This is a genomic window from Ensifer sp. LC163, from assembly GCF_001695855.1.
GTDB lineage: Bacteria > Pseudomonadota > Alphaproteobacteria > Rhizobiales > Rhizobiaceae > Ensifer.
Window position 1 is genome coordinate 1 of the sequence record NZ_MBSS01000013.1, and the last position, 56819, is coordinate 56819.

Here is a 56819-nt window from a genome sequence, read left to right on the forward strand (position 1 = left end):
GGCACCAGACTGTCGAGCGTCACCATCTCGAGCGCCGTCTGTTCGGGAACGGGTTTCTTCAACATGTCCCAATGAATCATAAACCCCTGGACGGTGCCAGGGGTTTGTCAGCGGTCTGAGCCGGGGCTCGTCCCCGGCTTTTTCCGTTTTATATCCCTCTGATCCCATTGGCATTGCCGCCGCGTCGACCCATGATGGCGGCAACAAGCAAAAAAGGGTCAGATCATGGTGAAACTCCTCGGCATATCCGGAAGCCTCAGGAAGGCGTCGTTCAACACCGGCCTGATGATGGCTGCCGCTGCCGGTGCGCCCGATGGTGTCGAATTCGAAACCGCGACGCTGCACGGCATTCCGCTCTATGACGGCGATTTGGAAGCCAGGGACGGAATCCCAGAGGCTGTCACCGCGCTGAAACAAAAGATCATGGCGGCTGATGGCGTGATCCTGTTCACACCGGAATACAACAATTCGATGCCGGGTGTTTTCAAGAATGCGATTGATTGGTTGAGCCGGCCCTCCGCCGATATCGCCAAGGTGTTTCGTGGCCGGCACTTTGCGCTGGCGGGCGCGTCGCCGGGCAATTTCGGCACGATCCTCAGCCAGAACGCCTGGCTTCCGGTGATGCGCACGCTCGGCGCTGAACTCTGGTCGGGCAAGCGGCTGATGCTGCCGCGTGCGGAAACCCTGTTTAATCAGGATGGGGTGCTGACGGACGCTGAGGCGGGCGACCGCCTGCGCGCCTTCGTCAAGGCTTTCGCCGATTTTGCCGGGGCGCAGAGCGGCAGGTAGGGGCTCCAGTCCTGAGGGCCGCTTTAGGTGGGGCCACGGCAACAAGCCATCTCCTGCTTTTTACGCACTGACGGAAACCGCTTCGCTTTTTTTGCTAGAAATGCTCTCACGAAAGACTGAATTTTGTCATCCTCGGGCTTGACCCGAGGATCCACAATGGTTGTGGGCAAGGACCCGTTTTGCGCTCAGAGCCCGGGGGCACGGATGCTCGGGTCAAGCCCGAGCATGACGCAGAGAACGGGTCGCCGTCTATCGGTCTGCACTGAACCGAACCGCCGACGGCCCGCAAGCGCTCAAGCGCCGCTTTCTGCCAGCCATTGCTGGATGGCAGCGATGTCGGGGGCACCGATTTCGTGACCCATGTCGAGATCGATGGCGGTGAGCTTGGCACCGGTCTTCTCCAGCTCGGCTTTCAGGCGCGGCGCAAACTCACCGTAGCTGTCGCTGCGGCCGGTCAGGAGCAGAATATCCGTGCCAGTGAGATCCGGCGTCGGCATATCGTCGAGCACGATCATCGAGCGCATCAGCACCACGTGCCGGATCAGCCCCGGATGTAGCGTCATCAATGCGACCAGCAGATTGGCGCCGTTGGAATAGCCGATGAACACGGCCTTCGCGAGATCGATGCCGTAGCCGTCGCGCGCGCCTTCGAGAAAGGCGGCAAAGGCGTCGGCCTCGGTGCGGGCGTCCTTCTGGTCGAAGGTGGTCGAGGAATAGCGCCGGAACCAGCGCGGCGAGCCTTCTTCGGTGGAACGGCCGCGAACCCCGAGCAGCGTTGCCCGGCCGTCCACCTGATGGCCGAGGTGAAGGAGTTGCGTCTCGTTGCCGCCGCTGCCGTGCAGGAGCACGAAGGTGCGCTCGTCGGGCGTATCAGGATGATAGAAGCGGTGAACGAAGGGAAGATCCCGTTCCGTCAGGCGCGGCTCGCCCGGTAGCGCGAACTGCGGCAGGCTGACCAGCGTTTCCGCGGTCCGGTCCGCAAAATGGGCAGGGATGAACAGCTGCGTGCCGAGCGTCTCCTTGGGCTCGTCGATGGTAAAGCCGGGCTTGTCGGTTGCAAACTCATAGAGCGAGCCACCGGGTTCGCGGACATAAAGCGAGAAGAAGTACTTGCGATCATGGGCGTTGATGGCGCCGGCATCGTCGTGCTTCAGGTCGTCGCGGACCTTCAGCACGGTGTCCTTGTCCGGGGCGCGAAAGGCAATGTGGTCGATCGTGCCGGTTCCGGGTGCCGAGGTCCAGAAACCGGTGGCGTCGCGCACGTCGATGATGTCGCCCGATTGGGAGGTGAAGCGGCGGATCGTGTCGGTGGCGCCGGTTTCGACATAGCCGAAATGCGTGGCGAGGAAACGGGCGGATTCGGTCGGCTGCTCGGTCAGGATCGTGGCGCCGCGCAGGCGCCGGATCGCGTCCGCCTCGGGAATATCGCGCGTGCTCCAGGGTGCGGCAGCGGGCAGCGCGTCGGTGCCCACGAGCTTGACGATGACGCCATCGGGGTCCTTGAGCCGCAGCACCGGTTCGCCGAATTCTTGGGCGGGACCGGAAATCTTGATGTTGTACTGGAGCGCCCGCGTCAGCCAGAAGCCGATGCTTTCCGGCGCAATGGCAAAGGCGATCTCGCTCGGCTGGCCGTGGCCGACACGTCCGGGCGCGCCGTCTTCCCACATCAGGAAGGTTACGAGCGAGCCGGGCGAACCCTCGGCGTCGCCATAGAAGAGATGAAGCTGGGTGGCATCCTCGTAGCCGCCGGTTCGCTTCACCAGGCGCAGGCCGAGGAAGCCGACGTAAAAGTCGACATTTGCCTGCACCTTGCGGGCGATCAGCGTGATGTGGTGGATGCCGCTCGTCATTTTTCGTCTCCCGATATCATGCCTCACAAACCACATGCGGGTCAGCCGCGCCAGAACCGCGCCGGCGAACGCTGTGTCAACGTGGGCGGAAAAGTCAGCTCCGGTCCTTGGCGAGGAAGGCCTTGAAGGCATCGGCATAATCCGGATGCCAGCGCGACAGCGGCGGCCGGTTCTCGACGATATCGCCGGCGGCCCACAGAATGCGCTTCTCGTCGGTCGACCTGATGACGTCGTTGTCGGGGCAGAGGATGTAGAAGTCGCCGCGCTCAAGGCTTTCCATCATGAAGTCGACGGTCTGATCCGGCGTCCAGGCGCCCTCAGGCTTTTCCGTGCGGCCACTTGCCGTGAGCGACGTATAGACGAAGCCGGGGATCAGCAGATGGGCGTGGACCTGTCCGCCCGCAATGTTGCGCAATTCATGCTCCAGCGCCTCGGTGAACGCTTTCACGCCGGCTTTGGAGACATTGTAGGCGGCGTCGCCGGGCGGTGTGGTGATACCCTGCTTCGAGCCGGTGTTGATGATAACCGCCGGCTGGCCGTGGGCGGTCATGGGCGGTGCGAAGACGCGCGAACCGTTGATAACGCCCCAGAGATTGACCGCGAGCACGGCCTCCCAGTTTGCCTGTGGGCCAAACATCGCGCTGCCTGGCTGAATGCCGGCGTTGTTCATCAGCACATGGACAGGCCCGAAGCGCTCGTGGACGGCGCGCTCCAGCGCCTCGATGTTCTCCAGGCGAGAGACGTCGGCAGGGATGGCTGCAACGTAGTCCGCGCCATGCGGCGAAAGGTCAGCAACCTCCACTGCGGCTTGCGTCAGGCGCTCACCCTCGAGATCGGCAAGCACGACACGCATGCCGAGCCGCGCGAAGCGGCAGGCGGCGGCAAGGCCAATGCCGGAAGCGGCACCGGTGACGACGGCAAGGTGATCGGGGGCAAAGGCGGGATGAGACATGGCGGTGGCTCCAGCGGGCAGGATCGAATGCAAGAGATAGGGCGCGATGCGACGGCTGTCCATCGCCGCGAGCAGTTGCCGGAAGCGATGAAGCACCTGAAATCTATCCGTTTTTGGCAGGGAAACCTTGCCGCCCCGGCCGTGCACGCTAGTTCCAATCAGGACCATGGTCGCCAAAGCGGCCTGCCGCAACAGGTATCGGATGGATTGATGCAGGAACGGCAACCCGCAACGACAAACGCATCCCATGCGAAGGCTTCGGCATGTGTTTCAGCTTTGCCAGCGGTTACGGCGATGCTGAGATCTTCCCGGCACATCTGCGTGGCATCCCGAGGATCGAGAAACCCTTCAACGAGAGCTCGGTGGGAAACCTGATCGCTAAAGCTGCCAAGCGCGAAGGCGCATAACGCCGTCGCCTTGTTACTCTTCATAGTGTGTGTCGCGTGGCGCTGCCACCATCGGTCGCAGCGCCGTTTGCCACTGCGGGACTTCCAGACGACGGCCAAGTATGCGACTTTATTGGCATCCTCGCGATGAACGCGGTGTGCATCTTGCATATTGAGGGATCACGATAACAGCCCCGATTAATGCCTAAGCCGGGTGGAGCGTATGAAGCAATTCACATGCAGGGTGCGGCAATGTGGTTGGGGCGTCATGCTCGCTTCCACCGTCTTGCTGGCGTCGTGCCAGAAGCAGGAAGCAGAGGCCAAAAGGCCGGAAACGACCGTCCGGATCGTCGAAGCACAACTCACCGATTACCAGCAGACTGTCACCTTGACCGGCGAAGTCGTGGCACATGTGCAGGCGAACCTTGCCTTTCGCGTCAGCGGTCAGGTCACGCAGTGGTTTGCCGATGTCGGCGCCCATGTCGATGAAGGCGAGCTGCTGGCGAAGATCGACCCGCGCGAGCAGGAAGCCGATGTTCAGGCGTCCGAGGCGGCGGTGAAGGCCGCAGAAGCGCAGTTGCGGCAGGCTTCGGCCACGTTGACCCGACAAAACACTCTGATGACGCAAGGCTTTACGACGCGGCGGGATCTCGTTCAGGCGGAGACCGCCGAACGCACCGCTGCAAGTGCGCTCGATGCCGCCAAGGCAGAACTCGGCGCGGCCCGCACGGCCCTTTCCTATACCGAGTTGCGTTCGAGCGCCGCCGGCATCGTGACGGCGCGACATGCCGAAGCGGGGCAGGTGGTGCAGGCGGCGCAAACCATGTTCTCCGTTGCCAAGGACGGGCCGCGTGACGCCATCTTCAACGTTCACGAGGGCCTGTTGTTCATGAAGCCGGCGAGCCAGGACGTGACGTTGGCGTTGGTCAGCGATCCCTCGGTCACGGCGATCGCCCGGGTGAGCGAGATCTCGCCTACCATCGACGCCAAGGCCGGTACGGTGCGGGTGAAGCTGGCGATGCTACAGACGCCGGAGCGCATGACGCTCGGCTCGTCGGTGACGGGCGTCGCCCGCTTCGAACCCGCCAAGGTCATCGCGCTGCCGTGGACGGCGCTCACCGCCGTCGACGGCAAGCCGGCGGTCTGGATCGTCGATCCCAAGGACAGCACGGTCGGTCTCAAGCCGATCGAGGTGAAGACCTATGAGAGCGGCCGGGTACTGGTCGCCTCCGGGCTTTCGGTCGGAGACAGGGTCGTGGCGGAGGGGGCTAAGTTCCTGCGCCCGGGCCTGGCGGTGCATGCGGTGGCAGAGGAGCAGGCGAAATGAGCTGGTCGACATTCAATCGTCTGGTCGTGCCGGTTGCTGTCCTTCTGCTGGCCGGTTGCCAGAAGGAAGAGGAGCAGGCGACCGGCGTCGTTCGTCCGGTGCTGTCGATGGTGGTCAGCCAGCGCGTCGACGCGGCCGCGAGCTTTGCCGGAACGGTGCAGCCGAAGGTGCAGACGGAGCTTGGCTTCCGGGTGATCGGTCGGCTGGTCGCTCGCGATGTTACGGTCGGGGATGAGGTGGTCGCCGGGGCCGAGCTTGCGGCGCTCGACCCGACCGCTTTCGAACTGGCGCTGCGGTCCGCCAAGGCCGATCTGGCGAGTGCGGAAGCAACGCTTGCCAACGCGGCGGCGGCCGAAGAACGCCTGACCGCCCTCTTGAAGACCGACACTGAATCGCAAGCCACCGTCGATAGCGCCCAGCAAGCCCGCGAGGCGGCACAGGCTTCGCTGATACGCGCGACGGCGGGGCTCTCGAAGTCCGAGGAGCAGCTCTCCTATACCAAGCTGAAGTCCAATTTCGACGGCATCGTTACCGCGACCGGGGCAGAGGTCGGCCAGGTGGTGTCGGCAGGCGAGATGGTGGTGACCGTCGCCAGGCCGGGCGAGCGCGACGCGGTCGTCGACGTACCCGACGGCATCGCGCTGTTTCCGATCGGCACGCCGTTTTCGGTGGCGCTGCAGATCAATCCGGACCTGCGGGTCAACGGCACGGTGCGTGAGGTCGCGCCGGCGGCCGACCCTGTCACCCGGACGCGACGCGTAAAGATCGCGCTCGACGACCCGCCGGTCGGGTTCAGGCTGGGAACGACCATCACCGCGACGCGCCAGGGCTCCGAGCACGAACTTATGCTCGTTCCTTCAACCGCCGTGTTCGAGCGGGAGGGCAAGAACTTCGTCTGGATCGTCAACGAACAAGGCGGCGATGTCGCGGCGCGCGAAGTCGACGTCGGGGCCGATGTCGGCGGCTTGAGGCCGGTCAACGCCGGGCTCAAACCGGGGGAGCGGATCGCCACGGCGGGCGCGCACAGCCTCGAAGAAGGCCAGAAGGTGAAGATTTCCGACGGAGCGCGTTCATGAAGAAGTTCAACCTTTCGGACTGGGCGCTCGATCACAGCTCCATGGTCTGGTACTTCATGATCGTCTTCGTCGTGCTCGGCATCACCTCCTATGTGGAGCTCGGCCGCGAGGAGGATCCGTCCTTCACCATCAAGACGATGACGATCTCGGCCGCCTGGCCGGGCGCTTCGGTCGAGGAAACGACGCTGCAGGTCACCGAGCGCATCGAGCGCAAGCTCGAGGAACTGGAGTCGCTCGACTACACCAGGAGCATGACGACGCCGGGCCAGACGCTGGTCTTCGTCAACCTGAAACCGGAGACGAAGGCGCGCAATGTGGCGGCGACTTGGGTCACGGTTCGCAACATGATCAACGACATTCGCGGGGAGTTCCCTTCCGGCGTCGTCGGCCCTGCCTTCAACGACCGCTTCGGCGACGTCTTCGGCAATATCTACGCGTTCACCGGCGACGGGCTGACCCAGCGCCAGCTGCGCGACTATGTCGAGGATGCGCGCCGCGATATCCTGACGGTGCCGAATATCGGCAAGGTCGATTTGATCGGCGCGCAGGACGAGGTGATCTACCTCGAGTTTTCGCCGCGCCAGCTCGCGGCACTCGGCATCAACCAGCAGCAGGTGATCGAGACGCTGCAGGCCCAGAACGCCGTATCGCCATCGGGCGTCATCCAGACCGAAGGCGAACGTGTCAGCATCCGCGTCGGCGGCCAGTTTTCATCGGAAGAGAGCATCCGTTCCGTTAACCTGCAGGTCAACGACCGCTTCTTTCGCCTGAGCGACATCGCCACGATCAGCCGCGGCTATGTCGATCCGCCGTCCGCCTTGTTCCGCTTCGAGGGCAAACCGGCGATCGGCTTGGCGATCGGCATGAAGCAGGGCTCGAACCTGCTCGATTTCGGCAAGGCGGTCGAAGAGAAGATCGCGCTCCTGGAAGAGAGGCTGCCGGTCGGCGTCGACATTCATCTCGTGTCCGACCAGCCGCTCGTGGTCGAAGAGGCTGTCTCCGGCTTCACGCAGGCGCTGTTCGAAGCGGTGATCATCGTCCTTGCGGTCAGCTTCGTCAGCCTCGGCATGCGCGCCGGCCTTGTCGTGGCGCTTTCCATCCCGCTGACGCTGGCGATTACCTTCGTCTTCATGTCCTATTGGGGCATCTCGCTGCAGCGCGTTTCGCTCGGGGCGCTGATCATCGCGCTGGGCCTGCTTGTCGATGATGCGATGATCGCGGTGGAAATGATGGTGGCGCGGCTTGAGGTCGGCGATTCGCTGCGCAAGGCGGCGACCTACGTCTATACCTCGACCGCCTTTCCGATGCTGACGGGCACGCTCGTCACCGTTGCCGGTTTCATTCCGATCGGCCTCAACAACAGCGCCGCCGGGGAGTTCACCTTCACGCTGTTCGTCGTCATCGCGATTTCGCTGCTCGTTTCGTGGATCGTGGCGGTGATCTTCGCGCCGCTGCTGGGCGTTACGATCCTGCCGAAGACGATGAAGCAGCATGCCGGCGAAAAGGGTCGGATCGGGCGACTGTTTTCCAGGCTGCTCGACCTCTGCATGCACTGGCGCTGGACGACGATCATCGCCACGGTCGCGGTCTTCTGCCTTTCGGTCTTCGGCATGGGCTTCGTCCAGCAGCAATTCTTTCCGTCCTCCGACCGACCCGAGATCATTGTCGACTGGTCGCTGCCGCAGAATTCCTCGATCGAGAAGACCAATGCGCAGATGGCGAAGTTCGAGAAGGAGAAGCTCGCCGGCAACCAGGATGTGCTGCGCTGGTCGAGCTATGTCGGCGAGGGGGCGGTGCGTTTCGTGCTGTCCTTCGACGTGCAGCCGCCGCATCCGTCGTTCGGGCAGATGATCATCGTCACCAAGGGGCTCGACGTCCGCGACAAGGTGCGCGCCGATCTGCAGGCCTATCTCAAGCAGACGTTCCCGGGAACGGATGCCTATGTGAAGCTGCTCGACATCGGCCCGCCGGTCGGGCGTCCGATCCAGTATCGCGTCAGCGGGCCGGATATCGATCAGGTGCGCAAACATGCGCTCGAGCTCAGCACCGTTCTCGGACGCAATCCGCTGCTCGGCGAGATCGTCTACGACTGGAACGAGCCGGCACGCATGATCAAGGTCGATGTGCTGCAGGACAAGGCGCGCCAACTCGGCGTCACCTCGCAGGATATCGCAACGGCGCTCAACGGCATCGTCGGCGGTACGACCGTCACCCAGGTGCGCGACGACATCTACCTGATCGACGTCGTCGGCCGGGCGCGTGAATCCGAGCGGCAGTCGATCGAGACGCTACGCGATCTCCAGCTTCCCGGCGCCAGCGGCAATTCCGTGCCCTTGGCCGCCGTTGCCAACTTCCGCTACGAGATGGAGCAGCCGGTCGTCTGGCGCCGTTCGCGCCTGCCGACGATCACGGTCAAGGCGGCGATCAACGGCTCGGCGCAGCCGTCGACGGTTTCGGCGCAGCTGGAAAAGGAGGTGGCGGCGTTTGGCGCCGGCCTTCCCGACGGCTACAGAATAGAAATCGGCGGCACGATCGAGGAAAGCGCCAAGAGCCAGGCGCCGATTGCCGCCGTCGTGCCCTTGATGCTGTTCACCATGGCGACGATCCTGATGATCCAGCTTCAGAGTTTCTCGCGTCTGGTCCTCGTCTTTGCGGTGGCACCACTGGCGCTGATCGGTGTCGTCGCGGCGCTGCTGCCGAGTGGCGCACCGCTCGGCTTCGTCGCCATCCTCGGCGTGCTGGCGCTGATCGGCATTCTCATTCGCAACTCGGTCATCCTCGTCGTGCAGATCGAGGATCTGCGAAGGGAAGGGGTGGCCGCCTGGGATGCGGTGCGGGAGGCGACCGAACATCGCATGCGGCCGATCATGCTGACGGCAGCCGCCGCAAGCCTCGGGCTGATCCCGATTGCGAGGGAAATCTTCTGGGGGCCGATGGCCTATGCGATGATGGGCGGCATCATCGTCGGAACGGTGCTGACGCTTCTGTTCCTGCCGGCGCTTTATCTCGCCTGGTTCCGTATCAAGCCACCGGCCGAGAACCGCGCTGCCGATGGGGCGACGACGTCGAGTGACGGCGAGGCGGTGCCGGTCTGATCCCGGCTCCGCCGGTTCAGGCTGACGGCGGTCTCAGATCTTCCCGCGCGAGACGAACCAGGGATTGGCGAAATCGCTGTCGCTTTTCTGGTTGCGCTTGCCATAGGTGAGCGGCGTGCCTTCCATCGTCAGCGTCTCGCCGCCTGCCGCACGCAGGATGGCATCGCCGGCGGCCGTGTCCCATTCCATCGTACGGCTGAAGCGCGGATAGACGTCGGCAAGCCCTTCGGCCAGCAGACAAAATTTGAGCGAGGAGCCGACGGCCTCGTAGTCGGTGACCCCATGTTCGGCGAGATAGGCGATGGTCTCGGCGCTGTTGTGCGAACGGCTCGCCAGCGCCACCAGCCGATCGCCGCGACTGCGGCAGCCGATCACGGTTTCCGGCTGGACCTGGAAGGTTTCGGAGACCACTACCTTCAACGCCTTGCCGCCGGCCGCGGCGTAGAGGATACCGAGTGCTGGCGCATAGACGACGCCGGCAACCGGCGCGCCGTTTTCGATGAGCGCGATGTTGACGGTGAAGTCGTTGTGGCGGCCGATGAATTCCTTGGTGCCGTCGAGCGGATCGACGAGGAAGAACGATTTGCCTGAGATCTCGGGGATGGAACCGGCCGCAACCGATTCCTCGGCCACGACCGGAATCTCCGGAAAAGCGGCGGCAAGATCGGCCAGGATGATGCGCTCGGCACATTCGTCGGCATCCGTCACCGGCGAACAGTCGGGCTTGTAGGTCACTGCCGGACCGGAATTGTAAATGTCGAGGATTGCGCGCCCGGCGGCGAGCGCGGTCTTTTGCAGAATGTGCAGCATTGCTTGTCGTCTTTCAGGTCTTCATCGGCGCCATACCACACTCGGCGACGGAAGTTGCCCATAGTTTTCGACGGTTCCGGCAAAATGTCTTCTCGCCAAGCGCCAGTGTGGCGAATTTTCCGGCCTTGCGGCAAAACGGCAGCTTGATTTTTGCACCTGCGAGAAGCTTGCATCTTTGCTCCTCGCGTCGGCTGTGCAAATGTGGCGACGCAACTGAACTGGATGCCTTCATGCGTTATTCCGCATTCTCGATCGTCAGGAACGCCCTTTCCGGAAACCTGAACTGGAAACCGCAATGGCGGCAGCCGCAGCCGAAATCCCATTATGACGTGATCATTGTCGGCGGTGGCGGCCATGGTCTTTCGACCGCTTATTACCTCGCCAAGGAATTCGGCGTGAAGAACGTCGCGGTGCTCGAGAAGGGCTATCTCGGATCGGGCAATGTCGGCCGCAACACGACGATCGTGCGCTCCAACTACATGCTGCCGGGCAACGAATCCTTCTACGAATTCTCGATGAAACTCTGGGAAGGGCTGGAGCAGGACCTGAACTACAACGTCATGCTGTCGCAGCGCGGCGTCATCATGCTTTACCACAGCGACGCCCAGCGCGACGCCTATGTCAGGCGCGGCAATACGATGTGGATGGAAGGGGTCTCGGCCGAGCTCATCGAGCGCGAACAGCTGAAGAAGATGATCCCCTTCCTCAATTACGATCATGCGCGCTACCCGATTCTCGGCGGCCTTCTGCAGCGCCGTGCGGGTACCGCCCGCCACGATGCCGTCGCCTGGGGTTATGCCCGCGGGGCCGACCAGCACGGCGTCGACATCATCGAGCATTGCGAAGTCACCGGCATTCGCCGCGAGAACGGCGTCGTCACCGGGGTGGAGACGTCGAAGGGTTTCATCGGCTGCGGCAAGCTGGCGCTGGCGGCGGCCGGCAATTCTTCGCGCGTCGGCGAGATGGCCGACCTGAAGCTGCCGCTCGAAAGCCATGTATTGCAAGCTTTTGTGACCGAGGGGCTGAAGCCGTGCATCGATCACGTGATCGTCTATGGCGGCGGACATTTCTACATCTCGCAGTCGGACAAGGGCGGACTGGTCTTCGGCGCGGAGATCGACGGTTATTCCTCCTATGCCCAGCGCGGCAATCTGGCGACAGCCGAGCATGTGATGGAGGAGGGGGTGTCGATGATCCCCGGCCTGTCGCGCGTTCGGGTGTTGCGCGCCTGGGGCGGCGTCATGGACATGAGCATGGACGGCTCGCCAATCATCGATCGCACCTCGATCGACAACCTCTACCTCAACTGCGGCTGGTGCTACGGCGGCTTCAAGGCGACGCCGGCGTCTGGCTACTGTTTCGCGCATCTGATCGCCAGGAACGACACCCACCCGGTGGCGCGCGCCCTGCGGCTCGATCGTTTCGCGCGCGGTTATGCGGTCGACGAGGCAGGGGCCGGGCCGCAGCCCAATCTGCACTAGATCGGCGCAAGCCGGATGACGACACATCCGGCTGACCAGGAATATTGAGGGAGCCAGGTTGAGGCTCCAGGATACGGAAGACAATGGCAAGCCTGATCACCTGCCCCCATTGCGGGGTCCGCCCGAAGGAAGAGTTCGCAATCCGCGGCGATGCCTCGCTCATTCGGCCCGCGCCCACGGCGTCGGATGAAGCCTGGCATGACTATGTCTATGTGCGCGCCAACCCGCGGGGCCGGACGCTGGAACATTGGCATCATGTTGCCGGCTGTCGCCGTTTCCTGGTCGTCGAGCGCGACACGGTCACCCATGAGGTCTATTCGGCCGTCGACGGCGTAGTCGCCGCGCGGGAGGCCCAGCGATGACGGCCTATCGCCTGTCCTCCGGCGGTCTTGCCGATCGCAGCAAGGCACTGAGCTTCACCTTCGACGGTCGGCCGCTGCGCGGCTTTGCCGGCGACACGCTCGCGTCCGCCCTGCTTGCCAACGACCAGTTGCTGGTCGGCCGCAGCTTCAAATACCACCGGCCGCGCGGCATCGTCAGCGCCGGGCCATCTGAGCCGAACGCGCTTGTGACCCTCGGTTCGGGTGTCCGCAGCGACCCGAACACGAAGGCGACGGTCGTCGAGCTTTATGCCGGCTTGACGGCGAAGAGCCAGAACCGCTGGCCCTCGCTCGGTTTCGATGTCGGTGCGGTCAACGGCCTGCTTTCGCCGTTTCTCGGTGCCGGCTTTTACTACAAGACCTTCATGTGGCCGCGGCAGCTCTGGGAAAAGCTCTATGAGCCGGTGATCCGGCGGGCAGCAGGTCTCGGGCGGGCGGTGCTCGAACGCGATCCTGAAAGCTACGAAAAATCCTGGGCCTTCTGCGATCTGCTTGTCGTCGGTGGTGGCCCTGCGGGTTTGATGGCGGCCCTGATGGCCGGCCGCGCCGGGCTTCGCGTTATCCTTGCGGACGAGGATTTTCGCCTCGGCGGATCGCTGCTCTCGGAAACCGAAACGGTCGACGGCGCGTCGGCGCCGGCGTTTGCGGAGCGGATCGTCGCCGAACTGCAGTCGCTCGAAAACGTCACCCTGCTTTCGCGCACCACGGTCTTCGGCTGGTATGACGACAATGTCTTCGGGGCCGTTGAGCGGGTGCAGAAGCACGTGGCCGAACCATCGGCCAAGCTGCCCACCGAGCGCGTGTGGCGCATCGCCGCCAAGCGTGCATTGCTGGCGACCGGTGCCGAAGAGCGGCCGCTGGTGTTTGGCGGCAATGATCGCCCCGGCGTGATGATGGCCGGAGCGATTGGCACCTACGCCCATCGCCATGGCGTTTCTGCCGGCAAGTCGGTCGCGATCTTCACCAGCGGCAGCAGCGGCTATCGCACGGCGCGGGGCCTGTCGGCGAAGGGTGTGACCGTTTCGGCGATCATCGACAGTCGGCCGGAGGCCAGCGACGCAGCGCCCGATGGCGTGCGCGTGATCCGTTCGGGCGCGATCGTCGACACCAAGGGTCGGCAACGGCTGTCGGGCATCGTCGTCGAGCGCTCGGGTTTCGAGGAACTCGTTGCCTGCGATGCGCTCGGCATGTCCGGAGGGTGGAGCCCGGTCGTTCATCTCGCCTGCCAGCGGGGCGCGCGGCCGGTGTGGTCGGATGCGTTGAAGGCATTCGCAGCACCCGATGTCGGCGACACCCTTCGCGTCGTCGGCGCGGCCAATGGTGTCTACACGCTTGCCGGTTGCCTGCGCGATGGCGCCGAGACGGCGACGGCGATGGCCGCGGAACTGGGCTTCAACGCCGCCGCGGCGCCGCTGCCGGTCACCGAGACTGAGGCGGACCCTTCGTTTGCAGCCCTCTGGTATGTGCCGGGCGCCAAGTCGAAAGCCTTCGTCGATTTCCAGAACGATGTGCATGCCAAGGATCTCGGCCTCGCGCTGCGCGAGGGTTTCGGTCATGTCGAGCACGCCAAACGCTATACCACCAGCGGCATGGCCACCGACCAGGGCAAACTTTCCAACATCAATGCGGTCGGCATTCTCGCCGGCATGCGCGGGGTGAGCCCGGCCGAGGTCGGCACGACCACGTTCCGGCCGTTCTACACGCCGGTCTCCTTCGGTGCGCTGGCGGGGACAGCCCGCGACAGCCACGCGACACCGACCCGCAAGTCGCCCTTGCATGAATGGGCGAAGAAGCACGGTGCGACCTTCGTTGATTCCGGGCTCTGGTTCCGCTCGGCCTGGTTCCCGCGCGCCGGCGAAAAGACCTGGCGGGAAAGCGTCGATCGGGAGGTTCTCAACGTCCGTGCCAATGTCGGGCTTTGCGATGTGTCGACGCTCGGCAAGATCGAGGTTTTCGGGCCCGATGCGGCGGAGTTTCTCAACCGCCTCTACTGCAACGCCATGCTGAAGCTGCCGGTCGGCAAGGCCCGTTACGGGCTGATGCTGCGCGAGGACGGCTTCGTCTTCGACGACGGTACGGTGAGCCGGCTTTCGGACGACCATTTCTTCGTGACGACGACCACTGCCATGGCCGGCGCCGTCATGTCCCACATGGATTATTGCGCGCAGGTGCTGTGGCCCGACCTCAAGGTGCGGTTCTGCTCGTCCAGCGATCAATGGGCGCAGATGGCCATTGCCGGCCCGAAGGCGCGCGAGGTGCTGCAGCAACTGGTCGACGAGGACATTTCGGAAACGGCGTTCCCGTTCCTGTCGGCACGGGCAATGGCTCTTCGCGGCGGCATCAATGCCCGGCTGTTCCGCATTTCCTTTTCCGGTGAACTCGCCTTCGAGCTCGCGGTTCCCGCCGGTTATGGCGAAGCGGTTGCTGACCAGATCATGGAGGCGGGAAGGGCGCACAATGTCTGCGCCTATGGCGTCGAGGCATTGAACGTGCTGCGGCTGGAGAAAGGTCTGCTGACCCACGCCGAATTCGACGGTCGCGTGACGCCCGACGATGCCGGGCTTGGGCGCATGTTTTCGGCGCAGAAGCCCGACTTCATCGGCAAGCACCTGTCGGCGCGCTACGGCCTGACGGCGGCAGACCGCATGCAGCTTGTCGGGCTGAAGCCGGTGGACAAGGACAAGGACATACGCGCGGGCGCCCATCTTCTCAAGGAAGGCATGAAACCGTCGACCCTCAACGATCAGGGCTGGGTCAGCTCCGCCGGCTACTCACCGGTTCTGGGGCACCACATCGCGCTCGCCTTCCTCAAATCCGGGCGCGAACGTTATGGCGAGAAGGTCGTCGTCTGGGACAAGCTGCGCGATCACGAGGTCATCGCCGAGGTCTGCGACCCGGTGTTCGTCGATCCCCAGAACACGAAGCTGAAAGCCTGAGGAGGCGGTGATGGTTCGCGACTACAACAACCGCCATGCGCTCGACCAGAAGCTGCGGGGCACGCCGAAGCCCGTAAATGCGGATCACCTTGAGGTCGGCCATTGGCAGGCGATCGCGACAGTGCTTGCCCAGGTCGGGCTTGAAGCGGCCGTACAGCGGGCGCTTTCGTCGACGCCGGAGCTGTCATTGCGCTATTGCGGACCCGGCGAGTGGCTGGTCGTATCCGAGGTCGACACACCGATCGGCCTCATGCGCCGTCTCGACATGCTTTGCGGTACGCAGGCGCATGTCGTCGACCAGAGCGACGGCCGCGTTCTTATGCGTCTGTCCGGGCCGTGCGCGCGGCGGGTCCTTGCCAAGGGCGTCGGCGTCGATCTCCACCCCGGCGCCTTTGCGCTCGGTGGCAGCACCAATGTGCTTTGCGGCCATATCGCCATCAACCTGGCGCGTACCGGCGAGGATATCTTCGAACTGATCGTTTCGCGCAGCTTTGCCGAATCGCTGTTCGACGACCTGATGACGATGGGCCGCGCGTTCGACCTATCGGCCGCTTTTTCCGACTAAAAACAAATGCGGCATCGAATGCCGCATTTGGGTCGCCGATCCGCCAGCAGATGGCGGAAACGGACAAGCCTCCTTCGCAGCCACGTCTTTATCGCGGCCGTCTTTCTGACTAGGCTTTCCCCGTTCGCCACTTGCCGTTCCCCGTGCCGGAACAGACATGGGCGGGCGGCAGTCGTGCCTGATCCTTTTCCCCTAGAAACTGAGCCGCGCTTCGTCAGGATGCCCGGGAAAGCGGAGTGCGCGCATGAAAAGCCATGCCAGAGTCGTCGTGATCGGTGGCGGTGTTGTCGGTTGCTCGATCCTCTACCACCTCACGAAGTTCGGCTGGACCGACGTGGTGCTTGTCGAGCGATCGGAGCTGACCTCCGGCTCGACCTGGCACGCAGCCGGCGGCATGCACACGATCAATGGCGACCCCAACGTCGCCAAGCTGCAGAAATACACCGTCGAGCTCTACAAGGAGATCGAGGAATATTCCGGTCAGGACATCGGCCTGCACATGACGTCGGGCATGATGCTGGCTGCGACCAAGGAGCGTTTCGACTGGATGAAGTCGATCCTCGCCAAGGGCCGCTACATGGGGCTCGAGGCCGAGCTGTTGACGCCAAAGGAAGCGCACGATCTGATGCCGCTTTTGGATCCGGATCAGTTCGTCGGCGCGGTGTTCGATCCGGTCGAGGGGCATCTCGACCCCTATGGCACGACGCATGCCTATGCCAAATCTGCCAAGAAGAATGGCGCCGAGATCTATCTGCACACGAAGGTCGAGGATCTGGTGCAGCGCGAGGACGGGTCGTGGCGCGTCATCACCAATCAGGGTGAAATCATTGCCGAGCATGTGGTCAATGCCGCGGGCCTGTGGGCGCGCGAGGTTGGTCGCATGGTCGGCCTGGAACTGCCTGTTCTGGCGATGGAGCATATGTATCTCATCACCGAGGATATGCCCGAGGTCATCGAGTTCAACCAGACGCGCGGCAAGGAGCTGATGCATTGCGTCGATTTCGACGGCGAGATCTATCTGCGCCAGGAGCGCAACGGCATGCTGATGGGCACCTATGAAAAGGCCTGCCGCCCCTGGTCGCCGGTGACGACACCGTGGGATTTCGGCCACGAACTGCTGGCGGAAGACATCGACCGCATCTCGCCTGAGCTTGAGGTCGGCTTCCGACATTTCCCGGCCTTCAACAAGGCGGGCATCAGGAGGGTCATCAACGGTCCCTTCACCTTCTCGCCGGACGGAAACCCGCTGGTCGGGCCGGTGCGGGGCTTGCGCAATTTCTGGTCGGCCTGCGCCGTCATGGCCGGCTTCAGCCAGGGCGGCGGCGTCGGCCTGGCGCTCGCCAACTGGATGATCGAGGGCGATCCCGGCTTCGACGTCTTTGCCATGGACGTGGCGCGCTATGGGGATTTCGCCACGCTCGCCTATACCAACGCCAAGGTGCGCGAGAACTATTCGCGTCGCTTCTCGATCCGCTACCCCAACGAGGAGCTGCCGGCGGCACGACCGCTGCTGACGACGCCGATCTATGACAGGCTGAAGGCGGCCGGTGCCGTGTTCGGCGCTTCCTATGGCCTGGAAACGCCGCTGTGGTTTGCGCCTCCCGGTGTCGAGGATCACTTCTCCTGGCGCCGCTCGACCGACTTCGACACTGTCGGCGATGAAGCCCGCGCGGTGCGCGCCGCCGTCGGGCTGATGGAGACCTCCGGCTTTGCCAAATACGAGATCAAGGGGGCGGGGGCGGAAGCCTGGCTCGACCGGATGCTCGCCTGCCGCATTCCGGCGACGGGTCGGATGGCGCTGGCGCCGATGCTGAAGGGTGACGGCAAGCTGATCGGCGACTTCACCCTCGCCAAACTCGGCGAGCAGGATTTCCTCCTGATCGGATCCGGCATCGCCGAGGATTATCATATGCGCTGGTTCGAGACGCACCTGCCGTCGGACGGCTCGGTCTCGATCCGTCCGTTGAAGCTGGAACTGGTCGGCCTGTCGATCGCCGGTCCGAGGGCGCGCGACGTGCTGGCGGCGCTGACACATCTCGATGTCGGTGATTCGGCCTTTGCCTTCATGGATATTCGCCGGATGGATCTCGGCATGGCGCCAGCGATCGTCGGTCGCGTCAGTTATACCGGCGATCTCGGCTACGAGATCTGGATGAAGCCGGAATACCAGCGCTATCTTTTCGATCTGATCCTGGAGAAGGGAGCGGCGTTCGGTATCAGGCTGTTTGGCCTTCGCGCCCTCAATGCGCTCAGGGTCGAAAAGCCCTTCGGCAGCTGGTCGCGTGAGTTTCGGCCGCTCTACGGTCCGCTGGAGGCCGGCCTCGGCCGGTTCGTGGCGCTCGGAAAACCGGCGGATTTCATTGGAAAGGCGGCAGCGATCCGCGAGAAAGCAGAGGGCGGGCAGCTTCGACTGCGCACCTTCCTGCTGGAGACGAGCGATGCCGATGTCATCGGCGACGAGCCGATCTATTTCGACGGCGCCGTGCGCGGATGGGTGACATCAGGCGGATACGCCCATGCCAGCGGCGTGTCGGTGGCCCTGGGTTACGTGCCCAAGGAGATCGCCGATGAAGCGGAAGGCTGGGCGATCGAGCTGCTTGGCGAGATCCTGCCGGCGCGGTTGCAGCCCTACCCATTGTTCGACGCAAACGGTGAGCGCATGCGCGCCTGAAACGGCCGAACCGGCAAGCTGGTCTTGTTGCTTGCCGATTCATCCACGGCCCGGATGGCTCGCCGTTTTAGACTAAAGTTGACTATCCCGCAGGCGAGGCGTGCATTTTTTTTGTTTTTTCTGACTTCAAAAGCGTCAAATCGATTTTATCGGCGAAGATTTTGCCGGTCCCACGTTTTTTAGCTTTTCTTTTCGTTTGAAAGAGGTATGGAATCGATCAAACAGAACGCTCAACAATGAGCTCAAAAAACAAGAGACCGGACCTTATGGATCTGGTCCAGGGGAAGATTGATGGAGTATTTCGTCCAGCAGCTCGTCAACGGGCTGACTCTTGGGTCTATTTATGGTATGATCGCAATTGGTTATACCATGGTCTACGGCATCATTGGCATGATCAACTTCGCCCACGGCGATATCTTCATGCTCGGCGGTTTTGCCGCTTTGGTTGTCTTTCTGCTTCTCACTTCATTTATAGCAGGCGTGCCGGTTGTACTTGCGCTTTTGCTGATGATGGTCGTGGCTATGCTCGCGGCGTCGCTGTGGAACTGGACGATCGAGCGGGTGGCTTACCGGCCGCTGCGCGGCTCGTTCCGGCTGGCGCCGCTGATTACCGCGATCGGCATGTCGATCGTCTTGTCGAACTTCATCCAGGTGACGCAGGGCCCGCGCAACAAGCCGATTCCGCCGCTCGTTTCCTCGGTTTATGAGCTCTTCGGCATCACGATTTCGCTGAAGCAGATCATCATCATCATCATTACGGCGATCCTCTTGTCCGTCTTCTGGTACATCGTCAACAAGACGCCGCTCGGGCGCGCCCAGCGCGCCACCGAGCAGGATCGCAAGATGGCGGCGCTGCTCGGTGTCGATGTCGACCGTACCATCTCGGTAACCTTCATCATGGGCGCAGCGCTCGCTGCTGTCGCCGGCACCATGTACTTGATGTATTATGGTGTGGTCGTCTTCACCGACGGATTTGTTCCGGGGGTCAAGGCCTTTACTGCGGCTGTTCTTGGCGGCATCGGCTCCTTGCCGGGCGCTGTTCTCGGCGGACTGCTGATCGGTCTCATCGAGTCCCTCTGGTCCGCTTATTTCACCATCGACTACAAGGATGTTGCGACGTTCTCCATTCTCGCAATCGTCCTGATCTTCAAGCCGTCTGGCATACTCGGACGACCGGAAGTCGAGAAGGTATAATTCAATGGCAAACATTGCTTCTACATCTGCAAGCGCCGGCAGTGACCTGACGGCGCGGGCCCTACGCGAGTCTGTCTTCGCGGGGCTCATCACGCTCGGACTGTTCGTCCTCTTCGTCGGCCTCAAGACCGACCAGAACATCCGCAACGAACTGATTCTCACCGAGCGTTGGGGGCTCTTGGCGATCTTCGTGATCACTGCCATGGTTGGCCGCTTCCTCATGGTCGCCTATGTCCAGCCCCGGCTTGCCCAGCGAAAGGCCGCGAAGGCGGCGGCACCGGAAATCGCTAAGGAAGAAAACTTCTTCAGTCGCAATTTCTCGATAATCGCAATCGTTGCCTTGATCCTCTATCCGCCAGTCATCCTCGCCCTCACCGGTGTTCAGGGCTCGTTGAAATGGGTTGACAATTTCGGTGTCCAGATTCTGATCTATGTGATGCTCGCCTGGGGCCTCAACATCGTCGTCGGGCTCGCTGGTCTGCTTGATCTCGGATACGTTGCCTTCTATGCGGTCGGCGCCTATAGCTATGCGCTGCTGTCGACCTATTTCGGCCTGTCCTTCTGGGTGCTGCTGCCGGTGGCCGGTCTTCTATCCGCCTGCTGGGGTTTGGTCCTCGGCTTCCCGGTGCTGCGCCTGCGGGGCGACTATCTGGCGATCGTCACGCTCGCCTTCGGCGAAATCATCCGCCTCGTCCTGATCAACTGGACCGAGGTGACCAAGGGTACCTTCGGCGTATCGGGCATTGCCAAGGCAACGCTGTTCGGCATCAAGTTCGATGCGTCCAAGGATGGCTTTGCCGCACTGATGGGTCTGCCGATCTCGTCGGCCTACTACAAGATCTTCCTGTTCTACTTGATCCTCGGCCTTTGCATGCTGACGGCCTTCGTCACGATCCGCATGCGTCGCATGCCGATCGGGCGTGCCTGGGAAGCTCTGCGCGAAGATGAGATCGCCTGCAAGTCGCTCGGCATCAACACGGTTACCACCAAGCTGACCGCCTTCGCCATGGGCGCCATGTTCGGCGGCATCGCCGGGTCCTTCTTCGCCGTACGCCAGGGCTTCGTGTCGCCGGAATCCTTCGTGTTCCTCGAATCCGCGGTGATCCTCGCAATTGTCGTTCTGGGCGGCATGGGATCGCTGACCGGCATTGCGATCGCAGCGATCGTCATGATCGGCGGCACCGAAATCCTGCGCGAGCTCACCTTCCTGAAGGCCGTCTTCGGGCCGAACTTTACGCCGGAACTCTACCGAATGCTGATCTTTGGCCTGGCCATGGTCGTCGTCATGGTCTGGAAGCCGCGCGGCTTCGTCGGATCGCGTGAGCCGACCGCGTTTCTGCGCGAACGCAAGGCCGTCTCCGGCAGCTTTACCAAGGAAGGGCATGGCTGATGGCCCTCGAGACCACGACGATGACAATGACACAAGACCCCATTCTCAAGGTTGAGCACCTGTCGATGCGCTTCGGCGGTCTGATGGCCATCAACGACTTCTCCTTCGAGGCCCATCGCGGCGAAATCACCGCGCTGATTGGCCCGAACGGTGCCGGCAAGACCACGGTATTCAACTGCATCACCGGCTTCTACAAGCCGACGATGGGCATGATCACCATGAAGCAGCGGTCCGGAAAGGAGTATCTCCTGGAGCGGCTGCCGGACTTCGAGATCACCAAACATGCCAAGGTGGCACGCACGTTCCAGAACATCCGGATGTTCTCGGGCATGACTGTGCTCGAGAACCTGCTGGTTGCGCAGCACAACAAACTGATGCTGGCGTCCGGCTATACGGTGCTCGGGCTAATTGGATTTCCTGCCTATCGGCAGGCCGCGAAGGAGGCGACGGAACTCGCCAAGCATTGGCTCGAAAAGGCGTCGCTGATCGACCGGGCTGACGACCCGGCCGGGGATCTGCCTTATGGCGCACAGCGACGGCTGGAGATTGCCCGTGCCATGTGCACGGAACCGGAGTTGTTGTGCCTCGATGAGCCTGCAGCCGGCCTCAACCCGCGCGAGTCGCATGCTCTCAATGAACTGTTGCAGAGCATTCGCCGTGACACCGGCACCTCCATCCTGCTGATCGAGCACGATATGTCCGTGGTCATGGAGATCTCGGACCATGTCGTCGTGCTCGAATATGGTCAGAAGATTTCCGACGGCACCCCGGATTTCGTGAAGAACGATCCAAAGGTCATCGCGGCCTATCTGGGTGTCGAGGATGAAGAGGTTGAACAGGTGATCGAGCAAATCGAGCAAATCGAAGGCGGGCAGGGAGGCACCAAGCAATGACTGCGCCGCTGCTGCAAGTGAGAGCCGTCGAAACCTACTACGGCAACATTCGGGCGCTGAGCGGCGTCGATGTCGAGGTCCATCGCGGAGAAATCGTTTCCCTGATCGGCGCCAACGGCGCGGGCAAGTCGACATTGATGATGACGATCTGCGGTAGCCCGCAGGCACGCACCGGCACGGTGATGTTCGACGGTCATGACATCACGCGCCTGCCGACCCACGAAATCGCGCGTATGAGAATTGCGCAGTCGCCGGAAGGCCGCCGCATCTTCCCGCGCATGACGGTTTTCGAGAACCTGCAGATGGGTGCGAGTCTCGACAATCTGAAACATTTCGCTGAGGACGTGGAAAAGATCTTCCGGCTGTTTCCGCGGCTCAAGGAGCGGCAGGCACAGCGTGGCGGAACGCTGTCCGGCGGTGAGCAGCAGATGCTGTCGATCGGCCGCGCGCTGATGGCTCGACCGAAGCTGTTGCTTCTCGACGAGCCGTCGCTGGGTCTCGCACCGCTGATCGTCAAGGGCATCTTCGAGGCGATCAAGAAACTCAACAAGGAGGAAGGCCTGACGGTCTTCCTCGTCGAGCAGAACGCTTTCGGCGCGCTCAAGCTCTCGGACCGCGGCTACGTGATGGTCAACGGGCGGGTGACGATGAGCGGCACCGGCAAGGACCTGCTCGCCAATCCGGAAGTTCGCGCGGCCTATCTCGAAGGCGGCCGTCATTGACGGTTTGCATCTGGAGCAAGTGACATGCAGGGAATTCTCTACGAAGAAGTGTCGATCTGGCAGTTTCTTTTCATAAGCTGCGTGCTTGGCGGTTGGACTGCCTGGCGCACGGGCAAGAGCGTCGCCGAAAGCTGGCAGGGCATGCAGCGCCTGCTTCTCTACGTGGCGTTGTTAGGGTTGGGGATCCGTTTCATCCACCATGCCCTCTTCGGCGGCACGATGTTCAGCCTGCAATACTATATCGTGGACACGGTCGTGCTTTTGTTGTTTGCTACCGTAGGTTTCCGGTACTACCGGACCAAGCAAATGACCAATAACTATTACTGGCTCTACGAGAAGGTCTCGCCCTTCTCCTGGAGAACCAAGTAAAGGGAACAGCGCGTGCCGGCCGCCGCGGCCGGTGCGAAAGAAACACCGGCGCAAATTATGGTGGGCATTGCGCAGGTTCATAACGAGACCCGCTCGGATAATTGGGAGTAACAAGATGAAAAAGTCTCTTCTGTCGGCCGTTGCGCTGACGGCAATGGTCGCTTTCAGCGGCACCGCATGGGCTGATATTCTCGTTGGTGTCGCTGGCCCGCTGACCGGCCCGAACGCCGCCTTCGGCGCACAGTTGCAGAAAGGCGCCGAACAGGCCGCTGCCGACATCAATGCTGCCGGCGGTATCAATGGGGAACAGATCAAGGTTGTGCTCGGCGACGACGTTTCGGACGCCAAGCAGGGCGTTTCGGTCGCCAACAAGTTCGTTGCTGACGGCGTGAAGTTCGTTGTCGGCCACTTCAACTCGGGCGTGTCCATCCCGGCTTCGGAAGTCTACGCCGAGAACGGCATCCTGCAGATCACGCCGGCTTCGACTAACCCGCAGTTCACCGAGCGCGGCCTGTGGAACACCTTCCGCACTTGCGGTCGTGACGACCAGCAGGGCGCAGTTGCCGGCGCCTTCCTCGCCGCTAACCACAAGGACGCGAAGATCGCCGTCATCCACGACAAGACGCCTTATGGCCAGGGCCTTGCCGACGAAACCAAGAAGGGCATGAACGAAGCCGGTCTCACCGAAGCCCTCTATGAAGGCATCAACACCGGCGACAAGGACTTCTCGGCACTCATCGCCAAGATGAAGGAAGCCGGCGTCTCGATCGTCTACTACGGCGGTCTGCACACCGAAGCCGGCCTGATCATGCGCCAGATGAAGGACCAGGGCCTCAAGGCTACCCTGATGTCGGGGGACGGTATCGTTTCGAACGAACTGGCTTCGATCGCAGGCGATGCCGTTGACGGCACGCTGATGACGTTCGCTCCGGATCCGCGCAAGAACCCGGCCGCCAAGGAACTCGTCGAGAAGTTCCGCGCTGCCGGCTTCGAACCGGAAGCCTACACGCTCTACGCCTACGCTGCTCTGCAGGTTGTCGCCGAAGCTGCCAAGGCTGGCGGCACGACCGATCCGCAGGCCGTTGCCGAAGCGGTCAAGGCCAAGGGCCCGTTCAAGACCGCAATCGGCGAACTCGGCTATGACGAAAAGGGCGACATCACCCGTCCGGACTACGTCATGTACACCTGGAAGAAGGGTGAAGACGGCAAGTACAGCTACTTCGAAAACGAGTAAGTCTCGCTTCGGGTTCGCTGAACCACGTCAGAACTTCGAAGGCCCGGCGAGTGATCGCCGGGCTTTTCGTTTCGGGGTGGGAGTTCTCGGCGGGTGAGGATGGTTCTTCACCCCCGTTCCGTCTCGGCAAAGTCATTGCTCAGGCCTTCATTCGTCGGCGCGCAGCAGGCTGTCCGTCGCCGTGATTTCGTGCACTATCGCCGAACGATTCTGTTTCGGAGGTTGCCCCATGAGTTCCAAGCCGCGCATTCTCGTCACCCGCCGTTGGCCCGAAGCGGTGGAGCGCGTGCTGGCCGACCGTTTCGATGTCGTGCTGAACGAGCAAGACGTGGCGATGTCGGGCGATCAGATGGCGCAGGCGCTGCGCGATTTTGATGCCGTGCTGCCGACGGTTTCCGACCGTCTGCCGGCAAGCCTGTTCGACGGCGGCGGCATCAGGGCAAGGATCCTCGGCAACTACGGTGTCGGTTACAACCACATCGACGTTGCCGCCGCCAAGGCAGCCAATATCGTCGTCACCAACACGCCTGGCGTTCTGACCGATTGCACCGCCGATATCGCCATGACGCTGCTGCTTGCCGTGGCGCGGCGCGCGGGCGAGGGGGAGCGCCAGATCAGGGCGGGCGAATGGACCGGCTGGCGACCGACCCACATGATCGGCGGCAAGGTGACCGGCAAGACGCTCGGCATCATCGGCTTCGGCCGGATCGGCAAGGCGATGGCAAAGCGCTGTCATTTCGGGTTCGACATGGAGGTGGTGTTCTACAACCGCTCGCCTATCGATGCGGCCGAAGCCGCACGCTACGGCGCACGCCAGCTCGATACCGTCGATGAGGTGCTGAAGGTCGCCGACTTCGTCTCGCTGCACTGCCCGGGTGGTGGTGAGAACCGGCATCTCATCAATGCCGAGCGGCTGGCGATGATGAAAAAAGGCGCCCACCTCGTCAACACGGCGCGCGGCGATGTGGTGGATGAGCCGGCGCTGATCGAGGCGCTGAAGAACGGTGTCATCAGAGGCGCCGGCCTCGACGTCTTCGAGGCGGAACCGAATGTCCCGGCCGGCCTGCGAGCGCTCGAGAACGTCGTTCTGCTGCCGCATCTCGGCAGTGCGACCGAGGAAACACGCGTCGCGATGGGCATGAAGGTGGTCGACAACATCACCGCCTTCTTCGACGGGCGGGAGCCACCGGATCGGGTGGCGTAAGGACTTGGCCGTTCGTTGGGCATTGACTGCTCATAAAGCGGTCACTTTGATGATTTTCTTTGCAAAACAATAGCTTGACTTGACGCCTCCAGATGCCGACGATGGCGGCGGATGAACATGAGCATTGCGGCAATCATCGCCCCGCAGCGGGCGTTTGGAAAAGGACGGCTGGTGGCCAAGGCGGCCGTCGGTCGAACGGGCATTGCCGAGCTTTACCAGGAAGGCTGCGCCAAGATCCGGCTGCCGAAAACCTTCGACAGCTCCATGGAGGCCGTGTTGATCAACTCGTCGGGCGGGCTGACCGGCGGTGATCGCATGCTCTGGGAGATCGAAGCCGGTGCGGCGACCGAGCTGACCATCACCACGCAGGCCTGCGAGAAGATCTACAAGGCCAGCGCCGGCACGGTCGATGTCACGACACGCATTGACGTGGCAGCGGGGGCGCGGGTCGAGTGGCTGCCGCAGGAGACGATCCTGTTCGATCGCGCCTCGCTGTCGCGCTCACTGGACGTCGAGCTTGACGACGGCGCGACATTTCTTGGCGTCGAAGCCGTGCTGCTCGGCCGCAGGGCCATGGGCGAAGCGGTGCACTCAGGGCTCTTCCGCGATCGCTGGCGCATTCGCGTCGATGGCCGGCTGCTGCACGCTGAGAACCTGACCTTCGCCGACGATATTGCCGCCCTTGCGGTGCGCGCTTCGGTCCTCGGTGACAATGTGGCCTTTGCGACGTTGTTTTATGCCGGACCCGATTGCGAATTGCTGCTGCCGCGACTGCGCGCGCAGCTTGAAACGCAAGCGGGGGCGGGCGTCAGCCATGTCCAGGTCGGTGGTCGCGACAAGCTGGTTGCGCGTTTTGTAGCAGCGGACGGCTTCTCGCTCAGAAAAATCCTCATCCCGGTCATTTCGCACTTGCGCAAGCAAACGACAGTGCCGAAAGTCTGGGTCCTCTAATCCGCAATCAAACCGGTGGCGACGCATGAATCTTACCCCGCGCGAAAAGGACAAGCTGTTGATTTCCATGGCCGCGATGGTTGCCCGCCGCCGCCTGGAGCGCGGCGTCAAGCTCAACCATCCCGAGGCGATCGCGCTGATTACCGATTTCGTCGTCGAAGGTGCGCGTGACGGTCGATCGGTCGCCGAACTGATGGAAGCGGGCGCCCATGTGATCACCCGCGCGCAGGTGATGGAGGGGATCGCGGAGATGATCCACGACATCCAGGTCGAGGCGACCTTCCCGGATGGCACCAAGCTTGTCACCGTGCACGAACCGATCCGCTGAGGAGGCTGAGAGATGCTGGCACTGCGCCCGAACTGCGAATGCTGCGACAAGGATCTGCCGCCCGACAGCCGCGAAGCGATGATCTGCACCTTCGAGTGCACGTTCTGCGTCGATTGTGTCGAAGGCACGCTCGGTGGCACCTGCCCCAACTGCGGCGGCGAGTTTACCCGGCGCCCGGTGCGCCCGGCCGCGCTGCTGGCGAAGTATCCGGCATCGACCGAACGGGTGCTGAAGCCGCAAGGCTGCGCCGACGCCAACGCGGCCTGACAGGGGAGAGGGAACAGATGATCCCAGGGGAAATCATTGCCGCAAGCGGCGAGATCGAGCTCAACCACGGCGTCGAGACGGTGGCGATCGAGGTCTCCAACACCGGCGATCGGCCGGTGCAGGTCGGCAGCCACTATCATTTTGCCGAAACCAATGCCGGGCTCGACTTCGACCGCAGTGCGGCCCACGGCAAACGGCTCGATATTCCCGCGGGCACCGCTGTCCGCTTCGAGCCCGGACAGAAAAGACTGGTCACGCTCATTCCGCTTTCGGGCAAGCGCGAGGTTTACGGCTTCCGCCAGCAGGTCATGGGAAAGCTATAGGGATGAGGATGCGAACGACGCTGATCGTGGGCGCCTGGCTGCTGGTAGCCATACCGGCCCTGGCGCAGGAGGACGATGTCGATTGCGCCAATACGATGACGCAGGCGGACATGAACATCTGCTCGAACAAGGACTATGAGACGGCGGACGCCGAACTCAACAAGGTCTACAAGCAGACCGTTGCGGCGATGAAGGCCAAGGACAAGGAACTTGCCGACATCAGCGCCGACTATGTCGGTGCGGAGGAGGCGCTGAAAAAGGCGCAGCGCGCCTGGATCGGCTACCGTGACGGCCAGTGCGAGCTTGCCGGCTTCGAGGCGCGCGGCGGATCGATGGAGCCGATGCTGGTGTCCGGTTGCCTGGCGCAACTGACCACGGCACGCACCAAGGAACTCAAAGAGCTGCTCGAGCCCACGGAAAACTGACCCTGATGTCTGGTCGCACCATCATGATCGTGGGGAACGGAGAGGTGCCGGAAGGTGCTGCCGCGACCATTGATGCGGCCGATATCGTCATCCGCTTCAACGATTGTCGTTCCGTCGGCGCCGGCGGGATGAGGACCGATATCGTCGCCGTCTGCAACACGGGCCGGCCGGCGTTTGCCATGCTCGGCGGCGGGCGCTGGAAGAACAGCGCCCCGGTGCGGCAGGCGCGCGAGATCTGGAGCGTGCGATCGGCTAGGAAATTTGCTGGCCTGCGCGCGGCATTGGCCGAAACACACCCGGACCTCGATGATTTCTGCGACGATTATACCGCCGGTTTCGAGAGTTTTGCGGCGTCGACCGGGCGGGCGCATCGGGTCATCGCCAGCGCGTCTCATGAGCGGTTGGACCGGGATTTGTCCCGGTTTGCGCCCGGGCCTTATGTGGTGCCGTCGAGCGGCATGGTGGTGATCGCCGACGTGCTGTCCGGTTTTGCGGCAGCTGATGATGATGTCGTTCTTGCCGGTTTCGGCCATGTCGGCTGGGCGTTGCATCCCTTCGCTGCCGAGCGGCAGTTCGTCGACGCCCTTGTTGCCGAAGGCCGTCTTCGTCGTCTTTCCCCTTCTTCTTCAGACTTGTCCCAAGGAGCCTGAGCCCATGCCCTACAAGATGTCGCGCGCGGCCTATGCCAACATGTTCGGCCCGACGGTCGGCGACAAGGTTCGGCTCGCCGACACGGAGCTGTTCATCGAGGTGGAGAAGGACTTCACCACCTATGGCGAGGAGGTGAAATTCGGCGGCGGCAAGGTTATCCGCGACGGCATGGGGCAAAGCCAGGTGACGCGCGCGGCGGGTGCCGTCGACACGGTGATCACCAACGCGCTGATCGTCGACCACTGGGGCATCGTCAAGGCGGATATCGGGCTGAGGGGCGGGCGCATCGCGGCGATCGGCAAGGCCGGCAATCCCGATATGCAGCCTGGTGTGACGATCATCGTCGGCCCCGGCACCGAGGTGATTGCCGGGGAGGGCAAGATCGTTACGGCCGGCGGCATGGACAGCCACATCCACTTCATCTGCCCGCAGCAGATCGAGGAAGCACTGATGAGCGGGCTCACCTGTATGCTCGGCGGCGGCACGGGACCTGCGCATGGGACGCTCGCAACCACCTGCACGCCCGGCCCCTGGCATCTTGCCCGCATGATCGAGGCGGCGGACGCCTTCCCGATGAACCTTGCCTTTGCCGGCAAAGGCAATGCCTCGTTGCCGGGCGCGCTTGTCGAGATGGTGCTTGCGGGCGCGACGTCGCTGAAGCTGCATGAGGACTGGGGCTCGACACCGGCTGCCGTCGACTGCTGCCTTGGTGTTGCCGACGAATACGACGTGCAGGTGATGATCCACACCGATACGCTGAACGAGAGCGGTTCCGTCGAGGACACGATCGCGGCGATCAAGGGCCGCACGATTCATGCCTTCCACACGGAAGGTGCAGGTGGAGGCCATGCGCCCGACATCATCAAGATCTGCGGCCAGCCGAACGTCATTCCGTCGTCGACCAACCCGACACGGCCCTACACCAAGAACACGCTGGCCGAACACCTCGACATGCTGATGGTCTGCCATCACCTGTCGCCATCGATCCCCGAGGATATCGCTTTCGCCGAAAGCCGGATCCGCAAGGAGACGATCGCCGCCGAAGACATCCTGCATGACATCGGCGCCTTCTCGATCATCTCGTCGGACAGCCAGGCGATGGGGCGCGTCGGCGAGGTGGCGATCCGCACCTGGCAGACGGCCGACAAGATGAAGCGCCAGCGCGGCGCACTGCCGCAGGAAACCGGCGACAACGACAATTTCCGGGTCAAGCGCTATATCGCCAAATACACCATCAACCCGGCGATCGCCCATGGCCTCAGCCATGAGATCGGTTCGCTCGAAGTCGGCAAGCGAGCCGACCTTGTCATCTGGAACCCGGCCTTCTTCGGCGTGAAGCCCGACATGGTGCTGATCGGCGGAACGATCGCCGCGGCACCGATGGGCGATCCCAACGCCTCCATCCCGACGCCGCAGCCGGTGCACTACCGGCCAATGTTCGGCGCCTATGGCAAGAGCCGCACGAATTCCTCCGTCACCTTCGTATCGCAGGCCTCGCTCGATGCAGGTTTGGCCGCCAAGCTCGGCGTCGCCAAGCAACTCGTTGCCGTCAAGAACACCCGGGGCGGTATCGGCAAGGCGTCGATGATCCACAACAACCTGACCCCGCATGTGGAGGTCGATCCGGAGACCTACGAAGTGCGCGCCGACGGCGAGCTTCTCACCTGCGAGCCGGCGACGGTTCTGCCGATGGCGCAGCGCTATTTCCTGTTCTGAGCCGCAAACGACATTGTCTCGAAAAAGCGGGATCTGGCGGGTCCTCAAGTGGACCGCGTATGGCGTGTCGGCACTTATCCTGGCTGCCGTTCTCGGGACGGTCGTCCCGCGACCGCTGCTGCCGAACACGGCCACGGCCGCGGCGGTTGTGTCGGCTGCCGCCGGCGAGCGTATCCTGATCCTTTCCGGTCCGATCCACACCGATATCGCCATTCCGCTCAATGAAGAGACCCGTGCTCGGTTCGCCTTCGCAGGCGAGGCGGGCGTGCCGCTTGATCATCCGGAGGCGCGATGGCTGATCTTCGGCTGGGGCGGCCGTTCGTTCTATCTGGAAACGCCGACATGGTCGGAACTGAAGCCGATGCCGGTCGTAAGGGCGCTGACGCTCGACCGCTCGGTCATGCATGTGGATATCGCCGGGGCGATCGTCGAACCCCAGCCTTCGGTCGAAAGCGTCGATCTCGAGCGTGCCGAGTTCGAGAAGCTCATGACGTTCATCTCTGAAAGCTTTGCCAGGAACGGCAGCGCCGTCGTTCCGGTCGAGGGCTTTTCCTATGGCTATGCCGACCGCTTCTTTGAGGCGGAGGGCACGTTCAATGCGCTGTTCGGATGCAACACCTGGACGGCGCAGGCTCTGAGAGAAGCCGGATTGCAGACGGGGTTCTGGAGCCCTTTACCTTCCACCCTCGGCCTGTCCTTGCTGCTCCACAACTGAGACATTGTCGAGCTTGATGCGACACTATCACAGGCATGCGTCGGCCGCATGCCTGCCATGCGCGGGCGTGAATCGAAGCCTTTCGTGCTGCACCGCAGCGGAATTTCCGGTAGGAAGCGGGCTGATATTTCCGATCACGACTGTTCTCCCAAGACCGCTCGCGATCGAGTGCCTGCACTGAAGGAGATGACCATGCTCGGCAGAAAAGTACCCTCCGTAACGTTCCGCACCCGCGTTCGCGATGAAGCCGTCGGCGGCTCCAACCCGTTCCGTTGGCAGGACGTTTCCTCCGACGACTATTTCGCCGGCAAGCGCGTCGTGCTGTTCTCGCTTCCGGGCGCCTTCACGCCCACCTGCTCGACCTTCCAGCTGCCCGACTTCGAAAAGCTGACGGCCGAATTCCGCGCCGAAGGTGTTGACGAAATCTATTGCATCTCGGTCAACGACGCCTTCGTGATGAACGCCTGGGGCAAGTCGCAGAACCTCGCAAACGTCAAACTGATCCCGGATGGTTCGGGCGAGTTCACCCGCAAGATGGGCATGCTCGTTGCCAAGGACAATCTCGGTTTCGGCATGCGCTCCTGGCGCTACGCTGCCGTCGTCAACAACGGTGTCGTCGAGCAGTGGTTCGAGGAAGAAGGCTATTCCGACAATTGCGACAGCGATCCCTACGGCGTTTCCTCGCCGCAGAACATTCTCGAAACGCTGAAGTCGCAGAAGCTCGCAGCCTGATCAGGCCGACGGACGGATCGTTTTTTGAAACCCCGGTGCTAGCGCCGGGGTTTTTTCTTGCTACACTGCCTGATGAAAAAGATGTCGAGGGTTCAATGGTTTACATTATCGCATATCTGACGGCTCACCCGGGCAAGGGCGCCGAGGTCGTGTCGCTCGCAGGTCCGTTGATCGAGGCGACGCGACGGGAATCGGGCTGCATCAGCTACGATCTCTATCAGAAGCCAGCCGAGCCCGATGCTTTGGTGTTCGTTGAAACCTGGAAGGACAAGGAAGCAGTCGACGCCCATTTCGCCGAGCCGCATCTGAAGGCTTTCCAGGCGGCAATGGCGGACCTGCTGGTCGAGGCGCGCATCGAGCTCGTTCACCCGGAAAAGATCGAGGTGCTCTGACATGCCCTATCGTTCGACCGAGGTGCTTTCGCCGGGACCCAAGGACAAGGCGCCATTGCACAGCGTCGCCTTGGCCCATGATGCACGGCATCTGCGCCGCAAGCTACTGCATCTCGAGAACGACGATGTGGTCATGCTTGATCTGAAGGAAGCGGTAATGCTGGCCGACGGCGACCTGCTGGTGCTGGAAGGCGGCGGCTATATCGGCATCGTCGCGGCACCCGAAGCGCTTTACGAGATCCGCCCGCGCGATCCACTGCATCTCGTCGAACTGGCCTGGCATTTGGGCAACCGCCACTTGCCCGCACAGATCGAGCCGAACCGCATTCTGATCACCCGCGATCCGGTCATTCGGGCGATGCTCGAGGGGCTGGGCGCCACGGTCGTCGATGTCTCCGAGCCGTTCCATCCGCTGCGCGGCGCCTATCACGCGGCCGCCGGTCACGATCACGGCCATCACCACCATCACCATGGCTGAACGGGTCGATACGCAAGCGCTGCTTCGCCTCGTGACCTGGCTGTCGCCGGCCTTCCCCGTCGGTGCCTTCTCCTATTCGAACGGGTTGGAACAGGCGGTTCACGACGGCCATGTCCCCGATGCCGAAAGCCTGCGACTGTGGCTGGAGACGCTTCTTTGCCACGGCTCCGGCTGGAACGATGCGGTGCTGCTTGGCGAAGCCTATCGAGCCTTCGATGAGCCAGCGCGGCTTCAATCCGTCATCGAGCTTGCCGAGGCGATGGCGGCAAGCCGTGAGCGGCACATGGAAACCATGTTGCAGGGCGAGGCTTTTCTCGCAGCAGCGCGGCATTGGCCGCATCCTGTCTTCGAAGCACTCGGAGACACCGTCGCCTATCCCGTCGCAGTTGGTGCAGTCGCGGGTGCGCACTGCACAGGCCTCGAGCCGGCGATCGCCGCCTATCTCAATGCATCCGTTTCGAATGCGGTATCGGTGGCGATCCGCTGCGGCGTCACCGGCCAGCGCGACGGGGTCGGTTTGATCGCAGGACTTGAACCGACGATTGCTGCAGTGGCGCGCGAAGCGGAGGCTGCATCGCTGGAAAACCTTGGCTCGGCCACGATAACAGCCGATATTTCATCTCTCAGGCACGAGACCCTGCATTCACGGCTTTTCCGCTCCTGAGCGTGAGCGCCGCCTCGAAAGGAACGTCACATGGCATCGAAAAATGGTCCCCTGCGCGTCGGCATCGGCGGGCCTGTCGGTTCCGGCAAGACAGCGCTGACGGAGAAGCTGTGCAAGGCGATGCGGGGGAAATACTCGGTCGCAGTCGTTACCAACGACATCTACACCAAGGAGGATGCCGAAGCGCTGGTGCGCATGCAGGCGCTGCCATCGGACCGCATCGTCGGCGTGGAGACCGGCGGTTGCCCGCACACGGCGATCCGCGAGGACGCGACGATCAACCTGCAGGCGATCGCCGACCTCAACCGCCGTTTTCCCGATCTCGATGTCGTCTTCATCGAATCCGGCGGCGACAATCTGGCTGCCACCTTCTCCCCGGATCTGGCCGACCTGACCATCTATGTCATCTCCGTCTGCCAGGGGGAGGAGATCCCGCGCAAGGGCGGGCCGGGCATCACCAAGTCCGACCTGCTTGTCATCAACAAGCGGGATCTTGCGCCCTATGTCGGCGCCGACCTTGACGTCATGGATCGCGACGCAACCCGGATGCGGGCGGGCAAGCCCTTTGTCTTCACCGACATGAAGCGCGGCGACGGCGTCAACCGGATCGTCGATTTCCTGACGCTGCATGGTGGGCTTTGAGGCCGCGCGCCGACAGGCTTGAACCGAGACCACTGTGAGGAATTCTCGTCCACCGTTGTCACACGGGATTACGACCCGCTTCGGTGCTACTGCATAATTCCTTAAATCGGAATCGATTTAAGGACAAAATTATGCAGCAACTCAAAGTGTTACAGCGACCTTTGCGCGTCTAAATAGATGCGCGGCGCTATAGGGCATGTCCAGGAAAAGTGCGAAGCGGCTTTCCGTCAGGAAGTGCGTAAAAACAAAGAGATAGAGCGTTTCTGCGACTCCGTCTAAGGCGGAAGCGCTCCAGGTCCGGTTGCGGCCGCTAGAAGCGCTCCAGGGCCTGGCGGTCGTGGATCTCGATCATGCGGCCCTTGACGGTGACGCCCGAGCGGCGAAGGGCAGAAAAGGCGCGCGAAAGTGCCTCGGGTGCCAGGCCCAGCTTGCCGGCCAGCACGTTCTTCTGGAACGGCAGCCTGAACGAGAAGGTTGTCGAGCCATCGGGGCAGTGGCCGAGTATGTAGCTCGCGACGCGCTGCGGCGCTGTCAGGAGACGGTCCTCGGCCAGGCAATCCTCGGCCATCTGGCCGTGACGGCAGAGCAGTTCCATCAGCGCCTGGGCGATATCCGGATGCTGCTCGGCAAGCCTGCGCAGGTTCCGGCTGTCGAGCCGGGCAATCATCGAGGACCCGATCGCTTGCGCATTGGCGGTGGCGCGGTTGCCGAGGAACATCGCGTTCTCGCCGAAAATCTCACCCCTGGGAAAGACGGCGATGTCGGCTTCGCGCCCATCCTTGCCGAGCCGATAGACGCGCGCGAGGCCGGACAACACGCAGAAGACACTGTCCACTGGCTCATCCTGGTGAAACAGAATATCGTGTTCCTCGTGGTTGGAAACGACCGCGCCTTCGAGAATGGCATCGGATGCCGCTGCCGACAGCTTCTCAAAAAAGCGAGAGCCCAGCAGAACCGCTTTGTCATTCGAGTTCAATCGCAAGGTCTTCATCACACCGGCCCTGAGTAAACGTCTAGTCTCAGGATAACCGGGCTTTTGAAACGTAAATTGACCTCGATCAAACAATTCCTACAAAAAAAGCCCGCACCGGTGGGTGCGGGCCGATTGTCAGGTGATTTGTGCCGGTTACTCGGCAGCAAGCGCCGGATGATTGATCACCTTGCCCGCTTGCTTGCCTTTCGACTGGCCGTCCTCGATCGTCTTCAAGCGCTCTTCCAGGTCTTCGATCGTCTTGCCCTGATCGTTGACGAGCTCCGTCAGCGCCTCGCGGTCGAGAGGCAGGTTTTCCTCGTCCTTCTTGCCGACGAAGCGACCGAAGATCCGGGCGAGCAAGCGCGACAGGTCGTCCATGATCAGGAAGAAGGACGGCACGACGACGAGGCTCAGGATGGTCGAGACAATGATGCCGCCGATCACCGCGATCGCCATCGGCGCGCGGAACGAGCCGCCTTCGCCGACGCCGAGCGCGGAGGGTAGCATGCCTGCAGACATGGCGATCGAGGTCATGACGATCGGGCGGGCGCGCTTGCGGCCGGCTTCGATCATCGACAGCGTCCGGTCCATGCCGTGATGCATCATCTCGATACCGAAATCGACAAGCAGGATCGCGTTCTTGGTGACGATACCCATCAGCATCAGGATACCGATCAACACCGGCATCGACAGCGCGTTCTGGGTGAGGATCAGCGCACCTGCCACGCCGCCGATGGCAAGCGGCAGCGAGAACAGGATGGTGAAGGGCTGGATCACGTCCTTGAACAACAGGATCAGCACCACCAGCACCAGCATCAGGCCGAGCAGCATGGCGTTGCCGAAGCTCTGCTGCATCTCCGCCTGCACCTCGGCGTCGCCGCTTTCTAGGAACTGCACCGAAGACGGAAGCTCGGCGCCATCGGCGATCTGCTTGAAGCGTTCCGACGCGGTGTTGAGGGCGACTCCGATCGGCAGATCGGCGCCCAGCGTGACCACGCGATTGCGGTCATAGCGTTTGATCGAGCTTGGGCCCTCGGAGTAATTAATGTCGGCAACGCTCGACAACGGCACCGTCGACCCCGAGGCCGTCTGGACCTTCAGATTGCGGATTGCGGCGATATCCGTGCGGAAGTCGCGGCTGATCTGGACCCGGATCGGGATGAGCCGACCATCGAGCGCAATCTTCGTAAGCGCAGCATCGATATCGCCGATGGTCGCCACACGGACCACTTCGGAAATCTGGGCAGTCGTGATGCCGAGGCGCGACATCTGTTCGTCACGCGGACGGATCTGCAGCTCCGGACGCGGCAGGGCGCCATCGGGACTGACATTGGCCAGCAGCGGATCGCTGCGCAGCTTCGATTCGAGTGTCGCAACGGCCTTGTCGAGATCGGCCTCATTGTTGGAAAGCAGGTTGAACGACAGGTCACGCTCGCCGCGGTCGTTGAGCTTGATGACCCGGACATCCGGGATCGAGCCGACCCGTGCGAAGATTTCCTTCTCGATCTGCGACTGCGGAATGATGCGCCCAGTGGGCGGCAGCTTCGGCAGGTACTGGCCGATGACCGGCAGGCCGCCAATGACGTCGTTGACGAGCTTGTTGAGCAGCGAGTGGTCGAGCTTTTTCAGAAGCACGGTGACCGTAGCGCGGCGCAGTTCGAGGTCGCCCTTCGGTGATGCGCCGCCAAGCACGAAGACACTTTCGACGCCTTCGAGGTCTTTGACCCGTTCGTAGATCTCGGCGGTCGTCCGGTCGGTATCCTCGAGCATCGCGTCCGGCGGCAGTTCGATCGACAGGCTGACGCGCGAGGCGTCTTCCGGCGGCAGGAAGCTGCCGGGCACCTGGAACAGGAAGTAGACCGAGATCACCAGGCTGGCGATGGCGGCGAGCAGCGTCGTATAGCGCCAGCGCGTCGTCACTCGGATCAGCCCGGTGTAGAGCTTCATCAAACCGGTATCTTCGTCGCCGTGATGCTTGCCGACATCCGATGCTCGCATCAGGTAAGCGGCCATCACCGGGGTGATCAGGCGGGCAACGAGAAGCGAGAAGAACACCGACACGGCGACGGTCAGGCCGAACTGAATGAAGTACTGGCCCGGTATGCCCGGCATGAACGACACGGGCACGAACACGGCGATGATGGTGAAGGTGGTGGCGATGACGGCGAGGCCGATCTCATCCGCCGCTTCGATCGCCGCTCGATAGGGCGATTTGCCCATGCGGATGTGGCGCTCGATATTCTCGATCTCGACGATCGCATCGTCGACGAGAATGCCGGTTGCGAGCGTCAGGGCCAGGAAGCTGACGAGGTTCAGCGAGAAGCCAAGCATATCCATGATCCAGAAGGTCGGGATCGCGGAGAGGGGCAGGGCGACGGCTGAGATCAGCGTGGCGCGCCAGTTGCGCAGGAACAGCATGACGACGATGACGGCGAGCAGCGCGCCTTCCATCAGCGTATGCAGCGCCGCCTCGTAGTTGCCGTAGGTGAAGTAGACGGAATCGTCGACCATCTCGATGGTGACGTCTGGGTTCGCCGCGCGGATCTTTTCCAGCGACTTGGCGACCGTCTCTGCAACGCTCACCTCGCTGGCGCCCTTGGCGCGGAAAACCGCAAAGGTCACGCCGGGATTGCCGTTGAAGCGCGAGAAGGAGCGGGGTTCCTCATAGGTATCGGTGACGGTGCCGAGTTCGGAAAGGCGGACGAAGCGGCCGCTTGGAACCGAGATCATCGTGTTGGCGAGCTGGTCGACATTGCGGGCGTCGCCGAGCGTGCGGATCGCCTGCTCGCTGCCGCCGACCTGGCCGCGGCCGGAGCCGAGGTCCATGTTCATGCGGCGAAGTTGGCCGTTGACGTCGGCGGCCGTGATGCCGAGCGAATTCAGCCTGTCCTCGTTGAGCTCGACGCGGACTTCACGGTCGGCGCCGCCGTAGCGGTCGACCCGGCCGATGCCGCTCTTGCCCTGAATTTCACGTTTGATCGTGTCGTCGACGAACCAGGAAAGCTCTTCCAGCGTCATGCCGGGCGAGGAGACCGCAAAGGTCTGGATCGCCTGGCCCTCGACATCGACCTTGGAAACGATCGGTTCTTCGATCGAGGTCGGCAGATCGCCGCGAATGCGGTCGATCGCGTCCTTGACGTCCTGCACTGCCTGGGTCGTCGGCACTTCCATGCGGAAGATCACGGCCGTGGTAGACGTGCCATCGTTGATCGTCGATTGGATGTGGTCGACGCCGGTGATGCTGGCGACCGCGTCCTCGATTTCCTTGGTGACCTGGGTTTCGAGTTCAGCCGGCGAGGCGCCGCTCTGTGCGACGTTGATCGAGACGATCGGCACGTCGATATTGGGGAAGCGGGTGATCGGCAGGCTGACGAACGACTGGTAGCCGAGTACCAGCAGCACGAAAAAGGCGAGGATCGGAGCGATCGGATTTCGGATGGACCAGGCTGAGAAGTTCATGGTCACGGTTCCTGTCAGTTGGTCGCTGGTTGCGCTGATTTGACGGGGTTGATGCGGTCGCCGTCGCGCACATAGGCGCCGGCCCTTGCCACGACCTGCTCGCCGGCCTTCAACCCGTCAACAACCTCGACGAACTTGCCGTCGGAGATACCCGTTATCACCGGCACGATGTTCACCACACCATTGTCGACCTTGCGGACGATGGTTTTGCCGTTCTCATTGGTGACCGCCGTTTGCGGCAGAACGACAGCCTGCTTCTGTTCGGTGGTGATGACGGCGTTGGCATACATGCCCGAGCGTGCCTTGGTGGTGTCCTTGAGACTGATGAAGACGGTGCCGAGACGAGACACGGGATCGACCGTCGGTGCGATCAGTCGAATGGCGCCTTCGACCTTGGTGTTGCCGCCCGCAAGAGTGATCGTCGCCGGTTGGCCGACCGCAAGCTTGATGATGTCGGCTTCGGCAACGTCGGCCTTCATCTCGATCGCGCCGTCGCGGATCATCGCAAAGAGCGGCTCGCCGCTGCCATTGGCGATCGCGCCGATCTTGGCGTTCTTGGCGGAAATGACACCGGCGACCGGGGCTTTGACCTCGGTGCGGGTGAGGCGAAGATCGATGTCATCGATCTGGGCTTGCGCCACCTTGATATCGGCACTGGAGACGGCAACGGCCTGTTCGGCCGAGCGGACGCGGGCACGGGTGGCTGCGGCAAGAGCGCGGACACGATCGGCTTCAGCCGTCGAGACCGTGCCGTTCTTGGCAAGCTCTGCGTTGCGATCGCTGACGCGTGTCGCTTCCTCGGAATTGGCCTTGGCTTCACTGAGCTGGGCGTTGAGTTGTGCGAGGCCGGCTTCCGCCTTGGCGAGTGCCGCTTCGAGCTGGCTCTTTTCAAGCCGCAGGGCGTCGTCGTTGAGAACGACGAGTACGCTACCTTCTTCGACCTTGTCGCCGATATCGACGTTCAGCGCGCGGATCGACAATCCCTCGACCTGCGGCGCGACATAGACCTGCTCCACGGCCTGTATCGTCCCGGTTGCAACGACGCGATCGCTGATCGACTGATCGACGGCCTCGGTGACGACGATCGACGGCAGGCTCTGCGCCGGCTGGACCTTGGTCGCTTCTTCGGCAGATGCACTTGAATACGGAGCAATGATCATCGCAGCGCAAACGCTGAGAACAGGTAATACTTTCTGAGCCATCGGCTTTACAATCCTGGCAACGGAAACGACGTAAAAGCGGATCTGTGCCTTCCAAGGCCGGATCCCGGTACAATCAAGCGATTTTCAGTTTCGCCGACGCCTTGTTTTCGCGAACCAGGCGAAACAATGCATAGGCGCACGGCCATCGTATTCATGCGCCGCTCACACGGTATCAGACCGTGAGCGCGGGCAGGACGGGGATAGACTTCCTCAAGCAAACCGTTCGGAAAATGAACTCCTCCGTGTTGCTTGCCTCCAACAAACATCCGCGCCTATGTAATCTTCACATCATGTGCTTACAAGTGCGGTGAAGTGATGGTTCCTCAATATTTCTTCTGTTCTGCAGTCTTGGTTGCAATCTCGACACGATCTTGACAATCGGGGTGCATCACCGGCCCGTTGACCTCGAATTGCCACCCCCACGCCCGGAAATTCGCGGCAACCCTACTGCATCATTCCTTAAATCGGAATCGATTTAAGGAGAAAATTATGCAGCAGATTTAAGGTGTTACAGCGTCCTTTGCGCGTCATATTTGACGCGCGGCGTTGTAGTGGGCCATGAATGGCCTGCACAGAAACGGAAGAGGGCCGCGCGATTGCCGTCGCGCGACCCTTTCCTGTCGTTCAGCCCGGTTCTTCTTACTTCAGCGCTGCGTCGGTGATCTCGTGCGTCCAGGCGCCTTCCGGCTCCTTGGAGATGACCGGATCGGAACCGCCCGAAAGCAGCGACTGCACGGTGCGCTTGTAGTCGGCTTCATCCAGAGCGCCGTTCGAACCGGCGGTCAGCTTGGCCACTTCGCCCATCATGCGTTTCTGGTGTTTTTCCGTCTGGGCGCCGGTCGAGTCATTTTCGAGAACGATGCCGGCGGCTTCATCCGGGTTTTCCTCGGCGTATTTCCAGCCCTTCATCGAGGCGCGCACGAACTTGACCATCTTCTCCTTGAAGGCCGCGTCCTTGAGCTTGTCTTCGAGCACGTAGAGGCCGTCTTCGAGCGTCGCCACACCCTGGTCTTCATACTGGAAGGTCACGAGATCGTCCGGCTTGATGCCGGCGTCGATGACCTGCCAGTACTCGTTGTAGGTCATGGTCGAGATGCAGGCCGCCTGCTTCTGGATCAGCGGGTCGACGTTAAAGCCCTGCTTCAGAACCGTCACGCCTTCCGGCCCGCCATCGGTCGGGATCTTCAGGTGCGACATCCAGGACAGGAACGGATATTCGTTGCCGAAGAACCAGACGCCAAGGGTGTGTCCCTTGAACTTGTCGGGGCTGGTGACGCCGCTCTCCTTGAGGCAGGTCAACATCATGCCCGATTTCTTGAACGGCTGGGCGATGTTGACGAGCGGCACGCCCTTTTCGCGGGTGGCAAGGGCCGAAGGCATCCAGTCGACGACGACGTCGGCGCCGCCACCGGCAATCACCTGCGCAGGCGCGATGTCCGGGCCGCCGGGCTTGATGTCGACGTCGAGCCCTTCTTCCTCGTAAAAGCCCTTGTCCTTGGCGACGTAGTAACCGGCGAACTGGGCCTGCGTGACCCATTTCAGCTGCAGCGTCACCTTGTCGGCGGCTTCGGCCTGGAACGCTGTAAGCGAAAAGACGCCTGCGGCGAGGAGCGATGCAAGTCTCTTGTTCATGTCAGTTCCCTCTTGTTTTTGCTTCATTTTCTTTGAACCAAGCCATTCCGGGAAAACCGTTCGATGCCTTTCCTGGAATTGCGTCTTTCTCAGGCGCGCCCTCCGCGGACGGAGGGATGCCAGAAGGTGACGGCGCGCTCGATGAGTGCCACCACCCCGTAAAAAGCCGAACCTGCCACCGCCGCGACGGCGATTTCGGCCCAGACCATGTCGACGTTCATGCGGCCCACTTCCGTGGAGATCCGGAACCCCATGCCGACAATGGGTGTCCCGAAGAATTCGGCGACGATGGCGCCGATCAGCGCCAGGGTGGAATTGATCTTGAGCGCGTTGAAGATGAACGGCCAGGCGGCCGGCAGGCGCAGCTTGACGAGCGTCTGCCACCAGGAGGCGGCATAGGTGCGCATCAGGTCGCGCTCCATGTGGCTGGCCGCCGCCAGGCCGGCGATGGTGTTCACCAGCATCGGGAAGAACGTCATGATGACGACGACGGCGACCTTGGACTGCCAGTCGAAGCCGAACCACATGACCATGATGGGGGCGACGCCGATGACCGGCAGCGCCGAGACGAAGTTGCCGAGCGGCAGCAGTCCCTTCTGCAGGAAGGGCGAACGATCGATGAGGATGGCAACGACGAAGCCGAGGCCGCAACCGAGCGCATAGCCCGTCAGCACCGCCTTCAGGAAGGTCTGGCGGAAGTCTGCCGCCAGCGTCGGCAGCGAGTTGATCAGGCGCTGCCAGATCATCGACGGTGCCGGCAGCAGGACCGAAGGCACGGAAAAGCCCCGCACGATGCCCTCCCAAAGCACCAGAAGGGTGATGCCGAAGAGGAGCGGTACGGCGAAGCGTGCAGCGCTGTTGGCGACATCGCTTTCAAAACGCTGGCGCACCAGCCATTCGTTGAAGGCCCAGGCGGCAAGCCAGAAGACGATGGCGCCAATCAGGATCGGAAGGTTCATGGCTTGGCCCCCATGCGCTTCAGGACGGCGGTGTGTGCAAAGCCGACGATCATCACCAGGACGGCAGCCAGCGCTGCCGCCATGAATAGAGCCGACCAGATCTGCACGGTCTGGCCGTAATAGGAGCCGGCCAGCAGGCGGGCGCCGAGGCCGGCCACGGCGCCGGTCGGCAGTTCGCCGACAATGGCGCCGACGAGCGAAATGGCGACGGCAACCTTCAGCGAGGTGAAGAGATAGGGCATCGACGACGGCCAGCGCAGTTTCCAGAAGGTCTGTGCCTGCGAGGCGTTGTAGGTGTGCATAAGGTCAAGCTGGATCGCCTCGGGACTGCGCAGGCCCTTCACCATGCCGACGACCACGGGGAAGAAGGAGAGGTAGGTCGAGATCAGCGCCTTCGGCAGCAGGCCGGAGATACCAATCGCGTTCAGGACGACGATGATCATCGGCGCGACGGCGAGGATCGGGATCGTCTGGCTGGCGATCACCCAGGGCATCAGCGATCGGTCCATGGCGCGGTTGTGGACGATGCCGACGGCCAGGAGGATGCCGAGCACAGCGCCGATGCCGAAACCGAGCAGGGTGGCCGAGAGCGTGATCCAGGCGTGATAGACCAGGCTGCGTTTCGAGGTGATCGGCTTGTTGAACGTCGTGTCCCAGATCTCGGCAATAACCTGATGCGGTGCCGGCAGCACCGGCCGTTCCTGCGCCATGGTGTTGTGAACGATCTGCGAGAAACTGATCTCGGTGCCGGCGCGGGCGGCGGTGTCGCGCTCGAAGGGCGCGTTCAGGAAGACGACAGCGATGTACCAGACCACGATCAGCAGCGCGACAACGGTGCCGACGGGCAAGAGTTTGTCCCTGAGAAAGCTTTCCTCGCGCATGGTCATGCCTTTCCGCTTGCCGGCAGCAACATCAGGCCCATGGCGGCGATGCCGAGCATGACGCCGGCCGCCTGGGTGAGGCTGAGCCTTTCGCCGAACACAGCAAAGGCGATGATGTTGACGAGAACCAGTTGGACTATGGCCGACAGCGAGATCGCAAGGCCAAGCCCGCCATCACGCATCAGTTTTACCATGATGATGTTGCCGATCATGTAGAGCCCGAGTGCCACGACCAGCACGCCGATATGGCTGTTGGAGACATAGGCGCGCGAAGCCGTCGCGCCGCCGAGAAAGATGGTCGTGGCAAGCAGTAGCCAGAGGACATAGGCAAGGTTCATGGCCGCCCCTCCGCTCCGCGCCAATGGTAGAGAATGTCAGGCAGGCTTTCCTCGTTGTCGCCATCGGTGCGGCGAACGGCCGAAAAACCCTGTCGTTCATAGAAGCGCTGGGCTTTGCCGTTTGCCTCAAAGGTCCAAAGGTTCAATTCGCTTGCGGACAGCGATTTGGCGGTCTTGAGCAGATCGCTGCCGACGCCTATGCCGCGGCAGGCGTCGTCGACATAAAGCGCCGTCACATAATGATTGCTGGAGAGTGCCATGAAACCCGCGACCCGGTCGTCCCGCTCGGCGACGACCACCGTCCGTTCGACAAAAACCGTCTCGACATAAAACCGCTCGACGTCGGCATGGTCGTGTATCCGCGGCATCCACGGGGTCGCGTCGATCCAGCGGTTCAGAATGTCGGCGCAGGCGCTCATGTCGGCCCGTGCTGCAGCACGGCAGATGGTCGAAGACGCCCCGCTATTCCTCATAGCTGTGCCCCGCTCTCAGGCCTTCGCGCACGCGATGGGCAACCTCGAGAAATTCGGGCGTTTCGCGAATGCCGAGCGGGCGTTCGCGCGGCAGAGGCGATTCGATGATGTCGGTGACGCGGCCGGGCCGCGGGCTCATCACCACGATCTTGGTCGAGAGATAAACCGCTTCGGGAATGGAATGGGTGACGAAACAGATGGTCTTGTTGGTGCGAGCCCAGAGCTTCAGGAGCTGCTCGTTCAGGTGGTCGCGGACGATCTCGTCGAGCGCGCCGAAGGGCTCGTCCATCAAGAGAAGATCGGCGTCGAAGGCAAGCGCACGGGCGATCGATGCGCGCTGCTGCATGCCGCCGGAGAGCTGCCATGGGTATTTTTTGCCGAAGCCGGCGAGGTTGACGAGGTCCAGCGTGCGGTCGATGCGCGCCTTCTGCTCCTGCCTCGAATAGCCCATGATCTCCAGCGGTAGGGCGATGTTCTTCTCGATCGTGCGCCAGGGATAGAGCGCCGCCGCCTGGAAGACATAACCATAGGCGCGCTGGCGCCGGGCTTCTTCGGGCGTCATGCCGTTGACGGTGATCGTGCCGGAGGTCGCCTTTTCCAGATCGGCGATGACGCGCAGGAACGTCGTCTTGCCGCAGCCGGAGGGGCCGATGAAGGAAACGAAATCGCCCTTGGCGACATCAAGATTGACGCCGGTCAGCGCGTTGACCGGGCCGTCGGCGGTCTCGAAAGTCAGGCAGAGGTTCCGGGCCGAAACCACGGATGCGGTATTGGACGTCATCGGCGAATACTCATTCTGGCTTGGCTGTGTCAGACTGCTATCCGGACCGGCAACATGCAATCGCGGATTTGTAAGCGGAGCCGTTTGCTGCTGGTTTTTCAGGGAATTCTGGAGAACAGTCATGTCTCGATCATCCAATCCTGGCTGTCGCGTGGTTCGCCCCGGCAACGGATATGCCGGAATGCAGGGGCTCAGCTATTTCGAGGGCATCGCGGCGGAAACCGTCGGCGCGACCGGCATCTGCATGCATCTGCTGACGATCCCACCCGGCGCCCGTGCGAAGGCGCACCTGCACGAGGGTCATGAGACGGCGATCTATGTGCTGTCGGGGGAGGCGCACACCTGGTTCGGCGAGCGGCTCGAGGAGCATGTCGTCGTGCGCGCCGGCGAGATGTTCTACATTCCGGCCGGCGTGCCGCATCTGCCGGCGAACCTGTCCGACGCGCCATGTTCGGCGGTGATCGCCCGCACCGACCCCAAGGGGCAGGAAAGCGTCGTCCTCTTGCCGGAGCTCGACGCTCTCGTGCCTGGATGACGCGACCTGCAACCGCACCGAAGCGTCCCGCCGGTTCGGCGGGACATGTCCGGTGGGACAGAGCGGTGTGAAGACGTGCAGGCCGCGAAACACCAAGGTTACACCCCGGTTGCCGGGATCCCGCTGCGCTGGACGGCGCGCGGAGCGGTGACTTCCTTCCAGGTGGAGAGCGCGGTGCTGACCGCCGGGAACGGATCGCGGCGGACGAATTCGCCATGACCCTCGCGGGTCTTGATCGTGCTTTCCTCGATGGCGACGATCCCGCGCGTCAGCGTGTAACGCGGCAGGCCCTTCACCTCCTTGCCCTCGAAGACGTTGTAGTCGATTGCAGACTGCTGGGTCGTGGCGGAGATCGTCTTCGTGCGCTTCGGATCCCAGACGACGATATCGGCGTCGGCGCCGACAAGAATGGCGCCCTTCTTCGGGTAGATATTGAGGATCTTGGCGATGTTCGTCGAGGTGACGGCCACGAACTCGTTCATGGTGATGCGGCCGGTGTTGACGCCGTGGGTCCACAGCATCGGCATGCGGTCTTCGAGCCCGCCGGTGCCGTTGGGGATTTTGGTGAAGTCACCGACGCCAGAACGCTTCTGCGCGCTCGTAAAGGCACAATGGTCGGTCGCGACCACCTGCAGCGAACCGGACGCAAGGCCGGCCCAGAGTGAGTCCTGGTGCTGCTTGTTGCGGAACGGCGGCGACATCACGCGGCGGGCGGCGTGGTCCCAGTCCTTGTTGAAATATTCGGTTTCGTCGAGCGTCAGGTGCTGGATCAGCGGTTCGCCGAAGACGCGCATGCCCTTGGCGCGGGCGCGGCGGATCGCTTCGTGCGCCTGCTCGCACGAAGTGTGGACGATATAGACCGGGCTGCCGGCCATGTCGGCGATCATGATCGCGCGGTTGGTGGCCTCGCCCTCGACTTCGGCCGGCCGCGAATAGGCGTGCGCTTCCGGCCCGTTGTTGCCTTCCGCCAGCAGCTTCGCCTGCAGCTGGGCGACCACGTCGCCGTTCTCCGCATGGACGAGCGGCAAAGCGCCGAGCGCAGCGCAGCGCTGGAACGACGAGAACATCTCGTCGTCGTCGACCATCAGCGCGCCCTTATAGGCCATGAAGTGCTTGAAGGTATTGATGCCCTTGTCTTTGACGATGGTCTCCATCTCGTTGAAGACCTGCTCGCTCCACCAGGTGATCGCCATGTGGAAGGAATAGTCGCAATTGGCGCGAGTGGACTTGTTGTCCCACATATTAAGCGCTTCGAGCAGCGACTGGTTGGGCGAGGGCAGGGCGAAATCCACCACCATGGTCGTGCCACCGGCGAGCGCGGCCCGTGTGCCGCTTTCGAAATCGTCTGAGGAGTAGGTGCCCATGAAGGGCATTTCGAGATGGGTGTGCGGGTCGATGCCGCCCGGCATGACGAAACAGCCGCTGGCGTCGAGCGTTTCGTCGCCGGAAAGATTGGGTCCGATCTCGACGATCGTGCCGCCTTCGATCTTCACGTCCGCCTTGTAGGTCAGGTCGGCCGTGACGATGGTTCCACCCTTGATGACAGTGCTCATTGATTTTCATCCTCGCGATTGTGCTTCCGGTGGCCCGCTGGCCGCCACGAAAAAGGGCGGAACTTTCGTCCCGCCCGCAAACTCATTCGACGATTTCGGCCGTTTCGACGACGGCGTGGAAGAGGACGTCAGCGCCGGCGCCGGCCCACTCCCTGGAGATATCCTCCGCCTCGTTGTGGCTGAGGCCTCCGACGCAGGGGCACATGACCATGGTCGTGGGGGCGACCTTGGCCGCCCAGCAGGCATCGTGTCCGGCACCGGAAATAAGGTTCATGTGGCTGTAGCCGAGCCTTTCGGCGGCGTTGCGCACGGCGGTGACGAGTTTCGGATCGAACGTCACCGGCTCGAAGTGGCCGATGGCCTCGACGGAACAGCCGACACCCAGGGCATCCGCGATCTTCGGCGCTTCCGCCTCGATCCTGGCGCGCATGCGGTCGAGCTTGGCCTTGTCGGGCGAGCGGATATCGACGGTGAAGACGACCTTGCCCGGCAGCACGTTGCGGGAGTTGGGCGAGAAGACCACCTGGCCGACGCCGCCGACGGCGCCCGGCTGGTTTTCCATCGCCACGCCCTGAACCATTTCGATGATGCGGGACATGGCAAGGCCGGCGTTGACGCGCATGTTCATCGGGGTCGAGCCGGTATGGGCCTCGCGCCCGGTCAGCGTGAACTCCAGCCACCACAGGCCCTGACAGTGGGTGACGACGCCGATGTCCTTGTTTTCAGCCTCGAGGATCGGGCCCTGCTCGATGTGGTATTCGAAATAGGCGTGCATCTTGCGGGCGCCGACTTCTTCGTCGCCGACCCAGCCGATGCGCTTCAGTTCGTCGCCGAAGGCCTTTCCTTCCGGGTCCTTGCGGCCATAGGCAAAGTCCTGGCTGTGGACGCCGGCAAAAACGCCGGAGGCGAGCATCGCCGGCGCGAACCGCGCCCCTTCCTCGTTGGTCCAGTTGGTGACGACAATCGGGTGCTTGGTCTTGATGCCGAGATCGTTCATCGAACGCACGACCTCAAGGCCCGAAAGCACGCCGAGCACGCCGTCGAACTTGCCGCCGGTCGGCTGCGTGTCGAGATGGGAGCCGACATATACCGGAAGGGCGTCGGGGTCGGTGCCGGGCCGGGTGAAGAACATGTTGCCCATGGTGTCGACACCCATGGTCAGGCCCGCCTGCTCGCACCAGGACTGGAAGAGCTTGCGGCCTTCGCCATCCTCGTCGGTGAGCGTCTGGCGGTTGTTGCCGCCGGCGATGCCCGGGCCGATCTTGGCCATGTCCATTAACGTATCCCACAGGCGGTCGGCATTGACACGCATGTTCTCGCCAGGTGCTGCCACGGCGGTCTCCTCATTCTTTTTGGCGGCACCTTGGGTGGTGCATGCCCTTCATGTTCCCTTGGTCAAATCCAGGCTTGGTTTTTTCTGGTGCCCTTCGATCAGTCGTTGCCTTTGCTGGCGAACTGGCTGATAATTTGACCGGTTGGTAAACATTACAACTTCCGTTGCGGCACTCAAGCCGGAAAAACAAAAAAACGAAGTTGTTGCCCGAAAAGATGGCGGCGCCGAAATTTGGGCAGATACCGCCTGTGCGGATGGACGCGCAGGCACCGGCAGGGGGCGAAATGGTACTTCCGAGAGCGGCCAAGACCCAGAGGCGTACACGCATCCAGGAGGAGAAGGAAGAGCGGATTCTGGAGGCGGCGCTGGAGGTGTTTTCGGCGCACGGCTTTCGCGGCGCGACCGTCGATCAGATCGCCGATGTGGCCGGCATGTCGAAGCCCAACCTGCTCTATTATTTCCGCACCAAGGAAGCGATGCACCGGGCGCTGATCGATCGCGTGCTGGATACGTGGCTCGACCCGTTGCGCGCGTTCGACGCCGAGGGAAACCCGGTTGCCGAAATCCGCAGCTACATCAGGCGCAAGCTGGAGATGGCGCGGGATTTCCCGCGCGAAAGCCGGCTCTTCGCCAATGAGGTGCTGCAGGGCGCGCCGCATATCGAAGACGAACTGAAGGGGCCGCTCAAGGAACTCGTCGACGAGAAGGCGGAGGTCATCCGCGCCTGGACGAAAGCCGGCAAGATCGCCAAATGCGACCCCTACCACCTGATCTTCGCGATCTGGTCGACGACGCAGCATTATGCCGACTTCGACGTGCAGGTGAGGGCCGTGCTCGGGCAGGGCAGTTCCGGCGAGGGGCGGTTCGAGGACGCGGCGCGTTTTCTCGAACGCCTGTTCGTCGACGGGCTGCAGGTGAGCGAACAGCCGATCTCCTGAATGCTGTCGCGATCAGTCGGGCAGCAACGCCATCAGCGCCAGCCCGCAGGCCGTCGTCAGCGCGCCGGCGAGAACCGGCAGGCTGACCCAGCCGTGGCCGAGAATGCCTTCAAGCAGAATGATGAAGCTGGGCGTCAGATAGCCGTAGCCGAGCACCTTGGACGACGGCAGGCGTAGCGACGCGTACTGCAGCAAGAGGAAGGTGATCGCTGTCGTCACGACGGCGAGATAGGCGACGGCGATCCAGACGATTGCCGGCAGGCTCGTGAAGTCGGTGGTGGCAAGGCCGGCGGCGCCGGGAACCAGGAGCCAGGGCACGGTGAAGGCCGCGACCCAGAAGCCGAAGGCGAAGGGGTTCTCCTTGCGGTCGAACTTGCGGATGAGCGGCACGTAGATCGCGTGGCAGATGACGCCGACGAAGAAGATCAGCTCGCCCTGGCCGATATCGAAGGCGAGGATCGCCTGGATATTGGCGCGAAAAATCACCCAGACGGCGCCAAGCGCTGCGATGACGAGGCCCGCGAGCACGCCTGGGCGGGTGTGCTGGCCGAGCAGCAGGAAGGCAAAGCCTGCGCTCAATAGCGGCATCAGCGTGAAGACCGCGCCCGTCGATACGGGGTCGGTAAACTCCAGAGCCTTGAACATCGTCAGCATGTAGACGGCGATCAACCCGCCGAGGATGAGGAAGCGCCACAACTGCTTGGGAACATGAAACGGCACCCTGGCATAGCCGAAGGTCAGCGCACCCAGCACGACGACGGTCAGCAGGTAGCGCCAGAGCGTCAGCGGGCCGGCTCCCATATGTTGCGCCGCCAATCCGCCGAAGGAGAAGGAACCGGCGATCAGCGCCGAAAAGGTCAGCATCGCCAGATGCGCCTTGAGCTTTTCGACGCCGGTGGCGTGGCTCTGGTGCGCCGTTTTCGGCGAGACGTCCTGTTTCATGCTTGCTTCCGGAACTGGAGGTGGCGGGGGCGCATGTGCGCCCGCGCACCTAAGCCGGAGCCGCTGACGGTTGCAAGGCCTTGGCGATATCGCCGGCGTCCTCGACGATCCAGGTTTCGAGCGTCGCCTGGCGCCCGCGAAGGCTGATGTCGAGCCGTTTGTGTGCCTCCATCACCACGCCGGCGCGGTTGACGAGCTCGGCCGAGACGGCAAGCTGGGCGTCATGCTCCTTGGCAAGGCCTTCCAGCCGGCTTGCCGTATTGATCGTGTCGCCGACGGCAGTCAGCGACGTTGCCTGGCCGTAGCCGATCTCGCCGATGATGGCGGGGCCGGCATGCATGCCGATCGCGATCCGCAGCGGCTCGTCGAGCTCGCCGTGGAAGGTCTGGTTGAGGGCATCGATGCCCTTGGAGATGCGCGCGGCGGCGGCAAGCGATTGCTGGCAGGCTTCGGTAAAGGAGTTCTTCAGGCCAAAGATGGCGAGCGCACCGTCGCCGATGAACTTGTCGATGACGCCGCCCGAGTCTTCCACCGCTTCGCCGACCATCTCGAAATAGCGGTTCAGGAGGAAGACGGTATCGAAGGGCAGCTTGTGCTCGGCGATGCTGGTAAAGCCGCGCAGGTCGCAGAAGAGCACGGCGATGCGCCGCTCGCGGCCTTCGCCATCCTGGCGTACCAGCTGCTTCTTGATGCCGATGCTGTCGGTATCGAGGATAGGAACGACGGTGACGTTGTGGATCGGGCGGAACTGGCAGGCAAGGCGGACATTGTCGGGGGCGCCGATCCGCGTCAGCGTCGTCAGCTCGGCATCTTCGGGCTCCGGCTGGCCTTCGAGGCCCTGGATCACGCGGACACGGCAGGTGGAGCAGCGGCCGCGGCCGCCGCAGACCGAGACATGCGGGATGCCGGCGGCGCGGCTTGCCTCCAGCACGCTGAAGCCGAGATTGACGGTCGCAACGCGGCCATCGGGATAACGCACGCGGATGCGGCCCCCCTTGGGTAGGACACGCAAGGCAAAGGTGCCGGCGATCAGGCCGGCAAAGCCGAGATAAAGACCGAGCCGGATATTTTCGAGTAGGTCGACGTCGTAGGGTGGCTTGACCTGAGCGGTGTCGCCATAGCCGCCATGCTCCGCATAGACGCGCTCGAGCGAGCGGGCGCCGCTGAAGAAGCCGAGAAGCGCGAAGATCGGCACCAGGATCGCGATCGTATAGAGCAGGATCTCGTAGCGCGGAAACCAGGTCCGTCCGCGCATCCAGAACCAGGCACCGAGACAGCCATGGCTCCAGGCGAGCAGCAAGGCGAGTGACTGGCGGGTGGCGTTGGTCCAGCTGGACCAGAGCGCCCGCAGCATGCTGGGATAATCGGCCTCCACACCGGTGAGCAGCGGTTCGATCCGCGCGGCGGTCACGTGGCCCATCAGCAGGAACGGCAGGCTGAGGCCGAAGACGATTTTGAGCGCCTCTCGCATCGGCATGCGCAGTGTCTGGCGGCGATAGAGGCTATCGAGCGCCATGGCGAAATGCGCCAGCAGCGCGCCATAGAGCAGGACCGTGCCGGGCACGCTGTGCCAGACGGCGTTGAAGACCTTGCGGCCGGCCTCCATGGCCTCGATGGAGATCAGCCCGAGCGAATGGTTGAGAAAATGGGCAAGGATGAATGTGCCAAGCACTGCCCCGGAAACGAGGTGTATGCGCTTGCGTCTATGGGCGGAAATGATCGTCAAATAGCGAGCCCAGCTCTGCCGGCGAAACACCGGCTTCGGTTATTTCCCCCTTTATTATCCAGATCGCATACGCCGACAACTTACCTTTTCTACACAATCTGTTTCGTTTTCGTGTCTTGCGCGTCATCTGCTGCCGGCGCTATTCGGCGGGGTTCGGCTGCCAGAGCTCGATCGGGTTGCCCTCGGGGTCGTGAAGCCTGGCGAAGCGGCCATTCGGATAGGTTTGCGGGTCGATCGTCACCGCGATGCCCCCGGCGCGAAGTTGCTCCGTCATGGCGTCGAGATCGTCGACACGAAAGTTCAACATCCACATCTGCTCACTGCGGCCGAAATAGTCGCTGTCGCGCTTGAACGGGGCGAAGACCGTGCTGCCGGCGCGCTGCTGCCAGCAGGTGTCGTCGTAGCTCGACGGCACGCGGTCGATGCCGAGATGGGTTTGGTACCAGGCGGCCAGCCCGTCCGGATCGTCGCTGCGGAAGAAGAGCCCGCCGATGCCTGCCACTTTCTGCATGTCGATTGCCTCCCTGACTTAAGCGTTGGTCGGCCACGCTCACAACGGAGGCAGCCGTTAGGGTCATTCCATCATGGGCGGCAGGTGTGCGGCAAGCGTATCGATGAGCAGGCGCAGCTTTGGCGGCATGTACTGGGTTTTCGGCCAGACGACATAGGTGCCATAGGAGAGGGCGGGCGCATCGGCCAGTATGCGGACGAGCGAGCCGGAGGCGATGCGGTTGCCCACAAGCCAGCAGGGTAGCCAGGCGATGCCAAAACCGTCGGTCGCCGCGTCGGCGATCGACGTCAGGTCGTCGAGCCGCAGTCGCGACGGCGGCGTGATGGCCTGCGTCTGGCCGGCTTTTGCCGGAAAGGACCAGGCGAGCGGCTGCCCGCTGCGCCGATAGAGGATCGCCTGATGTCTCATCAGATCTTCGATCGTCTCCGGCGCCCCGTTCGCCTCGATATAGGCGGGAGAGGCGCACACGGTCATGCGCTGGTCGGCGATCTTGCGCATCATAAGTTCGGGCTCACCCCGAAGCGGGCCGGTGCGGATGGCGAGATCGAAGCCGTCCTCGACGAGGTCGACATTGCGATCGCTGAAGTTGAGGTCGAACTCCAGCCGCGGATGCTGGGAGAGTAGCTCCGACAGCAGCGGCATGACGCATTGACGGCCGAAATGCACGGGCATCGACAGGCGCAGACGTCCCTGGATTTCCTGCTTGCCGGACTCCAGCAGCGCCTCGCCGGCCCTGATTTCGCTGAGCGCCCTCAGGCAGTTTTCGTAGAACAACTGACCCTCGTCGGTCAGACTCTGGGTGCGGGTGGTGCGATGAAACAGGCGAACGCCCAGCCTTTGTTCCAGCTTGGCAACCGTCTTGCCGACGGCGGAGCGCGACAGGTTGAGCCTCTCGGCAGCTGCGGAAAAACCGCCCGCGTCGGCCGCCTCCACGAATACCGAAACGCCGTTCAGGTAGCTCATATTTGTATCCTTCAGGGAACCAATATGACGAAATCATATCGCAACTGGAGAGATAATTTCAACGCTATGCTTTCTTCATCAGATCAATCCGATGAAAGGAAAGACCGTGGCAAGACTGATGAAGGAATGGACGATCGATACATTCGGCGCACAGAACCTGAAGCTTAACGAGCGGCCCGTTCCGCAGGCGGGGCCGGGCGAGGTGCTGGTTCGCACGACCGCCGTGTCGCTCAACTTTCGCGACAAGCTGGTGCTGGAAGACGGCATGGGCATGCCGCTCGTCTTCCCCTTCGTGCCGGGTTCCGACATGGCGGGCGTGGTCGAGGCGGTCGGCAGCGACGTGACGCGTTTCCAGCCTGGCGATCGCGTCATTTCCGTCTTCGACCCCTCCTGGATCGACGGTCAAAAACCGGGGACTGCCCGCCGGCCAACGTCGTTTGCACTCGGCGGCCTCAACCCGGGTGTCGCTTCCGAATATGTCGCATTCCCTGAGGACTGGTTCGTGCAGGCGCCAAAGAGCCTCGACGACGGGGAGGCGAGCACGTTGCCCTGCGCCGGTGTGACGGCCTGGTTTGCGCTGGTCGAGAAGGGACGCCCGAAGGCGGGTGACCGCGTCGTCGTGCAGGGGACGGGCGGTGTCTCGCTGTTCGGGCTGCAGATCGCCAAGGCGCATGGGGCCGAAGTCATCGTGACGTCGGCAAGCCGCGACAAGCTCAAGCGCGCCCTCGAACTCGGCGCCGACCATGGCATCGACCGCGTCAACGAAGACTGGGTGGAGCGTGTTCTTGAGATCACCGACGATCACGGCGCCGATCATATCCTGGAGCTCGCCGGTGGCGCCAATCTCGGCCGGTCGTTGCAGGCGGTGGCGGTGCAGGGCCGGATCTCGGTCATCGGCGTGCTCGAAGGCGCCGAAATCTCGGCGCCGGTGCCGCCGGTGCTGTTGAAGTCGCCTGTCATTCAGGGCATCGGCGTCGGCCATCGCCGGGCGCTTGAGGATCTGGTGGCGGCTGTCGATCAAACCGGTCTGAAGCCGGTGGTCGATGCGCGCTACCGGTTCGAGGATTTCCCCGTGGCGCTGGCGCATCTCGATCGTGGCGCCTTCGGCAAGGTGGTGGTCGAGGTCTGATCGGGCATCATTTCGAACCGCCGCCGCCGGACAACAATCCGGCGGCGTCGGTTTTGGTCATTCCGCGGCCTGGCGGGCCATCGGGTTGTTGGGATGGGTCGTCCAGTTGGCGTAGTTCGGATCGACCGGCTTGCCGGTGCGCTGGTCCATGGCACCTGCCGGCAGCTCTTCCATGGTGATGCAGTTCTCGACGGGACAGACGCTGACGCAGAGATTGCAGCCGACGCACTCGTCGTCCATCACCTCGAAGTGGCGCACGCCGTTGACGAACTGGGTGATCGCCTGGTGCGAGGTGTCCTCGCAGGCGATGTGACAGCGGCCGCACTTGATGCAGGAATCCTGATCGATCTTGGCCTTGGCGACGTAGTTGAGGTTGAGGTACTGCCAGTCGGTGACATTCGGCACGGCGCGGCCGGTGATGTCGTCGAGGTTGCGGTGACCCTTGGCATCCATCCAGTCCGACAGGCCGGAGATCATTTCCTGGACGATCTTGAAGCCGTAGGTCATCGCCGCGGTGCAGACCTGCACGTTGCCGGCGCCAAGCACCAGGAACTCGGCCGCATCGCGCCAGGTGGTGATGCCACCGATGCCGGAGATCGGCAGGCCGTAGGTCTCCGGATCGCGGGCAATCTCTGCGACCATGTTGAGCGCGATCGGCTTGACCGCCGGGCCGCAATAGCCACCATGGGTGCCCTTGCCGCCGACCGTCGGGTTCGGGGCGAAGTTGTCGAGATCGACGGAGACGATCGAATTGATCGTGTTGATCAGCGACACGGCGTCGGTGCCGCCCGCTTTGGCTGCGCGCGCCGGCTTACGGATGTCGGTAATGTTGGGCGTCAGCTTGGTGATGACGGGCATGCGCGTGTACTGCTTGCACCAGCGCACGACCATCTCGATATATTCCGGCACCTGTCCGACGGCAGCACCCATGCCGCGCTCGGACATGCCATGCGGACAGCCGAAGTTGAGCTCGATGCCGTCGGCGCCGGTTTCTTCCACCAGTGGCAGGATCGACTTCCACGCCTCTTCCTCGCAGGGCACCATGATCGAGGCGATCAGGGCCCGGTCCGGCCAGTTCATCTTGACCTGCTTCATTTCCCGCAGGTTCACATAAAGATCGCGGTCGGTGATGAGCTCGATGTTGTTGAGACCGAGCAGCCGGCGGTCGGCGCCCCAGATCGCGCCGTAGCGCGGCCCGTTGACGTTGACGACAGGCGGCCCTTCCTCGCCGAGCGTCTTCCAGACGACGCCGCCCCAGCCCGCCTTGAAGGCACGCTCGACGTTATAGGCCTTGTCCGTGGGCGGCGCGGACGCCAGCCAGAACGGGTTCGGGGATTTGATGCCGACAAAATTGTTGCGAAGATCAGCCATTGTTCCGTCCTCCCGATCCGTTATGCAACGGCACTCGCGCGCGGCATGGCCGCGGCGAAAGCCCGGTTGATCGCTTCTGCGGCATCGCGACCCATGGCGACGGCGGAAACCGTCAGGTCCTCGCCGCCCAGCACGCAGTCGCCGCCGGCCCAGACATTGGCAGCTGAGGTCTTGCCTTCGGCATCGGTGACGATGCGGCCGGCTTCGAACGCAAGCGATCCGAGGCCGGACGCCTCGAAGGTCTGACCGATCGCCTTGAAGATCTGGTCGGCGGCAATGATACCCGTTTCCCCCGTCGTGGTCAGCTTTTCATCTACGAGCGTGGTGTATTCGAGCTCGATGCCGGCGACCTTGCCGTCCTTGAGCGCGATGCGCTTGGGCTGCAGCCAATGGCGGATGGTTACGCCCTTGGACGTCGCCAGATCCTGCTCGAATTCGGAAGCGTTCATGTGCTCCTTGCCGCGGCGGTAACAGATCGTCACTTCCTCGGCGCCGAGCAGCTTGGCCTGGACGGCGGCGTCGATGGCGGTCATGCCGCCGCCGAGAACGACGACCCGGCGACCGACGGGAATGTCGGCCTTGGTCTTCGACTGGCGAAGGGCGGCGATGAAGTCGACGGCGTCGTCGAGCCCTTCCGCGTTTTCGCCTTCGATGCGCAGCGCGTTGACGCCGGCAAGGCCGAGGCCGAGGAACACGGCGTCATATTGCTCGGTCAGATCGCCAAGCGAGAAGTCGCGGCCGAGCGCCTGGCCGTGGCGGACTTCGATGCCGCCGATCGACAGCACGTAGTCGACTTCGCTCTGCGCGAAATCATCGACGGATTTGTAGGCGGCGATGCCGTATTCGTTGAGGCCGCCGGATTTCTCGCGGGCGTCGTAGATCACGACTTCGTGGCCCTTGACCGCGAGACGGTGGGCGCAGGCAAGCCCGGCCGGGCCGGCGCCGACGACGGCGACCCTCCGGCCGGAGGTCGCAGCGCGGGTGTAGAACTGCTTGTTCTCCTTCATCGCGATGTCGGTCGCGTAGCGCTGCAGGCGGCCGATCTCGACCGGACGCTCCTCGGCCGTGTTGCGCACGCAGGCCTGTTCGCAGAGCGTTTCGGTGGGACAGACGCGGGCGCACATGCCGCCCAGAATGTTCTGGTCGAAGATCGTCTTGGCCGAGCCGATCGGGTTGCCCGTCGATATCTGCCGAATGAACAGCGGGATATCGATGGAAGTGGGACAGGCCGTCATGCAGGGTGCATCATGACAGAAGTAACAGCGGTCGGATGCGACCAATGCCTCGTGCCTGTCGAGGGCTGGATGGAGGTCGGAGAAATTGGTTTCGTAGTCCGCGAGCGGCAGGCGGCCGCCGAGTATCCCAGATTGCGTCGTTCCCATTTTTGGCTCCCAATGTTTTCTCAGGATGATGGAACGGTAACACGCTTTATTTTTTTATCAAACGGTAAAAGTTTGGCGTCGAAATAACCGGAAAGCCTTGCGATCCCGGACTTTGCGGCAGACCTGCCAA

At 62.7% G+C, this 56819-nt stretch carries 54 protein-coding genes; 33 read left to right on the forward strand and 21 right to left on the reverse strand.

The genetic code is table 11. From position 1 onward, the window contains the following. The first annotated feature begins 225 nt into the window (after positions 1-225). Entirely contained in the window at positions 226-789 is a 564-nt protein-coding gene (locus BC360_RS13945; protein ID WP_065795609.1) for an NADPH-dependent FMN reductase, read from the forward strand. 293 nt (positions 790-1082) lie between these two features. Here BC360_RS13945 and BC360_RS13950 read toward each other — a convergent pair whose 3' ends face one another. Both BC360_RS13950 and BC360_RS13955 read right to left on the reverse strand, forming a co-directional pair. After that, complete coding sequence (locus BC360_RS13950; protein ID WP_065795610.1) at positions 1083-2639, reverse strand: VOC family protein; 1557 nt, start codon at positions 2637-2639, stop codon at positions 1083-1085. Positions 2640-2733: 94 nt separating this feature from the next. Beyond that, a complete protein-coding gene (locus BC360_RS13955) occupies positions 2734-3591 on the reverse strand; it encodes an SDR family NAD(P)-dependent oxidoreductase (protein WP_065795679.1) in 858 nt (285 codons plus the stop codon). A 263-nt stretch (positions 3592-3854) separates the two neighbouring features. Between BC360_RS13955 and BC360_RS32145 the strand changes: the two genes are divergently transcribed. From BC360_RS32145 to BC360_RS13970, 4 genes are all read left to right on the forward strand, one after another. Next, on the forward strand, positions 3855-3998 hold the full coding sequence (locus BC360_RS32145; protein WP_161491376.1) for a hypothetical protein: 144 nt from the start codon (positions 3855-3857) through the stop codon (positions 3996-3998). Between the two features lie 202 nt (positions 3999-4200). Next, positions 4201-5304 (forward strand): efflux RND transporter periplasmic adaptor subunit, encoded by a 1104-nt coding sequence (locus BC360_RS13960; RefSeq protein WP_065795611.1) that lies wholly within the window; start codon positions 4201-4203, stop codon positions 5302-5304. Continuing rightward, a complete protein-coding gene (locus BC360_RS13965; protein WP_065783656.1) occupies positions 5301-6380 on the forward strand; it encodes an efflux RND transporter periplasmic adaptor subunit in 1080 nt (359 codons plus the stop codon). Before BC360_RS13960 ends, BC360_RS13965 begins: the two co-directional genes overlap by 4 nt. Next, a complete protein-coding gene (locus tag BC360_RS13970) occupies positions 6377-9475 on the forward strand; it encodes an efflux RND transporter permease subunit (protein ID WP_065795612.1) in 3099 nt (1032 codons plus the stop codon). The genes BC360_RS13965 and BC360_RS13970 overlap by 4 nt, the downstream gene beginning before the upstream one ends. 33 nt (positions 9476-9508) lie before the next feature. Here the strand turns inward: BC360_RS13970 and cysQ are convergent, their stop codons facing one another. Together cysQ and BC360_RS31545 are read right to left on the reverse strand one after the other, a co-directional pair. Beyond that, positions 9509-10285: a 3'(2'),5'-bisphosphate nucleotidase CysQ gene (gene cysQ, locus BC360_RS13975; protein WP_065795613.1), complete on the reverse strand. Its 777-nt coding sequence runs from the start codon at positions 10283-10285 to the stop codon at positions 9509-9511. Between the two features lie 13 nt (positions 10286-10298). Next, positions 10299-10517: a hypothetical protein gene (locus tag BC360_RS31545; protein WP_139110034.1), complete on the reverse strand. Its 219-nt coding sequence runs from the start codon at positions 10515-10517 to the stop codon at positions 10299-10301. On the opposite strand from BC360_RS31545, the gene BC360_RS13980 reads away from it, so the two are divergent. From BC360_RS13980 to ureG, 25 genes are all read left to right on the forward strand, one after another. After that, on the forward strand, positions 10516-11766 hold the full coding sequence (locus tag BC360_RS13980) for a sarcosine oxidase subunit beta family protein (RefSeq protein WP_065795680.1): 1251 nt from the start codon (positions 10516-10518) through the stop codon (positions 11764-11766). The two genes, BC360_RS31545 and BC360_RS13980, sit on opposite strands and share 2 nt — an antisense overlap. A gap of 83 nt (positions 11767-11849) precedes the next feature. Next, complete coding sequence (locus BC360_RS13985) at positions 11850-12128, forward strand: sarcosine oxidase subunit delta (RefSeq protein ID WP_065795614.1); 279 nt, start codon at positions 11850-11852, stop codon at positions 12126-12128. Then, positions 12125-15082 (forward strand): sarcosine oxidase subunit alpha family protein, encoded by a 2958-nt coding sequence (locus BC360_RS13990; protein WP_065795615.1) that lies wholly within the window; start codon positions 12125-12127, stop codon positions 15080-15082. Before BC360_RS13985 ends, BC360_RS13990 begins: the two co-directional genes overlap by 4 nt. 10 nt (positions 15083-15092) lie before the next feature. Further along, positions 15093-15647: a sarcosine oxidase subunit gamma gene (locus tag BC360_RS13995; RefSeq protein ID WP_065795616.1), complete on the forward strand. Its 555-nt coding sequence runs from the start codon at positions 15093-15095 to the stop codon at positions 15645-15647. A 244-nt stretch (positions 15648-15891) separates the two neighbouring features. Continuing rightward, positions 15892-18318: a GcvT family protein gene (locus tag BC360_RS14000; RefSeq protein ID WP_065795617.1), complete on the forward strand. Its 2427-nt coding sequence runs from the start codon at positions 15892-15894 to the stop codon at positions 18316-18318. Positions 18319-18609: 291 nt separating this feature from the next. Continuing rightward, positions 18610-19512, forward strand: coding sequence for a branched-chain amino acid ABC transporter permease (locus tag BC360_RS14005; RefSeq protein WP_065783663.1), 903 nt, complete (start codon positions 18610-18612; stop codon positions 19510-19512). A 4-nt stretch (positions 19513-19516) separates the two neighbouring features. Continuing rightward, positions 19517-20902, forward strand: a complete 1386-nt coding sequence (livM, locus tag BC360_RS14010) for a high-affinity branched-chain amino acid ABC transporter permease LivM (protein WP_065795618.1) — start codon at positions 19517-19519, stop codon at positions 20900-20902. After that, on the forward strand, positions 20902-21795 hold the full coding sequence (locus BC360_RS14015; RefSeq protein ID WP_065795619.1) for an ABC transporter ATP-binding protein: 894 nt from the start codon (positions 20902-20904) through the stop codon (positions 21793-21795). Before livM ends, BC360_RS14015 begins: the two co-directional genes overlap by 1 nt. Beyond that, positions 21792-22517, forward strand: a complete 726-nt coding sequence (locus tag BC360_RS14020; RefSeq protein ID WP_065795620.1) for an ABC transporter ATP-binding protein — start codon at positions 21792-21794, stop codon at positions 22515-22517. The genes BC360_RS14015 and BC360_RS14020 overlap by 4 nt, the downstream gene beginning before the upstream one ends. Positions 22518-22541: 24 nt before the next feature. Then, complete coding sequence (locus tag BC360_RS14025) at positions 22542-22886, forward strand: DUF6867 family protein (RefSeq protein ID WP_065783669.1); 345 nt, start codon at positions 22542-22544, stop codon at positions 22884-22886. A gap of 115 nt (positions 22887-23001) precedes the next feature. Then, on the forward strand, positions 23002-24120 hold the full coding sequence (locus BC360_RS14030) for a branched-chain amino acid ABC transporter substrate-binding protein (protein ID WP_065783671.1): 1119 nt from the start codon (positions 23002-23004) through the stop codon (positions 24118-24120). A 229-nt stretch (positions 24121-24349) separates the two neighbouring features. Then, positions 24350-25324, forward strand: a complete 975-nt coding sequence (locus BC360_RS14035; RefSeq protein ID WP_065783138.1) for a 2-hydroxyacid dehydrogenase — start codon at positions 24350-24352, stop codon at positions 25322-25324. Positions 25325-25441: 117 nt separating this feature from the next. After that, a complete protein-coding gene (locus BC360_RS14040; protein WP_065795621.1) occupies positions 25442-26275 on the forward strand; it encodes an urease accessory protein UreD in 834 nt (277 codons plus the stop codon). A 25-nt stretch (positions 26276-26300) separates the two neighbouring features. Further along, positions 26301-26603 (forward strand): urease subunit gamma, encoded by a 303-nt coding sequence (locus BC360_RS14045; protein WP_025428139.1) that lies wholly within the window; start codon positions 26301-26303, stop codon positions 26601-26603. A 12-nt stretch (positions 26604-26615) separates the two neighbouring features. After that, positions 26616-26870, forward strand: a complete 255-nt coding sequence (locus BC360_RS14050) for a DUF1272 domain-containing protein (RefSeq protein WP_065795622.1) — start codon at positions 26616-26618, stop codon at positions 26868-26870. A 17-nt stretch (positions 26871-26887) separates the two neighbouring features. Then, positions 26888-27193: an urease subunit beta gene (locus tag BC360_RS14055; protein ID WP_065783135.1), complete on the forward strand. Its 306-nt coding sequence runs from the start codon at positions 26888-26890 to the stop codon at positions 27191-27193. Positions 27194-27195: 2 nt separating this feature from the next. Beyond that, positions 27196-27618: a lysozyme inhibitor LprI family protein gene (locus BC360_RS14060; RefSeq protein WP_083222550.1), complete on the forward strand. Its 423-nt coding sequence runs from the start codon at positions 27196-27198 to the stop codon at positions 27616-27618. A 2-nt stretch (positions 27619-27620) separates the two neighbouring features. Next, positions 27621-28268 carry a Urease operon accessory protein gene (locus tag BC360_RS14065; RefSeq protein WP_083222556.1) on the forward strand — a complete coding sequence of 216 codons (648 nt, stop codon included), beginning with the start codon at positions 27621-27623 and terminating at the stop codon, positions 28266-28268. Positions 28269-28272: 4 nt separating this feature from the next. Continuing rightward, on the forward strand, positions 28273-29985 hold the full coding sequence (gene ureC / locus BC360_RS14070) for an urease subunit alpha (RefSeq protein ID WP_065795624.1): 1713 nt from the start codon (positions 28273-28275) through the stop codon (positions 29983-29985). 31 nt (positions 29986-30016) lie between these two features. Beyond that, a complete protein-coding gene (locus BC360_RS14075) occupies positions 30017-30700 on the forward strand; it encodes a TIGR02117 family protein (protein WP_413813744.1) in 684 nt (227 codons plus the stop codon). A gap of 192 nt (positions 30701-30892) precedes the next feature. Further along, a complete protein-coding gene (locus tag BC360_RS14080; protein ID WP_065783132.1) occupies positions 30893-31432 on the forward strand; it encodes a peroxiredoxin in 540 nt (179 codons plus the stop codon). A gap of 95 nt (positions 31433-31527) precedes the next feature. Next, positions 31528-31824, forward strand: coding sequence for a putative quinol monooxygenase (locus BC360_RS14085; protein WP_065795626.1), 297 nt, complete (start codon positions 31528-31530; stop codon positions 31822-31824). Between the two features lies 1 nt (position 31825). Further along, positions 31826-32302 carry an urease accessory protein UreE gene (gene ureE, locus BC360_RS14090; protein ID WP_065795627.1) on the forward strand — a complete coding sequence of 159 codons (477 nt, stop codon included), beginning with the start codon at positions 31826-31828 and terminating at the stop codon, positions 32300-32302. After that, the gene (locus BC360_RS14095) at positions 32295-32966 is read left to right on the forward strand and encodes an urease accessory protein UreF (RefSeq protein WP_065783129.1); all 672 of its coding nucleotides are present in this window, start codon (positions 32295-32297) and stop codon (positions 32964-32966) included. The genes ureE and BC360_RS14095 overlap by 8 nt, the downstream gene beginning before the upstream one ends. Before the next feature lie 30 nt (positions 32967-32996). After that, positions 32997-33608 (forward strand): urease accessory protein UreG, encoded by a 612-nt coding sequence (ureG, locus tag BC360_RS14100; RefSeq protein WP_065793309.1) that lies wholly within the window; start codon positions 32997-32999, stop codon positions 33606-33608. Between the two features lie 310 nt (positions 33609-33918). On the opposite strand, the gene BC360_RS14105 is transcribed toward ureG, so the two are convergent. From BC360_RS14105 to BC360_RS14145, 9 genes are all read right to left on the reverse strand, one after another. Next, entirely contained in the window at positions 33919-34599 is a 681-nt protein-coding gene (locus tag BC360_RS14105; protein ID WP_065795628.1) for a Crp/Fnr family transcriptional regulator, read from the reverse strand. Positions 34600-34734: 135 nt separating this feature from the next. After that, the gene (locus tag BC360_RS14110; RefSeq protein ID WP_065795629.1) at positions 34735-38040 is read right to left on the reverse strand and encodes an efflux RND transporter permease subunit; all 3306 of its coding nucleotides are present in this window, start codon (positions 38038-38040) and stop codon (positions 34735-34737) included. A 14-nt stretch (positions 38041-38054) separates the two neighbouring features. Beyond that, positions 38055-39242, reverse strand: coding sequence for an efflux RND transporter periplasmic adaptor subunit (locus tag BC360_RS14115; protein ID WP_065795630.1), 1188 nt, complete (start codon positions 39240-39242; stop codon positions 38055-38057). Positions 39243-39881: 639 nt separating this feature from the next. Further along, positions 39882-40874, reverse strand: coding sequence for an ABC transporter substrate-binding protein (locus tag BC360_RS14120; protein WP_065783124.1), 993 nt, complete (start codon positions 40872-40874; stop codon positions 39882-39884). 89 nt (positions 40875-40963) lie between these two features. Continuing rightward, the gene (locus BC360_RS14125) at positions 40964-41833 is read right to left on the reverse strand and encodes an ABC transporter permease (RefSeq protein ID WP_065795631.1); all 870 of its coding nucleotides are present in this window, start codon (positions 41831-41833) and stop codon (positions 40964-40966) included. Beyond that, complete coding sequence (locus tag BC360_RS14130; protein ID WP_065783122.1) at positions 41830-42714, reverse strand: ABC transporter permease; 885 nt, start codon at positions 42712-42714, stop codon at positions 41830-41832. The genes BC360_RS14125 and BC360_RS14130 overlap by 4 nt, the downstream gene beginning before the upstream one ends. Before the next feature lie 2 nt (positions 42715-42716). Next, entirely contained in the window at positions 42717-43052 is a 336-nt protein-coding gene (locus BC360_RS14135; RefSeq protein WP_065783121.1) for a hypothetical protein, read from the reverse strand. Further along, on the reverse strand, positions 43049-43525 hold the full coding sequence (locus BC360_RS14140) for a GNAT family N-acetyltransferase (RefSeq protein WP_065783120.1): 477 nt from the start codon (positions 43523-43525) through the stop codon (positions 43049-43051). The genes BC360_RS14135 and BC360_RS14140 overlap by 4 nt, the downstream gene beginning before the upstream one ends. Beyond that, positions 43515-44306: an ABC transporter ATP-binding protein gene (locus BC360_RS14145; protein ID WP_065783150.1), complete on the reverse strand. Its 792-nt coding sequence runs from the start codon at positions 44304-44306 to the stop codon at positions 43515-43517. Before BC360_RS14145 ends, BC360_RS14140 begins: the two co-directional genes overlap by 11 nt. A 121-nt stretch (positions 44307-44427) precedes the next feature. Here BC360_RS14145 and BC360_RS14150 point away from each other — a divergent pair, with 121 nt between their 5' ends. Continuing rightward, a complete protein-coding gene (locus BC360_RS14150; RefSeq protein WP_065795632.1) occupies positions 44428-44841 on the forward strand; it encodes a cupin domain-containing protein in 414 nt (137 codons plus the stop codon). A 98-nt stretch (positions 44842-44939) separates the two neighbouring features. Here the strand turns inward: BC360_RS14150 and hydA are convergent, their stop codons facing one another. Both hydA and BC360_RS14160 read right to left on the reverse strand, forming a co-directional pair. Then, on the reverse strand, positions 44940-46394 hold the full coding sequence (hydA, locus tag BC360_RS14155; protein WP_065795633.1) for a dihydropyrimidinase: 1455 nt from the start codon (positions 46392-46394) through the stop codon (positions 44940-44942). Positions 46395-46476: 82 nt separating this feature from the next. Continuing rightward, entirely contained in the window at positions 46477-47727 is a 1251-nt protein-coding gene (locus tag BC360_RS14160; protein WP_139110035.1) for a Zn-dependent hydrolase, read from the reverse strand. Positions 47728-48011: 284 nt separating this feature from the next. Here BC360_RS14160 and rutR point away from each other — a divergent pair, with 284 nt between their 5' ends. Continuing rightward, a complete protein-coding gene (rutR, locus tag BC360_RS14165; RefSeq protein ID WP_065783149.1) occupies positions 48012-48665 on the forward strand; it encodes an HTH-type transcriptional regulator RutR in 654 nt (217 codons plus the stop codon). A 12-nt stretch (positions 48666-48677) separates the two neighbouring features. On the opposite strand, the gene BC360_RS14170 is transcribed toward rutR, so the two are convergent. The 4 genes from BC360_RS14170 to BC360_RS14185 form a co-directional block, all read right to left on the reverse strand. Beyond that, positions 48678-49607: a DMT family transporter gene (locus BC360_RS14170; RefSeq protein WP_065783116.1), complete on the reverse strand. Its 930-nt coding sequence runs from the start codon at positions 49605-49607 to the stop codon at positions 48678-48680. A 49-nt stretch (positions 49608-49656) separates the two neighbouring features. Next, positions 49657-51333: an adenylate/guanylate cyclase domain-containing protein gene (locus tag BC360_RS14175; protein WP_065795682.1), complete on the reverse strand. Its 1677-nt coding sequence runs from the start codon at positions 51331-51333 to the stop codon at positions 49657-49659. Between the two features lie 139 nt (positions 51334-51472). Then, positions 51473-51844, reverse strand: coding sequence for a VOC family protein (locus BC360_RS14180; RefSeq protein ID WP_065795635.1), 372 nt, complete (start codon positions 51842-51844; stop codon positions 51473-51475). 63 nt (positions 51845-51907) lie between these two features. Beyond that, positions 51908-52807: a LysR family transcriptional regulator gene (locus BC360_RS14185; RefSeq protein WP_065795636.1), complete on the reverse strand. Its 900-nt coding sequence runs from the start codon at positions 52805-52807 to the stop codon at positions 51908-51910. 118 nt (positions 52808-52925) lie between these two features. Here BC360_RS14185 and BC360_RS14190 point away from each other — a divergent pair, with 118 nt between their 5' ends. Further along, positions 52926-53936, forward strand: coding sequence for a zinc-dependent alcohol dehydrogenase family protein (locus BC360_RS14190; protein ID WP_413813745.1), 1011 nt, complete (start codon positions 52926-52928; stop codon positions 53934-53936). 57 nt (positions 53937-53993) lie between these two features. On the opposite strand, the gene preA is transcribed toward BC360_RS14190, so the two are convergent. Together preA and BC360_RS14200 are read right to left on the reverse strand one after the other, a co-directional pair. Continuing rightward, positions 53994-55307, reverse strand: coding sequence for an NAD-dependent dihydropyrimidine dehydrogenase subunit PreA (preA, locus tag BC360_RS14195; RefSeq protein ID WP_065795637.1), 1314 nt, complete (start codon positions 55305-55307; stop codon positions 53994-53996). Positions 55308-55327: 20 nt separating this feature from the next. Further along, the gene (locus tag BC360_RS14200; protein ID WP_065783111.1) at positions 55328-56689 is read right to left on the reverse strand and encodes an NAD(P)-dependent oxidoreductase; all 1362 of its coding nucleotides are present in this window, start codon (positions 56687-56689) and stop codon (positions 55328-55330) included. Positions 56690-56819: the final 130 nt, after the last annotated feature.

What these genes read in the sequence shown, in the direction of transcription:
- BC360_RS14130 (WP_065783122.1), bottom strand. Translation starts at nt 42,714, where the DNA reads ATGCGCGAGGAAAGCTTTCTCAGGGACAAACTCTTGCCCGTCGGCACC.
- ureG (WP_065793309.1), top strand. Translation starts at nt 32,997, where the DNA reads ATGGCATCGAAAAATGGTCCCCTGCGCGTCGGCATCGGCGGGCCTGTC.
- BC360_RS14005 (WP_065783663.1), top strand. Translation starts at nt 18,610, where the DNA reads ATGGAGTATTTCGTCCAGCAGCTCGTCAACGGGCTGACTCTTGGGTCT.
- BC360_RS14200 (WP_065783111.1), bottom strand. Translation starts at nt 56,689, where the DNA reads ATGGGAACGACGCAATCTGGGATACTCGGCGGCCGCCTGCCGCTCGCG.
- BC360_RS13965 (WP_065783656.1), top strand. Translation starts at nt 5,301, where the DNA reads ATGAGCTGGTCGACATTCAATCGTCTGGTCGTGCCGGTTGCTGTCCTT.
- BC360_RS13990 (WP_065795615.1), top strand. Translation starts at nt 12,125, where the DNA reads ATGACGGCCTATCGCCTGTCCTCCGGCGGTCTTGCCGATCGCAGCAAG.
- BC360_RS14095 (WP_065783129.1), top strand. Translation starts at nt 32,295, where the DNA reads ATGGCTGAACGGGTCGATACGCAAGCGCTGCTTCGCCTCGTGACCTGG.
- BC360_RS13980 (WP_065795680.1), top strand. Translation starts at nt 10,516, where the DNA reads ATGCGTTATTCCGCATTCTCGATCGTCAGGAACGCCCTTTCCGGAAAC.
- preA (WP_065795637.1), bottom strand. Translation starts at nt 55,307, where the DNA reads ATGGCTGATCTTCGCAACAATTTTGTCGGCATCAAATCCCCGAACCCG.
- BC360_RS14110 (WP_065795629.1), bottom strand. Translation starts at nt 38,040, where the DNA reads ATGAACTTCTCAGCCTGGTCCATCCGAAATCCGATCGCTCCGATCCTC.
- BC360_RS14140 (WP_065783120.1), bottom strand. Translation starts at nt 43,525, where the DNA reads ATGAGGAATAGCGGGGCGTCTTCGACCATCTGCCGTGCTGCAGCACGG.
- BC360_RS14145 (WP_065783150.1), bottom strand. Translation starts at nt 44,306, where the DNA reads ATGACGTCCAATACCGCATCCGTGGTTTCGGCCCGGAACCTCTGCCTG.
- BC360_RS14040 (WP_065795621.1), top strand. Translation starts at nt 25,442, where the DNA reads ATGAGCATTGCGGCAATCATCGCCCCGCAGCGGGCGTTTGGAAAAGGA.
- hydA (WP_065795633.1), bottom strand. Translation starts at nt 46,394, where the DNA reads ATGAGCACTGTCATCAAGGGTGGAACCATCGTCACGGCCGACCTGACC.
- BC360_RS13970 (WP_065795612.1), top strand. Translation starts at nt 6,377, where the DNA reads ATGAAGAAGTTCAACCTTTCGGACTGGGCGCTCGATCACAGCTCCATG.
- BC360_RS13945 (WP_065795609.1), top strand. Translation starts at nt 226, where the DNA reads ATGGTGAAACTCCTCGGCATATCCGGAAGCCTCAGGAAGGCGTCGTTC.
- BC360_RS14150 (WP_065795632.1), top strand. Translation starts at nt 44,428, where the DNA reads ATGTCTCGATCATCCAATCCTGGCTGTCGCGTGGTTCGCCCCGGCAAC.
- BC360_RS13985 (WP_065795614.1), top strand. Translation starts at nt 11,850, where the DNA reads ATGGCAAGCCTGATCACCTGCCCCCATTGCGGGGTCCGCCCGAAGGAA.
- BC360_RS14025 (WP_065783669.1), top strand. Translation starts at nt 22,542, where the DNA reads ATGCAGGGAATTCTCTACGAAGAAGTGTCGATCTGGCAGTTTCTTTTC.
- BC360_RS14115 (WP_065795630.1), bottom strand. Translation starts at nt 39,242, where the DNA reads ATGGCTCAGAAAGTATTACCTGTTCTCAGCGTTTGCGCTGCGATGATC.
- BC360_RS14055 (WP_065783135.1), top strand. Translation starts at nt 26,888, where the DNA reads ATGATCCCAGGGGAAATCATTGCCGCAAGCGGCGAGATCGAGCTCAAC.
- BC360_RS14135 (WP_065783121.1), bottom strand. Translation starts at nt 43,052, where the DNA reads ATGAACCTTGCCTATGTCCTCTGGCTACTGCTTGCCACGACCATCTTT.
- ureC (WP_065795624.1), top strand. Translation starts at nt 28,273, where the DNA reads ATGCCCTACAAGATGTCGCGCGCGGCCTATGCCAACATGTTCGGCCCG.
- BC360_RS14020 (WP_065795620.1), top strand. Translation starts at nt 21,792, where the DNA reads ATGACTGCGCCGCTGCTGCAAGTGAGAGCCGTCGAAACCTACTACGGC.
- BC360_RS14185 (WP_065795636.1), bottom strand. Translation starts at nt 52,807, where the DNA reads ATGAGCTACCTGAACGGCGTTTCGGTATTCGTGGAGGCGGCCGACGCG.
- BC360_RS14120 (WP_065783124.1), bottom strand. Translation starts at nt 40,874, where the DNA reads ATGAACAAGAGACTTGCATCGCTCCTCGCCGCAGGCGTCTTTTCGCTT.
- BC360_RS32145 (WP_161491376.1), top strand. Translation starts at nt 3,855, where the DNA reads ATGTGTTTCAGCTTTGCCAGCGGTTACGGCGATGCTGAGATCTTCCCG.
- ureE (WP_065795627.1), top strand. Translation starts at nt 31,826, where the DNA reads ATGCCCTATCGTTCGACCGAGGTGCTTTCGCCGGGACCCAAGGACAAG.
- BC360_RS13995 (WP_065795616.1), top strand. Translation starts at nt 15,093, where the DNA reads ATGGTTCGCGACTACAACAACCGCCATGCGCTCGACCAGAAGCTGCGG.
- BC360_RS14030 (WP_065783671.1), top strand. Translation starts at nt 23,002, where the DNA reads ATGAAAAAGTCTCTTCTGTCGGCCGTTGCGCTGACGGCAATGGTCGCT.
- BC360_RS14125 (WP_065795631.1), bottom strand. Translation starts at nt 41,833, where the DNA reads ATGAACCTTCCGATCCTGATTGGCGCCATCGTCTTCTGGCTTGCCGCC.
- BC360_RS14180 (WP_065795635.1), bottom strand. Translation starts at nt 51,844, where the DNA reads ATGCAGAAAGTGGCAGGCATCGGCGGGCTCTTCTTCCGCAGCGACGAT.
- BC360_RS14085 (WP_065795626.1), top strand. Translation starts at nt 31,528, where the DNA reads ATGGTTTACATTATCGCATATCTGACGGCTCACCCGGGCAAGGGCGCC.
- BC360_RS13950 (WP_065795610.1), bottom strand. Translation starts at nt 2,639, where the DNA reads ATGACGAGCGGCATCCACCACATCACGCTGATCGCCCGCAAGGTGCAG.
- BC360_RS14035 (WP_065783138.1), top strand. Translation starts at nt 24,350, where the DNA reads ATGAGTTCCAAGCCGCGCATTCTCGTCACCCGCCGTTGGCCCGAAGCG.
- BC360_RS14050 (WP_065795622.1), top strand. Translation starts at nt 26,616, where the DNA reads ATGCTGGCACTGCGCCCGAACTGCGAATGCTGCGACAAGGATCTGCCG.
- BC360_RS14015 (WP_065795619.1), top strand. Translation starts at nt 20,902, where the DNA reads ATGGCCCTCGAGACCACGACGATGACAATGACACAAGACCCCATTCTC.
- rutR (WP_065783149.1), top strand. Translation starts at nt 48,012, where the DNA reads ATGGTACTTCCGAGAGCGGCCAAGACCCAGAGGCGTACACGCATCCAG.
- cysQ (WP_065795613.1), bottom strand. Translation starts at nt 10,285, where the DNA reads ATGCTGCACATTCTGCAAAAGACCGCGCTCGCCGCCGGGCGCGCAATC.
- BC360_RS13960 (WP_065795611.1), top strand. Translation starts at nt 4,201, where the DNA reads ATGAAGCAATTCACATGCAGGGTGCGGCAATGTGGTTGGGGCGTCATG.
- livM (WP_065795618.1), top strand. Translation starts at nt 19,517, where the DNA reads ATGGCAAACATTGCTTCTACATCTGCAAGCGCCGGCAGTGACCTGACG.
- BC360_RS31545 (WP_139110034.1), bottom strand. Translation starts at nt 10,517, where the DNA reads ATGAAGGCATCCAGTTCAGTTGCGTCGCCACATTTGCACAGCCGACGC.
- BC360_RS13955 (WP_065795679.1), bottom strand. Translation starts at nt 3,591, where the DNA reads ATGTCTCATCCCGCCTTTGCCCCCGATCACCTTGCCGTCGTCACCGGT.
- BC360_RS14170 (WP_065783116.1), bottom strand. Translation starts at nt 49,607, where the DNA reads ATGAAACAGGACGTCTCGCCGAAAACGGCGCACCAGAGCCACGCCACC.
- BC360_RS14045 (WP_025428139.1), top strand. Translation starts at nt 26,301, where the DNA reads ATGAATCTTACCCCGCGCGAAAAGGACAAGCTGTTGATTTCCATGGCC.
- BC360_RS14105 (WP_065795628.1), bottom strand. Translation starts at nt 34,599, where the DNA reads ATGAAGACCTTGCGATTGAACTCGAATGACAAAGCGGTTCTGCTGGGC.
- BC360_RS14080 (WP_065783132.1), top strand. Translation starts at nt 30,893, where the DNA reads ATGCTCGGCAGAAAAGTACCCTCCGTAACGTTCCGCACCCGCGTTCGC.
- BC360_RS14060 (WP_083222550.1), top strand. Translation starts at nt 27,196, where the DNA reads ATGAGGATGCGAACGACGCTGATCGTGGGCGCCTGGCTGCTGGTAGCC.
- BC360_RS14000 (WP_065795617.1), top strand. Translation starts at nt 15,892, where the DNA reads ATGAAAAGCCATGCCAGAGTCGTCGTGATCGGTGGCGGTGTTGTCGGT.
- BC360_RS14190 (WP_413813745.1), top strand. Translation starts at nt 52,926, where the DNA reads ATGAAGGAATGGACGATCGATACATTCGGCGCACAGAACCTGAAGCTT.